The sequence below is a fragment of the Mucilaginibacter lacusdianchii genome (assembly GCF_009770985.1).
GTDB classification, from domain to species: Bacteria; Bacteroidota; Bacteroidia; order Sphingobacteriales; family Sphingobacteriaceae; genus Mucilaginibacter; species Mucilaginibacter lacusdianchii.
In genome coordinates this window covers 1,498,982-1,543,143 of sequence record NZ_WSRW01000002.1, presented here as the reverse complement: position 1 = coordinate 1,543,143, position 44,162 = coordinate 1,498,982, and the positions used below count along the sequence as shown (strand labels likewise).

Annotated in this window: 36 protein-coding genes, 1 tRNA gene and 1 pseudogene; 15 read left to right on the top strand and 23 right to left on the bottom strand. The window is 40.5% G+C overall.

What is annotated here, in order from left to right:
- The first annotated feature begins 316 nt into the window (after nt 1-316).
- Nucleotides 317-1,177 (top strand): hypothetical protein, encoded by an 861-nt coding sequence (locus GPM24_RS13665; RefSeq protein WP_158827288.1) that lies wholly within the window; start codon nt 317-319, stop codon nt 1,175-1,177.
- Nucleotides 1,178-1,529: 352 nt separating this feature from the next.
- Here GPM24_RS13665 and GPM24_RS13660 read toward each other — a convergent pair whose 3' ends face one another.
- From GPM24_RS13660 to yiaA, 9 genes are all read right to left on the bottom strand, one after another.
- Nucleotides 1,530-2,648, bottom strand: coding sequence for an FAD-dependent monooxygenase (locus GPM24_RS13660; RefSeq protein WP_158827287.1), 1,119 nt, complete (start codon nt 2,646-2,648; stop codon nt 1,530-1,532).
- Nucleotides 2,649-2,665: 17 nt separating this feature from the next.
- Nucleotides 2,666-3,799 (bottom strand): FAD-dependent oxidoreductase, encoded by a 1,134-nt coding sequence (locus GPM24_RS13655; RefSeq protein ID WP_158827286.1) that lies wholly within the window; start codon nt 3,797-3,799, stop codon nt 2,666-2,668.
- A gap of 49 nt (nt 3,800-3,848) precedes the next feature.
- Entirely contained in the window at nt 3,849-4,667 is an 819-nt protein-coding gene (locus GPM24_RS13650) for a helix-turn-helix domain-containing protein (protein WP_158827285.1), read from the bottom strand.
- 139 nt (nt 4,668-4,806) lie between these two features.
- Nucleotides 4,807-5,391 (bottom strand): hypothetical protein, encoded by a 585-nt coding sequence (locus GPM24_RS13645; RefSeq protein ID WP_158827284.1) that lies wholly within the window; start codon nt 5,389-5,391, stop codon nt 4,807-4,809.
- A 216-nt stretch (nt 5,392-5,607) separates the two neighbouring features.
- Nucleotides 5,608-6,423, bottom strand: a complete 816-nt coding sequence (locus GPM24_RS13640; protein WP_158827283.1) for a helix-turn-helix domain-containing protein — start codon at nt 6,421-6,423, stop codon at nt 5,608-5,610.
- A gap of 39 nt (nt 6,424-6,462) precedes the next feature.
- Nucleotides 6,463-7,434: an aldo/keto reductase gene (locus GPM24_RS13635; RefSeq protein ID WP_158827282.1), complete on the bottom strand. Its 972-nt coding sequence runs from the start codon at nt 7,432-7,434 to the stop codon at nt 6,463-6,465.
- A gap of 103 nt (nt 7,435-7,537) precedes the next feature.
- The gene (locus tag GPM24_RS13630) at nt 7,538-8,650 is read right to left on the bottom strand and encodes an acyltransferase family protein (protein ID WP_158827281.1); all 1,113 of its coding nucleotides are present in this window, start codon (nt 8,648-8,650) and stop codon (nt 7,538-7,540) included.
- 125 nt (nt 8,651-8,775) lie between these two features.
- Nucleotides 8,776-10,119: a serine hydrolase domain-containing protein gene (locus GPM24_RS13625; protein WP_158827280.1), complete on the bottom strand. Its 1,344-nt coding sequence runs from the start codon at nt 10,117-10,119 to the stop codon at nt 8,776-8,778.
- A 397-nt stretch (nt 10,120-10,516) separates the two neighbouring features.
- Nucleotides 10,517-10,984 carry an inner membrane protein YiaA gene (gene yiaA / locus GPM24_RS13620; RefSeq protein ID WP_158827279.1) on the bottom strand — a complete coding sequence of 156 codons (468 nt, stop codon included), beginning with the start codon at nt 10,982-10,984 and terminating at the stop codon, nt 10,517-10,519.
- A gap of 131 nt (nt 10,985-11,115) precedes the next feature.
- Here yiaA and GPM24_RS13615 point away from each other — a divergent pair, with 131 nt between their 5' ends.
- The gene (locus tag GPM24_RS13615; protein WP_158827278.1) at nt 11,116-12,615 is read left to right on the top strand and encodes a hypothetical protein; all 1,500 of its coding nucleotides are present in this window, start codon (nt 11,116-11,118) and stop codon (nt 12,613-12,615) included.
- Nucleotides 12,616-12,908: 293 nt separating this feature from the next.
- Here GPM24_RS13615 and GPM24_RS13610 read toward each other — a convergent pair whose 3' ends face one another.
- The 3 genes from GPM24_RS13610 to GPM24_RS13600 form a co-directional block, all read right to left on the bottom strand.
- Nucleotides 12,909-13,718, bottom strand: coding sequence for a hypothetical protein (locus tag GPM24_RS13610; protein ID WP_158827277.1), 810 nt, complete (start codon nt 13,716-13,718; stop codon nt 12,909-12,911).
- A gap of 602 nt (nt 13,719-14,320) precedes the next feature.
- The gene (locus GPM24_RS13605; protein WP_158827276.1) at nt 14,321-15,202 is read right to left on the bottom strand and encodes an alpha/beta fold hydrolase; all 882 of its coding nucleotides are present in this window, start codon (nt 15,200-15,202) and stop codon (nt 14,321-14,323) included.
- 29 nt (nt 15,203-15,231) lie between these two features.
- The gene (locus GPM24_RS13600) at nt 15,232-15,789 is read right to left on the bottom strand and encodes a TetR/AcrR family transcriptional regulator (protein ID WP_158827275.1); all 558 of its coding nucleotides are present in this window, start codon (nt 15,787-15,789) and stop codon (nt 15,232-15,234) included.
- A gap of 784 nt (nt 15,790-16,573) precedes the next feature.
- On the opposite strand from GPM24_RS13600, the gene GPM24_RS13595 reads away from it, so the two are divergent.
- Complete coding sequence (locus GPM24_RS13595; RefSeq protein ID WP_233268829.1) at nt 16,574-17,308, top strand: DUF3667 domain-containing protein; 735 nt, start codon at nt 16,574-16,576, stop codon at nt 17,306-17,308.
- 707 nt (nt 17,309-18,015) lie between these two features.
- Here GPM24_RS13595 and GPM24_RS13590 read toward each other — a convergent pair.
- Nucleotides 18,016-18,089: transfer RNA gene (locus GPM24_RS13590), tRNA-Met, on the bottom strand.
- 107 nt (nt 18,090-18,196) lie between these two features.
- Here GPM24_RS13590 and GPM24_RS13585 point away from each other — a divergent pair.
- The 3 genes from GPM24_RS13585 (at nt 18,197) to GPM24_RS13575 (ending at nt 21,459) form a co-directional block, all read left to right on the top strand.
- Nucleotides 18,197-18,577 carry an START-like domain-containing protein gene (locus GPM24_RS13585; RefSeq protein WP_158827274.1) on the top strand — a complete coding sequence of 127 codons (381 nt, stop codon included), beginning with the start codon at nt 18,197-18,199 and terminating at the stop codon, nt 18,575-18,577.
- Nucleotides 18,578-18,700: 123 nt separating this feature from the next.
- Nucleotides 18,701-20,134 carry an LptF/LptG family permease gene (locus GPM24_RS13580; RefSeq protein ID WP_158827273.1) on the top strand — a complete coding sequence of 478 codons (1,434 nt, stop codon included), beginning with the start codon at nt 18,701-18,703 and terminating at the stop codon, nt 20,132-20,134.
- Between the two features lie 119 nt (nt 20,135-20,253).
- Nucleotides 20,254-21,459, top strand: coding sequence for a bifunctional 3,4-dihydroxy-2-butanone-4-phosphate synthase/GTP cyclohydrolase II (locus tag GPM24_RS13575; RefSeq protein WP_158827272.1), 1,206 nt, complete (start codon nt 20,254-20,256; stop codon nt 21,457-21,459).
- Between the two features lie 79 nt (nt 21,460-21,538).
- On the opposite strand, the gene GPM24_RS13570 is transcribed toward GPM24_RS13575, so the two are convergent.
- On the bottom strand, nt 21,539-25,972 hold the full coding sequence (locus tag GPM24_RS13570; protein ID WP_158827271.1) for a translocation/assembly module TamB domain-containing protein: 4,434 nt from the start codon (nt 25,970-25,972) through the stop codon (nt 21,539-21,541).
- Between the two features lie 59 nt (nt 25,973-26,031).
- Between GPM24_RS13570 and tsaD the strand changes: the two genes are divergently transcribed.
- Nucleotides 26,032-27,033 carry a tRNA (adenosine(37)-N6)-threonylcarbamoyltransferase complex transferase subunit TsaD gene (tsaD, locus tag GPM24_RS13565; protein ID WP_158827270.1) on the top strand — a complete coding sequence of 334 codons (1,002 nt, stop codon included), beginning with the start codon at nt 26,032-26,034 and terminating at the stop codon, nt 27,031-27,033.
- 12 nt (nt 27,034-27,045) lie between these two features.
- Nucleotides 27,046-27,216: a hypothetical protein gene (locus GPM24_RS13560; protein ID WP_158827269.1), complete on the top strand. Its 171-nt coding sequence runs from the start codon at nt 27,046-27,048 to the stop codon at nt 27,214-27,216.
- Nucleotides 27,217-27,392: 176 nt separating this feature from the next.
- On the opposite strand, the gene GPM24_RS13555 is transcribed toward GPM24_RS13560, so the two are convergent.
- The 5 genes from GPM24_RS13555 to recA form a co-directional block, all read right to left on the bottom strand.
- A complete protein-coding gene (locus GPM24_RS13555) occupies nt 27,393-28,424 on the bottom strand; it encodes an aldo/keto reductase (protein ID WP_158827268.1) in 1,032 nt (343 codons plus the stop codon).
- A gap of 173 nt (nt 28,425-28,597) precedes the next feature.
- On the bottom strand, nt 28,598-29,440 hold the full coding sequence (locus tag GPM24_RS13550; protein ID WP_158827267.1) for an oxidoreductase: 843 nt from the start codon (nt 29,438-29,440) through the stop codon (nt 28,598-28,600).
- A gap of 150 nt (nt 29,441-29,590) precedes the next feature.
- Nucleotides 29,591-30,544, bottom strand: a complete 954-nt coding sequence (locus tag GPM24_RS13545) for a DUF6562 domain-containing protein (RefSeq protein ID WP_158827266.1) — start codon at nt 30,542-30,544, stop codon at nt 29,591-29,593.
- Between the two features lie 58 nt (nt 30,545-30,602).
- Nucleotides 30,603-31,574, bottom strand: coding sequence for a FimB/Mfa2 family fimbrial subunit (locus GPM24_RS13540; RefSeq protein WP_158827265.1), 972 nt, complete (start codon nt 31,572-31,574; stop codon nt 30,603-30,605).
- A gap of 161 nt (nt 31,575-31,735) precedes the next feature.
- Complete coding sequence (recA, locus tag GPM24_RS13535; RefSeq protein ID WP_158827264.1) at nt 31,736-32,755, bottom strand: recombinase RecA; 1,020 nt, start codon at nt 32,753-32,755, stop codon at nt 31,736-31,738.
- 382 nt (nt 32,756-33,137) lie between these two features.
- On the opposite strand from recA, the gene GPM24_RS13530 reads away from it, so the two are divergent.
- Complete coding sequence (locus GPM24_RS13530; protein ID WP_233268828.1) at nt 33,138-34,484, top strand: DEAD/DEAH box helicase; 1,347 nt, start codon at nt 33,138-33,140, stop codon at nt 34,482-34,484.
- The gene (locus GPM24_RS13525; RefSeq protein WP_158827263.1) at nt 34,484-34,705 is read left to right on the top strand and encodes a DUF1456 family protein; all 222 of its coding nucleotides are present in this window, start codon (nt 34,484-34,486) and stop codon (nt 34,703-34,705) included. The genes GPM24_RS13530 and GPM24_RS13525 overlap by 1 nt, the downstream gene beginning before the upstream one ends.
- Before the next feature lie 45 nt (nt 34,706-34,750).
- On the opposite strand, the gene GPM24_RS13520 is transcribed toward GPM24_RS13525, so the two are convergent.
- Complete coding sequence (locus GPM24_RS13520) at nt 34,751-35,977, bottom strand: MFS transporter (protein WP_158827262.1); 1,227 nt, start codon at nt 35,975-35,977, stop codon at nt 34,751-34,753.
- Between the two features lie 170 nt (nt 35,978-36,147).
- On the opposite strand from GPM24_RS13520, the gene GPM24_RS22145 reads away from it, so the two are divergent.
- The 3 genes and pseudogenes from GPM24_RS22145 to GPM24_RS22375 all read left to right on the top strand — a co-directional run bounded on the left by GPM24_RS22145 (nt 36,148) and on the right by GPM24_RS22375 (nt 37,536).
- Nucleotides 36,148-36,405 carry a hypothetical protein gene (locus tag GPM24_RS22145; RefSeq protein ID WP_199269743.1) on the top strand — a complete coding sequence of 86 codons (258 nt, stop codon included), beginning with the start codon at nt 36,148-36,150 and terminating at the stop codon, nt 36,403-36,405.
- Nucleotides 36,406-36,420: 15 nt separating this feature from the next.
- Nucleotides 36,421-37,107: pseudogene (locus GPM24_RS22305) on the top strand (serine hydrolase domain-containing protein); the annotation flags it as partial.
- Nucleotides 37,093-37,536, top strand: a complete 444-nt coding sequence (locus GPM24_RS22375) for a tetratricopeptide repeat protein (RefSeq protein ID WP_369409697.1) — start codon at nt 37,093-37,095, stop codon at nt 37,534-37,536. The pseudogene GPM24_RS22305 and the gene GPM24_RS22375, both read left to right, overlap by 15 nt.
- On the opposite strand, the gene nth is transcribed toward GPM24_RS22375, so the two are convergent.
- From nth to GPM24_RS13500, 3 genes are all read right to left on the bottom strand, one after another.
- Nucleotides 37,517-38,278 (bottom strand): endonuclease III, encoded by a 762-nt coding sequence (gene nth / locus GPM24_RS13510; protein ID WP_158827261.1) that lies wholly within the window; start codon nt 38,276-38,278, stop codon nt 37,517-37,519. The genes GPM24_RS22375 and nth overlap by 20 nt on opposite strands.
- Before the next feature lie 54 nt (nt 38,279-38,332).
- Nucleotides 38,333-38,530 carry a hypothetical protein gene (locus GPM24_RS13505; protein WP_158827260.1) on the bottom strand — a complete coding sequence of 66 codons (198 nt, stop codon included), beginning with the start codon at nt 38,528-38,530 and terminating at the stop codon, nt 38,333-38,335.
- Nucleotides 38,531-38,615: 85 nt separating this feature from the next.
- Nucleotides 38,616-39,200 carry an RNA polymerase sigma factor gene (locus GPM24_RS13500; protein ID WP_158827259.1) on the bottom strand — a complete coding sequence of 195 codons (585 nt, stop codon included), beginning with the start codon at nt 39,198-39,200 and terminating at the stop codon, nt 38,616-38,618.
- Between the two features lie 482 nt (nt 39,201-39,682).
- On the opposite strand from GPM24_RS13500, the gene uvrA reads away from it, so the two are divergent.
- Nucleotides 39,683-42,505: an excinuclease ABC subunit UvrA gene (gene uvrA, locus GPM24_RS13495; RefSeq protein WP_158827258.1), complete on the top strand. Its 2,823-nt coding sequence runs from the start codon at nt 39,683-39,685 to the stop codon at nt 42,503-42,505.
- 214 nt (nt 42,506-42,719) lie between these two features.
- On the top strand, nt 42,720-44,126 hold the full coding sequence (locus GPM24_RS13490) for a serine hydrolase domain-containing protein (protein ID WP_158827257.1): 1,407 nt from the start codon (nt 42,720-42,722) through the stop codon (nt 44,124-44,126).
- Nucleotides 44,127-44,162: the final 36 nt, after the last annotated feature.

The window sequence follows — 44,162 nt, the reverse complement described above, 5'->3', positions numbered from 1 at the left end:
TTAACACAAGTGAGGGGTTTTGCGTTTAGCGTAAGTCGGTGGATGAATAGGATTTTCCACTATCATGCCTACCACCGGCAAGCGCCCTAGCATAGCTGCCGTTTCATGCTGAAAACCATCTATTTATTGACAGATTGCATATGCACGCTAAGCAGTTATTTCTATTTCCATGCAGAGTTCTCGGTATCGCTTCATGTGGAGTTAAGTCACTTAATTGTTCTTCAAAATATTAGGCAGCATAGGCAACCGTTACTTAATTTCATTCGTCATGTTTATAAATTATTTATCCTTTAATTATCTATAAACAATCTGCGCTATGAAGACTAAGTATTTTATCGTGGGACTAAGTTTTATCTTATTCTTAGCACTTAACGTTTCTTGCAAAAAAAGTAACGATGACTCGTCAGAGAATCCTCCTTTAGAAATTAATGGTGTGCAGCTTTCTGACAATGCTAGATTCGGAAAGATATTAACTGACAATTCAGGGCGAAGTTTGTATTTCTTTTCAAACGATGCCGGACTTACGTCTACCTGTAATAACGGTTGTGCTGTGGTTTGGCCAGTGTTCTATAAAAGCAATCCTGCTATTGGAACAGGATTATCTTCATCTGATTTTGGTGAGATTACTCGTACAGATGGAACAAAGCAAACTACCTATAAGGGATGGCCGCTGTATTATTATCAAAATGACAAAGCGTCGGGCGATGTAGGCGGGGATGGCGTTGGTAATAATTGGTTTGTTGCTAAGGCCGATTACTCAGTCATGGTGGCGTATGCCCAATTGATAGGGCACGACGGTGCACAATACAACAGTCAGGGAGTTGCAGGTCAAGAAAACTCTCAGTACCTCACAGATCCTTATGGCCGAACGTTGTATCTATTTAGCCGGGATACGTATAAAAAGAATACCTTTAGCAATAACGATCCTACTCATGACGCTATTTGGCCTTTGTACGCGGTTAACTCAATTCAGAGTGTTCCCTCTATTTTAGACAAAACTCAGTTTGATGTAATAACCGTTTTTGACAAGAGCCAGTTGGTTTATAAAGGTCATCCACTCTATTATTTTGGGCAAGACAATGGTTTAAAGGGCAGTACAAAAGGTGTCAGTTTTCCTGTAGCCGGCAGTGCCATATGGAAAATTAATAATCTTACAACTGCAGCTTTAAGCAATTGATGTATGGGGTGTGCGAACCAATTACTTTTTTGTATAAGTAAAAGATAAGGCTTGAATAGCTCTAAAATAGTATATAAGATATCCGTTAGTAGGGTGTTCTTTAAACGTGGTGATATTTATTTTGCAGGACACGTATTAAAGCGCAGTAGAAACGGTTATAAATATAAGTCGACGTGTTATGATAAGCGGCGACGGACATAGTAAAACTTTAATGTAAATGAACATTTTGCCAGTACATACAATCTAATGTATGTATTGGCAAAATGTTTAATGTGGTGTGATTAAGTAAGTGCCAGTTACGTTTTTAACAATAGTATTTCATGTATCTTAAAGGTTGGAAATTATTGCATAATTAAAACCCTTCTGTGTTTCTTTTGCGAATAGCGTCTTCAGTTTGAGGTACCAGAAAGTCTAATCCAAATTTTACGGCTTCGGCTTGAATGTCTTCAATAAAGGGACGAAAGTTTTTGTTATAATCCTGAAAAGCTGATTCGAAATTTTCATGATGTTTTTGAAATGCATCAGCCAAGGCGGCAGCGCCGTCTATAGCCAGCGAACCACCCATTCCCGCAGCAGGCGACGCACAGTAACCTGCATCGCCTACCAGGGCCACTCTTCCTTTTGTCCACGATGGCATTTTGATTTGGCAAAGTTTATCGAAGTAAAATGTTTTTGATTGCTGCACTTCATCTAATAACTCCGGTGTTTTCCAGCCTTGCTCTTTAAAAGCTTCCAAAATTATCTTTCTTTGTTGTTCTTCATCGCGGTAGTCATAAGGAATTTCGTCTTCCGACCGGAAACAAAGAATGATGTCAGTTTTATTGTTGTACGCGTTAAGCATTACCGCCTTATTAGGCACATTGTACATTTGAGCTGTGTTCGGTTTAATCAACAATTTATCAACAATAGTGATAGAGAAATACTGGTTCAAAAAATGTGTGTATTTACTTTCATCACCAAACCAAAGTTTTCTGACTACCGAATGAATACCATCGCAGCCAAACACTAAATCAAATGAACGTTGCAATCCATCTTTAAATGTTGCCTGTATGGCATCTTCTGTTTCAATTAACGTTGTGATGCTGTTATCAAAAATAAATTCTGTATCATTTTTTACAGTTTTAAATAAAATATGCAGCAATGTATTTCGTTCAATTTCAAATTCTTCATCCGCCAACAACTCTGCCTCTTTTTTTAGCAACATAGTGCCTTCTGTAACATCATCGGCGTTTTTAAACTCCCACATCTCCATATTGATGGTGTTGGATTTGATTTGTTCCAAAATTCCCATACGCTTAACGATGTCTACGGTGTTTCCGCGTATGTTAACGGGGGTTCCACCCAGTTTAAGGCCGCTTGCCAGTTCAACAACAGTTACCTGATAACCAAATCGGTTCATCCACCAGGCGGTTGAAAGTCCGGCAAAACTCGCACCTAAAATAAGTACTCTTTTTTCTTTTAATGACTCCATAAATGTATATAGGCTGATTAGTATTGAATGAATTGCTGAAAAGAAAAATCAGGGTGACGCATATCTATCTCGTTCTTGCCCGACTCAAGTTGTGCTTCTGCAGCATATACAAACATTTGCTTTTCATAGTCGGCAATAGCAGCTTCTACAGTTTCAAAGTTCCCATTAATGAGGTTATTAGATAAAATCATGGCATCTAACAATCCAATATTTACACCTTGCCCAGCAAAAGGCGGCATTAAATGTGCAGCATCTCCAATGAGTGTTATCGGCAAAAGGCGATTAGTTTTCCAAGCTTTGTCTATTGGTAATTTTCTTGTGGGTAACCCCCAAAAGTGAGATGTGGCGTTAATTAATTGTTGGTAACGTTCGTTCCAATGCGCAAGTCTTTCAGATAAAAACGTACGGATGTTGTTCGCATTTTGGAAATCTAATTGGCTACCATGAACCCACTCGTCAGGGGTTTTAAAAATTATGCCATAGGTTAACATGCCGTTGTTGCAGGGATTGGCAACTAGCAAATTGCCTTGATGGGCAGTCATTAATCTGTTACCATTGCATAACTCGTAGAACGCCGGGCAGTTTACTTCGGGTTGAGAAACATCTCCTTGTATAATGAAAGTGCCGGTATCTTCAACTTCGGTATCTGTAACAAAACTTCTTACTTTAGACATTCCTCCGTTGGCTACAATAATCAGGTCGGCAGTAGCATTTTGACCGTTTTCGAATATTAACCGCCATTGCCCATTGTGTTTTTCAAATTCCGTACACTTGCAATTCCAGACCACCGTATGGCGGGTTAAACTATTCAGTAATATGGTTCTTAAATCGTTCCGGTTTATTTCTGGGTTATCATACTGGTTTTCGGGAGTATGTTTTTGGATAGACAGCACATCGCCTTTCTCGTTGGCAAAAGTTATACCCATGGGGATAGCCGTGGCATAATAACTGTCTAGCAGGCCTGCCTTTTTTAAGGCTTTTTGTCCAGAATTTTTGTGTAGGTCGAGCGTACCGCCCCAAATCCGGGCTTGTGAATCTTTATCCCGTTCGTAAACGTTTACCTCTACACCTTCTTGCTGTAGTAGCTTAGCCATAGTCAGGCCTACTGGTCCTGCACCAATGATGGCAACTTTCTTATTTTGGAGTAACATGATTTTGCATTATTAACTTAGTAATGCAAAACTCTGAAATGCTTTTACCTTAGGCTTGTACAAACGCGACAAAATCATTGCTGATTATTGCTTTTCCGCTTTTCGCTTTGCGGGCAAATGCTGCGGGCGTGGTGCCACTGTAGCGCTTAAACTCCCGGCTTAAATGAGCTTGGTCTGTATACCCTAGCTGTTGTGCTAAGCTGGCCAGATTAGCATCTGGTTGGAACCACAAATGATTTCTGACCTGTTCAAAACGCATTAGCCCTGATACGTCTTTAACCGTATGTCCGGCAGCTTGCTTAAACTTCCTTTCCAGCGTACGTACGGTTGCATGGGCTGCCGCTGCTACCTGGCTTACAGGTAATGTGCCGTTTGCTTTGCTCATGGCTGCGCCGGCTTTAAACAGCGTGCTGTCGGTAGCAATTTTTGGCCTTATGTTAATAAAATACTGTTTTACTTCAGTTAGGGCTTCGGTTATTTTACCGGCCTGTACATATTCGTCAAGTAAAGAATGAAGTTGGGCAATAGGGTGCTCAAAAGTGCGTACCCCGCTTGTGTTGGGTGATAATCCGAGCAAATCAAATACTGTCCACGGGAAGCACTTGATACCAATAACTTCCAAGTGGTTTTGGGCATACAACATTACAGGCTTACCTAACAGACCCATCAAAGATGGAGAGGGCAAGGGCTGCAAGCCTTCGGTGGTAGCTATACTACACGCGCTGCCAAACATAAAAACTATTTCGGTAAAACCATCGGGCAGTATCTCAAAGCCTGGAGCCAGTTCTTCGGAGCTGATACTGGTATACCAAAAGTTTTTTATGGTATCCTGTAACACTTCAGGTGGTTCAAGCTCATGATGTTGCATCGGGGGAAGATAGGTAGTTTATAGTGAATATAGAAGAAGGTGGTACCTGGTTAATTACGAGGCTTACTAGGAATACATGTTGGCCCACCGCTAATTCATTTTATGAAAGATTGAACTTGAGTAACACTAATTGAACTACTTATTGACTATTGTTGTCGTTAATCTCGGCAATAGCAACTTCTAATTCACTTCTATTAATTACGTCTTCATTAAACAACCAATGCATTTTTTTTAACTCATCTTTACTAATGTTTTCATAGTCTATAAAGAAGTACTCGGTGCGTAAGTAATTTTTTCTTTTTGTATAGATTTCTTCTATGAAGTCATCTACTTCGCGTTTAGACGGTGTATTGTAAAGCACTTGAAAATGCTTACCAGTTTTTAGAGGGATGGCATAATATTTTAGATAGGTGAAATGATAATAGCTGTAAAATATAATTGCTATAACAGCTGCTGTAGCTAACGCCGCAAAAAATGCCCGCTGGTCTGTTCCGATAGAGATGATACCTTTAAAAAGTGTTAGAAGTGTGAGACCAAAACCAATACGCAGAATACTCTTCTTTGTTCTGGAGAATATCCGTATGCTATTACGGGTGTCAATATTATCGAAAGGAATAAAAAGTGAAAAGTTACCGTCGCTATCAGTAAACTCAATGTCTATTCCGTTCTCTTTAAAAATGTATTTTTTCTTAAGAAAAAGTTTACGCTGGTAAAACTCGTCCATGTTGCCAATAAGGTTTAGTTGAAGGTATTGTTTAAGATACCAAATCAAATCTAGCCAAAATATATAGCCTTTATAATAAGCAAGAAGCTTTTAATGAAATTTTATACCAAAGATTCCAAGGTTAATCTAAAGTATCATATTTGATATTGGCTAAATTCTAATCTGCTTTCTTTGATACTTAATGTGTAATGAACTGCCTACTTATCACATCTCCTATTATTGCAACAACCACTCTGTAGGCGCTTTGCCAAACTTTTTTTTAAAGGAGTGTGAAAAGTGGGAGAGGCTTTCAAACCCTAAGTCGAGATAAATGGCAGAGGGTTTCTTGTTCTTTTTTTCAATCAGATGCCGGGCTTCTGACAGTCTTTTTTCTTGTAACCATTGCCGCGGCGCCATGCCAAATATTTTTTGAAAGTCGCGCTTAAAGCCGGCCAGACTCCTGCCCGTGAGTCGGGCAAATTTCTCGACCGGTATGTTGTAATGAAAGTTACTAATCATAAACTTTTCTAAATTCATTTTATAAGGCTCAGAAAAGTCGAACAATAATGCTTTAAGCTCGGGTTTGGCATGCAACAGCAGTTGTACCGCCTCCTTTACTTTGAGCATGCCCATGGTATTGGTAAGCTGCTCGTTTGGATGATGTACGTAAGGCAACACCGATTGAAAGAAAGCACGCAAAAAATCGTTTGCAGGTATCAGTACATTGGGCTGACCGGTGTATTTGCCGTTTACCTCTATTTGTTCTTCTAAAGCAATCTTCCTTAAAACGTCTTCTTTCAGGCTGATAACAATGGTTTGGTATGCCTCACCATCCAGTGGTGTTTTGGTTAGTTCGCCCAATTGGTTTTTTTGTATCAGCAGCATCTCGCCCCGTTCCATCGAGATGCTTTGGTTTGCTGTAGTCATGGTAAAGCGGCCCGAGATCTGCATCACCAGTGTGTTATGTTCTAAAAAACAAACTTTCTCTTTCCGTGCCGCAGAGTAGTAGGAGAAAAAAACAACGCCGGGGATAATCTCAGTTGGATTAGTCATATAAGGTAAAGATATAAAACGAACGGGGCTTATATATGGCTATCGTTGTAGATAAGTGCCACCCAAAATTGCACCTTGCGCAAACGTTGTGTTTAAGGTGTTCATCTCGTCGGCGGTAAATTCGATCTGCATAGCCTGCAGGTTTTCGGGCAGGCGTGTTCTGCGGCTCATGCTAACCAGCGGCATGATATGATTGCCTCGTGTATTTACCCAGGCAATGGCCAGCTGTGTTGGTGTGTAGCCTTTAGTTTGAGCCATCTGTTTTAGTACCTCTACTTTTTCCAGGTTCTTAACCAGGTTTTCATCCTGAAACCGTGGGAAATGTTTTTGATAGGCATCATCTGCCAAGGGCGCTTTCATATCGCCGGTTAACAGGCCTTCGGCAGTATTGGCAAAAGCCACCACGCCGATACCTAGTTCTTTAGCGGTAGGTAATAGGTCATTTTCAATCTGACGATCGGCCAGAGAATAACCAATCTCCAATGCTGTTACGGGATGAACGCTATGGGCTTTGCGTAGTTGGTCGGCCGTAATTTCTGAAACGCCAAGGTGACGTACTTTTCCTTCTTTGATCAAATCGGCTACGGTACCAATCACATCTTCTACCGGAACACTGTTATCTAATCTGCATGGCTGATAAAGATCAATGGTATCGATACCTAAGCGCACTAATGAATAATTGATAAAGTTTTTAATGGCTATGGGGCGCAGGTCTAAACCCAGCCATTGTCCGTTGTAAAAGATGGCGCCAAATTTAACACTGATAAAAGCATCGTCTCTGCGGCCTTTAATGGCTTTACCTACTAGTAGTTCGTTGTGACCGGCTCCGTAAAAGTCGCCGGTATTCAAAAAGTTTATACCACTGTCTAAAGCAGCCTGGATGGTAGCGATGCTTTCAGTTTCATCATTGGTTGGGCCTCCCCAAACAGACGACATGCGCATGCAGCCTAATCCAAGTTTAGATACAAGCGGACCACTTTTGCCTAGGTTTATTTTTGTTACTGTTTTCATAAAGTTGTTTTTACTTATACAAAGGTCAGCAATGTTTGGGTTAGCCCATTTCCTGTACGGCTCAAATTACTTGTCTGTATGGCTCGATGAATAGGGGTACCAGCTATATTTCGCCAGCTTTTTGTTTAGCCAGCCTTTCTTTTCGTTTGCTGTTTAAATATTTCCTCACAGGCATATCGTAAGCTATCATTATCAAATATGCTGCTCCGGCCAACAAAATTACTCCGGCTATAATAATAAGAGCCAATTGCGTGATGCCTGGCTTATGGCTGGTGTAATAATTGCCAAACATCCATAGCACGGCATAATGCGTCATATACAATGGGTAAGAAAGATTTCCTAAAAACAGGCAGACTTTTTTTAAGCCAGATGTTAAGGCAGAGCCTGCACCCAAAGCAATCAGCAAAGGAAAATAAAGCAGTACTATCAGAGGTTCAGATAACCAGTTCCATTTTGATGATGGCATAATAAAGGCCAGGAGCAATAATGCAGCTATGCCCATAAATCCTAATTTGTTTTTAATGATCCAGTTGGAGCGATAAATAAGCAATCCGGCTAAAAAGGAATAGGATATCCGGGCGCTGCCATCCCAAAAAGTTGGGCCGCTCCAGCCGCCCAGCAAGTTGCCCGAATGGTAAGCTACCCAACAGATAGCCACCGCCGAAAGGATAGTTAATATAAGCAGGTAGCGACGGCCAATCCGACAAAGTATGAATGCGTAAACAATATTAGCCACATACTCCCAAAACAACGACCACGAAGGCGCATTAAAGCTAAACAGATTAAAACCACGGTCGGCTATTGCAGGATAGGGAATCATCAATAGCGAACAAAAAAACGCCAGTATAATTTTACCGGTACTGTACAACTCTGGATGACCGCCAAACGGATCAAACAAAAATGCCAGCAGGCCTAATACGGATCCTAATACAACCAAGGGGTGCAACCTGATTATTCGCGATTTGAAAAATTCCAGAATGCCCATTTGCGTTAACCGGTCGTCATAAGCATAGCCAATTACAAATCCCGAAAGGCAAAAAAAGAAGTCGACAGCCAAAAAACCGTGTCCGATAAAGTTATTGCTCGGGTCGGTATAAACCCACTCCATAAAATGAAACGTTACCACCGCCAGAGCAGCAATACCCCTTAACCCATCCAAAATTTCAAAGTGCTGTTTGGTTTGCAGAAGTGCTGGTGTGGGTTTGCTGGTATTCATTTATGATATTTATTATGTTGAATTATTTAGGCAGCAGCCTAAGATTGCGGTTTTCGCAAGTTATCCAGAATTAATAGTTTGGCCAAGTTCAAATAAAGGTGATAAGCGTAAAGCTACAGGCACATTTAGCTCCCAATTTTATCGGCTACTTTTGTTGATAAACCTTGTTTTATTTTTAAGCCGATGATTTTATCATCCTTATCAATAAATTCGAGCACCATGTCCTCGTCACTAAAAAAAGTACCCTCACGTTCTGCAGATAGCTTTATTATATCTTCATTGTTGATTTTCATAAATAATGCATCTGCTTCTTTTAATATTTCTACCTTATAATTTTTTGATACTTCGTAGGTGCCCATATATTTCAGCAGTGTGCGCTCGTTCAACTGAATTTCCTGTTTGGGTTTAGGAATGGTGTAGGGTTTGTTTTGCAACACGGCATACATTGAATTTCCAATTTTTTCTAAAGCAGTTGAGGTTATATTATTTAAAAGTATGATGCAGGTTTTACGTTCGGGCATCATCAATAAATAGCTGGTGGCACCTGCCACATTTCCGCCATGGTCAATTACTCTGTCTCCGTATAAGGTATCTATAAACCAGCCATATCCATAACCAGCCTTAAAAGGGGTAGTTGCCGCATCAAATGTTTGTTTAGAAATAATTTTAAAGTTGATTAAGCCATTATAAAGTTTAAGCAGGTCGCCTGTGGTGCTATACAAAGCGCCCGATGCGTAAGTAAGGGTTGGATTCCAAAACTTAATTTCTACTTGTTTGGCAGCTGATATGTACGAGTAACCCGTTACTTTGTTTGTATCGCTTAATGCCTCAAAATAAAACCCACTTTTGTTCATCTTTAACGGATCAAAAATATACCTGTTAACGGCTGTTGGATAAGGCAGTTTAGTTACCTTTTCAATAATGCTACCTAGCAAATCATACCCCGAGTTTGAATAACTAAATTTGCTGCCGGGCTCAAAATCAAGTGGCTCATTTCTAAAAAACGCAATCTTATCTTCCGGGCGAAACGCCTGCTTAGTATTTAGTAGTTCACGGTATTTTGGATTTCTGAATGACTCGTAAATGCCAGCGGTATGAGTAAGTAAATGTTTGATGATGATTTCGTTTCCTCTAGGATAATCGGGTATGTATTTGCTGATAGGGTCGTTTACAGAAAGTTTTTTTTCTTCAGCAAGTTTTAAAATAATTAGGGCAGTAAACGGTTTTGTTAATGACCCGATCGGAAAGACGCTGTTTTTTGTAATTAAACTTTTTGTGGCTGCATTTTGGTATCCAAAACTTTTTTCATAAACTTTTTTACCATCCTGTATAATCAATGCAGATCCATTAAATTGATGGACGGCAACATATGCATTCAGTAAATTGTCAAACTTAGTGTGGTTGTTTTGTGCTTTAACAGCAAGGCAGGTTAATAAAAGTAGAATAATGATTGTTATGTGTCTTTTCATAAAAGCTTGCTGGTGTTTAGGTTAAAAAGCTTTGCTAATCGTAAATAAAATCTTGGTTCTAAGATACATCTTTATAAATCACTAGCGCCGCTTCCAATTAAGGAACCGGCTCAAAATAAGCTTCATTAAATAGGGTTAAAACACTCATATGCTACTAATAAATGAGAAAGCCTTAAATCTTTCGACCTAAGGCTTTCTCATTTATTAGTAGCTCTTTGCTGGGCATTTCTCAAATCATTCAACAAGTAATTTAAGATAATTCACAACATAGTAATGGATTACATCACTATGTAAGATCTGCTTAAACCGAACTGGTATATTATTGAATAAAGCAGCAATGTATAAAATAACCCCGCAGGCTTGCTAAGCAACGCACTGCGAGGCAGCAACCGCTACGTTACAGTTCTTTATCGCCAATCAGCTTGGCATCGCGGGTGTTCTTTTGTACAGCAATGGCCGAAAACATGCTTAAGCAAAAGGCCATGGCATAAAAGCCTTTTTCGCTACGGGCAAGATCTGCATTCCAAAGGCCAATTGTTAACAGTAGTATCGCTGAAATAGTGGCAAACCAGCTTAAGCCATAGTACAAGTCTGTAACGGCAAGTCCTTCGGCCCGGTCCCTTACAATTTTTTGTACAGATATCACGGCAAATAAGCCAAACAATAAAATAGTGAAATAATATCCTTTTTCGTTCAGTTGCATGCCGGCATTCCACAAGCCGATGCAATATCCTGTTGTTCCGGCTAATAAAGCAAACCAAGATGCCCCAATAAATGCAGCAGTAGGTTTAAATGGATTTCTGGCATTTTCGCTGTGTTTTGCAAATGATAAGTTTTCGTCTGTTTTGTGTTGTAGCGGTTCCATGTTTGTTTTGTTCTAATGATTAATATGGAAGCAAATATGGAGAGTATAGCAGGCCGAAAAAACACAGATTTGTGGAAATACTGACGATATATTTTGTTTTATTATATCTTTATATATACTATTATATCCTTATGGACTCACTCTCAGAATTGGCTGGTCTGCTTACTAACAATGATAAAAAGCTTTTTAAACAGTTTTTACAACGCAAGAATAAAAGGCATGATGTGAAAAACTTACAGTTACTGGATTTGATAGAAACTGACGATATAGCTGGCTTAAATAAGCTTTACCAATCAAAAATAAATAAAGATGCCTATCATGCATTGCGTAAAAGACTGCAGGACAACCTGCTGTTATATTTATCGCAAAAAACGTTTGAAAGCAATCATTCTGATACTTACGACGCACTGCGCTTGCTGGTTGCGGGGCGTTTTTTGCTTGAAAATGATGTGACTAAGATAGCGTTCAAATGTTTGGATAAAGCCGAACGGCTGGCTAATCAATTAGAACAGTTTAATATACTGAATGAACTTTTGCTGTTGAAGCTGCAGTATGCTCACTTACCGGGAGCAGATAATTTTGAAGCTTTGACCGTACGCTTTTTACAGAACCAGTTGCACATGCAACGCGAGGCTAAACTCAATATGGCTTATGCTTTTTTGAGGAAGGAACTGCAAGAGATACATCTGGAAGGCAAGGTAGTTAATTTGACAAGGTTGATGATGGCTACCATCCGGAAATACAAGATTTCTGTGCAAGACCTGATGACCTATAAATCTGTTTACCAGATTCTTTTTATTGCCAATGAATACGCCGCCATACAGCAAAATTATGGATTGATAGAGCGCTATATTAACCGAACCAACAGCTTTATACAGAACCCGACAAATCATAAACAATCTTATCTTTTTTACCATATATCCATTCTGTACTTTTTGGCAAACTTTCACCTGCGGCAAAGGGAGTTTTCAAAAAGTTCGTCCTATCTTCAAGAGATGATGGATTTGATGTTAACAGATAATCGCTATTATACCCTGTTTTATCTACGTTATCACCTGCTTTCTGCGCTTAATCAGTTTTATATGGGTTCTGCTGAAAATGCAATTGCATTATTACGGGAATCGCTCTCTGTTACAAAAAATGCCTATAAGGCAGAAGATATTGAAGATATACGAATATGTCTCGCCATGTTTTTAGCCTTGCGCAATGATCGGGAAAGTTTGAAACAGTTTACTTTATTAACACGCACTGATGCTTGGTATGAAAAGAAAATGGGTATGTTATGGACTATTCGAAAAAACCTGATGGAAGTTTTAGTTCAGGCACAGTTTGGCAACATTGAACTGGCCATGTCACGGCTCAACAGCTTTCGGCGGCGATATAAAAAGTATCTGCTGAAAACTTCGGAGGAACGTGTGCTGTTGTTTCTGAAACTGGTTGAAAAACACCTGTTAAAGCCTGATGTGATTTTTGAAGCGGCGTATAAAAAGTCTGTCTTAAGCCTGCTGAACAAGGCAGAAAATAACGATATCTTCACGCTAAGCTTCATTGCATGGTTGATAGCGCGTTGGGAAAAAAAGACAGCTTATGAAGTGGTTATTGGGGTTATAAAAAATGGTGAGTCTGCGTAATCAATCGCACTTAACCAATGCATATCTGCAAACGGATTTGGAAAGAGCCTTATCACACTGACAACCAAAAGAAATGAAGAAGAGGGTTTGAGGGTAAAAAGGTTATTAGCCTATTCCTGTATCAGTTGTACCATCTATAAGATCATTATCCAGAATAAGAATTCTTAATGTGTGACAGCTTTAGTTGATAATTATATCTAATTGTTCTGCTAAAACCAATACCATTGTAGGTGCGCGTAGCAATTGAAGCTTTTGCAGCACTCAATGAATGAAGTTGTTGCCTATATAGAAATTCAATTATTCTTATGCTTAATTTTCGCAAGCTTTCTTGATACCTTTTTGCCAAGTTTAGTTTCGGCTATTGTTGTTTGGAGGTTTGATGCTGATAAGTAAAAATCTGCAATTGTTGTAACTATATACCTATTTCGCATAAAATGACGGTACTTTTGAGTAAGTGTTTGTAAAATGTTGTAGTAACTCTCGTTAGGCGTGCCATAACTTTTGTGAGTAACTTTAAAATCAATCACATAAGCACTATAACCTAAAAGCTCTGCTATCAAACACAAATCTGTGCCATAAAAATGGAAACCTTTAAGGTTATAAGACAAAGCTAAGTTTGCTGATCTTTTCACGAGAATGAAGTTTTCATCAACACTTACTACTTTTTGCGGAAACTTTCCTATCCTATCATATTTACCATCAGGATAAGCTACGTTAAGAGTATATCTTTGATAAAGGTCGTTTTCTATGCCTCCTGCGTTACTTAATATAGCCCAGTTTTTATCTATAGCAGTTATTTCTTCTATACGTTTCTCCAGAACTTCTATTTTATCAAAATTCAATAAAATGTCTTGATGACAAATTATGATAAATTCCGCATTTGCATTTTGTAAAAACAGATTCAGACCTTTATAAGCATCAAAATTATTGGAACCAATGTTGTCAATGTAGCGAAATTCGCAAATTTCTTTACTAAAACCAGCTTTAGTAAAAGATGTATACATTTCATTATACTCGTTGATATCAGTAACAAGAGTACATATAGAGTATCTGAACTTCGGTTGGTAATCATACTCTTTGATTGCAAAATCAATAGATTCCATTGGGTTGATTTAGTTGTTTTGATATTTCTGGTAGGTCAACATACAAAACAACTTATAATTAATGCTTTTTATATAATAATCTTTTATCCTACAAATATAATAAGATTAGATAGGGTGGAAATTACTTTCTGTACGGCATTGATATAGCCAGCCTTACTTATAGTATCTGTTTTATTTACTATATGCGTAACAGTTGAAGGTTTTATGCAAAGCAGAGTACGCGATACGCTTAGACCACAACTCTACTATGGAGTCACTGATGCTTTCATAAAATACTTTTTTGTAGAATGGAATTGCCTTAAAATTAGGGAGTTGTTGTTGAAGTCTTTAAAAATGCTTTAAAAACGAAAAAGGCTCCTGCAAAATGAATTGTAAGAGCCTAATCTTATTTAAAAAGGAAGATTTAGTGATAACAATTCTACCAGTTCTTCCTAATAAAATACGTTTATTTTTATTCTGTTAGGCAGCCATCAAATTTTCCTTTAAATGGAAAACTCATATATGCTCTGGCGTAATTTCAAAGCATATATGAAATTTGTTTACTTACACCCTCATCTTTTCTAACAAATTTTCCTTTAGTTGCATTAATAGCAATGAATGGTTTACAACAGAAAATCTTTCAGCGCCTCAATTACTTCATTCGGTTTCTCTTCCATGATGAAATGCCCTGAACCGGTGATCTGGCGAACGATGAAATTTTCAGCGATCATCGGTAAAGCATGATCCAGCATGGTGTTTCCATGACTGGTTATACCCAATACAGGCATGGTTAGCTTTCTATAAGATCTACTATCAACCACATCCTGCGGAAATGCCTGGTACCACTTATTTGCTGCGCGGATACTTTCTGCCCGATCATAGCAGGTGCTGTATACCAAACGATCCGCAGCTGATAGGCTACTTCTGTCAGCCGTCATGTTGTCAAACAGGTAATCAAGTAAAATTCTGCTTCTGCCTTCCAGTAATTTTTCAGGTAAGTCTTCTACTTGGTTAAAGCTTAGCCACCATGGATAAATAGGAGCGGTGTTTCCAAATGGAGGCAGCATTGGCAGGCGGTGAATATTCTCATCAATCGGTGGTGTATCGATAAAAATTGCCTTTTTGATTGCTTGTGGATATTGTGCGGCCAAGCTATGAACTATGGTAGCACTGATATCATGACCGGCAACGCTAACCTGATCAAAGCTATAATGCTTAATAAGTTCATAAACGTCCAGTGCCATATTCTTTTTATCGTAGCCGCTTTCCGGCTTTGCAGAACTACCCATACCTCGTACATCTATCGCTAACACTTTAAAGTGAGCCGCCAGTGCTGGCATGACCTTGTGATAAGCCCACCACGTTTGCGGCCATCCGGGCAACAGCAATAATGGTTCACCTTGGCCACCTTCTACCACATGAAGCGTGGTGCCGTTAACATCTATGTACTGGTTGGTAAAGCCAGAAAGCTGACTGGTTAATTGTTCGTCGGTTGATGATATCATGATGATTTGATTGATATTTTAATTATTAGTTATAAGCCGATACTTCTGCTAAAGGAATACCACGCAAAAGATTTAATGTCATTGGGGGCGACATCGCCTGATGTTGCGGCATCAATGGTATTGGTGATCATGCCACCAAAAAGTGTATATATCCAGGCAATGGAAAGCTGATGATTAATGATTTGCTCTTGCTGTAGCTGCTCAATGATTTTAAACCATCGGTGTTTAATGGTATCGAACGTCCCGTTTTTTTCCTCATCAGCAACCTGCGAATAAGCACCCCTGCCATATAGTTTATTTAGGAAAGCATATTTTGCTCCGCAGTCAATCCCTGCATAAAGCATAAGTTCCAATTGCTTTGTGGGTATAGTTGACGCTTCGTAGGCATCCGTCATGGCTTGTTGACAGGTGATCATCATATCCTGTTTACAGCTATCAATCAGTTCCTGACGGCTTTTAAAATGTAAGTGCAAAGTGCGTTTATGAACACCGGCCCTTTCTGCAATCAAGTCCAATCCGGCAGAAAAGTCACTATTCAATACAATGATGGCTGCGTCAATAATATCCTGTCTTTTATCCTTCATCATACAAATATACAAACTTTCACATAAAAGTGTATTTTAACACTAATTAATGTAAGAATAACAAAGGACACGAGTTATAGGGACATGGTTTTGTAAATTACAACTGTGAACAGTAATGGATAAAACGTTTTGATTAACTTTTAACGGTAACACTATTGTGGTAAGCAGATAGGGGGGAAACGGTGTTTGTGTAGTATTAATCAGTTATTTGCTAGTTTTTAAATTGTTAATAGCTTTTACTTTAGACAAACAGCAATTGTTAAACAAATGACCGTTTTCTTTATAATTTTATCGCTTATTGAGTCAAATTTCCCTAGCTAACAGGGGGCATTTGATACACTAAGTGCCTTATCAGAAAACGAACGTTTATTGATAAGGGAGATCTTATCAATAAAATTAAACCCAGCCTGGTTAATGATATCCATCATTTACAGATTAGGCTTGGGGACATTTTTAAAGTAGAATTCGTAGCTTAAATCTATTATTTGCCCGGCCGTATGTCTGCTCAAAGAACAGCGGATTGCCTGATACGTATTCAAAATCCATTTATTCATCATCAATTACATATATACTTTCTTAAGTGAGGCGGGCATATGCTTTGATGGTTTCCAGGTAATCGTGCTATTGCAGATGATTAGCCTTGGCTACCTGAAATATTTTATGTTGCGGGTAAATAGTACGGTTTTACGGTCAGTGTTGATTGGCGAATAGGTATGTCAAATCTACACTAAAGTGTAGTTGGCAAGCGCATTCCTTTTTTAATTTTTGCAGTACTATTCATAACCTTATGCTTGTAGAAACCATAAATTGCGGCCACTGCAATACCGAGATAGCTTACAATTATTGCCCGCAATGCGGCCATCCGGCTAAACTTAACCGTATAGACGGGCATTACATCCAGCACGAAGTATTGCACGTATTGCACTTTGAAAAAGGAATACTCTATACCATTAAAGAGTTATTGATAAGTCCTGGCAAAAGTGTGCGCGCATTTGTTACTCAAAACAGGAGCAGGCTGGTTAAACCTATTATTTTTATCATCCTGTCATCATTACTGTACACGATTGTCAGTCATTTTTTTCATCTGGAAGAAGGGTATATCACTGTGCGTGATAAGAATAACTTGGCTACCAGCTCCATTAATGCGTGGGTACAAAGCCATTATGGATACGCCAATATACTTATGGGTATATTTATAGCACTATGGCTAACCCTGTTTTTTAAAAAGAGTAAGTATAACTTTTTTGAAATATTGATATTGCTATGTTTTGTAATGGGCATGGGTATGCTGATATTCTCGGTATTTGCGGTTATCGAGGGAATAACGACTTATAAAACTATGGCTTTCTCAGCGGTCATCAGCCTGGCTTACTCCGCCTGGGCCATAGGTGATTTTTTTAACAGTGGCAAAAAGATAGGGCGTTACTTAAAGGCTTTTGCCGCTTACCTATTAGGAATGCTTACGTTTAGCATCGTCATCTTGATTTTAGGCATTACCATTGATTTAATCATTAAACACTAAACCAAGTCATATTACCATTTGCGGCAAAGTCTTACCATGTGGTGAGGCTTTGTGCTTTTATATCAGTTTACTTCCAACAGATCCTTCTCCGGCAATTTTGGGAATTCGCCGCGTGGTTCATGTTGGTCCAGTAGGCACATTCATAAGAATACATCTACTGCTTCAATTTAGGCTTCGGTATAAACAAGTACTCATCCGAAATTGCGGAGCTTTTGAAAAGATTGTCGCCTGACAGTGAGCGAGGCAGGGCGTTTAAAACAGACATAGAGCAGCGTAATAAAAGAAACAGAAGTTTCAAAACGAATAGGCTGGCTTAACAAGGATAGATTTTCCTCACAAAAGGAATAAAACAACCTATAATAACGATGATAAAAAATTCACCCATTTTATTTTCCCTTCATCACGAAGTTTAAGCATGGTAGTTTTGCTGGTGATGTTAAGCAGCTTCATCGTTTGCTCAGGCGTAAGCCACTTATCTTCTTCGATACTGTGCTGTTCTTTGATACGCTGAACGAGTTTTTTAACGAGAGCGTAAAAGCAGATTCCTTAAAACGGATAACTTCCATTCAATTACAGGTTTATAGCTAAACCAAAGCTAATCAATGGATTTGACTATTCAAAAGAGGATTCTATTGAAAAGCGGATGAATGTTATACCCAAAATAAAAAAAGCCTCAAATCTTTCGACTCAAGGCTGTTTTAAATTAGTAGCGGGGAGCAGGATCGAACTGCCGACCTTAGGGTTATGAATCCTACGCTCTAACCATCTGAGCTACCCCGCCGGGTGGTTTCCCTTAAAAAGGTTTGCAAATATAGCAGAAATTACCTTTCTTTAGAAAAAATGTTTAACATTTACTGCAAAAGCAGCATAACCCCCTGTAAACCTTATATGTCCGAAAAGAAAAAATTTCATCTGGAGTACGAAATTAAGTCCTCTCCTCGTATTTTATATAGCTTTTTAAGCGAGTCGAACGGACTGACGCAGTGGTTTGCAGATAAAGTAAATGTACGTGATCAGGTGTATACTTTTACCTGGGACGATGAAGAACAGAAAGCCAAGCTTTTATTGATGAAGGAAAATAAGCTAGTGCGTTTCAAATGGTTGGATGATGATCCGCAATGCTACTTTGAAATGGAAATTGTGCAAGACGAACTAACCAACGATGTGGCTTTAAGCATTACCGACTTTGCCACCGAAGATATTATATCCGAGCGTAAGCAAATTTGGGACAATTCTGTTGATTACCTGATTAGTGTGTTAGGCGCTTAACTGCTGACTTAAAGTCATTTTGCCTTCTTTTCTTATACTAATTCAACCCTGATATCCGTTTAGCTGCATAGCCGTTACTCATGGTTTAGCAATTGGGTAAGGTAAAATCTGTAATTTTGCTTTGTGAAGAAGATACACCTGCTCATACTCAAATCATTTATCCGGCCGTTCATCGTTACGTTTTTTATCGTAATGTTTGTACTGCTGATGCTATTTCTGTTCAAATACATTGATGATTTGATTGGAAAGGGGTTTGAGTGGTATATCATTTTGCAGCTCATGCTATATGCATCTGCCACCAACGTATCTATGGCTTTGCCGCTATCGGTATTGCTGTCTTCTATCATGACGTACGGTAACCTTGGCGAAAACTACGAACTGGTGGCTATCAAATCGGCCGGCATATCCTTAACCCGTGCCATGTACCCAATGGTTATTATCGTAACCCTGTTAAGCATTAGCGCCTTTATATTTTCTGATTACATGCTGCCGGTAGTTAATTACAAGTACTACTCGCTGCTGTATGATGTGCGTCAGCAAAAAACATCTTTTTTGATCTCGGAGGGCGTTTTTAACAACAGTTTTACCAACTATTCTATACGCGTTAAGCATAAAGACCCAGATGGCCAAACCTTGCATGGGGTAATGATTTATGAGCGTAATCCCAATAATAACACCAACAATGTAACCTTTGCGGAAGACGGTGTAATGTATCGTACACCTGGCGATCTGTACTTAGTGTTAAAGCTAAAGAAGGGGATTCGCTATGAAGAGTCACCGGGCGAACCGGCTTATAATACAAGGCAGCGGTTTACCCGTTTTCGCTTTGATTCTACAGAGCAAAAATTTAGCTTGGAAGGTTTTAAGATGAAGCGGACATCTGAAAGCGAGTGGCGTTCCAGTATTCAAATGATGAATTTGAAGCTACTCAATATATATCAGGATTCCAGCATCCGGGCACTCAACAAGCGGTTAAATAATAACTATTTGACAATATCCGGCCAGTTGCGGTATTTTACTGTGCCACACAAATCGGCGGCGGTGAAAAACCCCAAGCCAGCCAAAGCGGATATTTTGGCCGGTATGCGGCCTGATGAAAAGCAGATGATTGTACAAAATGCGCAACGTGAGGCCGAAAATGTAAAAGGCATGCTCAAGGGCATGATAGACGATTACAAGGAGTCATCTAAAGACATACGCAGATATTCTATCGAATATCAAAAAAAGTTTACCCTTTCGGCCGCGTGTTTAGCTTTATTCCTGATAGGCGCACCTCTAGGGGCTATCATTCGTAAAGGGGGACTTGGGTTACCGGTTGTAGTGGCGGTAATATTTTTCTTGATCTATTACATCATTGGTACCATCGGCGAAAAATCGGTTAAAGAAGGCGGTTTGTCGCCCATTGTAGGCATGTGGATATCTATAGCGGTATTAACACCAATAGGGTTGTTCTTATCATACAAAGCAGCAACCGATTCTGTATTGTTTGATACCGAAGCTTACAAACGTTATTTTCAAAAGCTGGCTCGTTTTCGTAAAACCACTATCAAGCCATAAGCTTCATTGATTTTACATATAGCCGACTTGTTTAAGCCAGTTATCGTATAACTTTGTGTTCAAGCTGTTCACCTAAATCCAATTGTGGGTTAAGGCTTGGCTATTACAATTTTGCAACTATGCTAAACACTATACCCGAGGCTATTGAAGCCATTAAAGCCGGTCAGATGATTATTGTTGTTGATGACGATGACCGCGAAAATGAAGGGGACTTTTTAATTGCTGCACGTTATGCCACACCCGAGGCCATAAATTTTATGGCACGTTACGGTCGCGGTTTGATATGCACACCTATTACGCGCCAACGGGCTCGCGAGCTGGAATTGGACCCTATGGTTAACCACAACACCGCCACATTAGAAACCGCCTTTACGGTTTCCATTGATTTATTGGGCCACGGTTGTACCACAGGTATATCAGCGTCCGACCGTTCTAAAACTACTTTAGCTTTAATTGATCCGGCCACACGCCCTGCTGATTTAGGCCGGCCAGGTCACGTATTTCCGTTGATTGCCAAAGATGGTGGCGTTTTGCGCAGAGCCGGTCATACCGAGGCGGCTATAGATTTGCCGGTGATGGCAGGTTTTGAACCAGCCGGCGTAATTTGCGAGGTAATGAAAGAAGACGGTGAAATGGCCCGCCTGCCCGATTTGGTAGAAATTGCACGCGAGCATAACCTGAAACTCATTTCTATCAAAGATCTGATTGCTTACCGCCTGAATACTGAAAGTTTAATTGATCGTGAGGTAACGGTAAAAATGCCAACCGAGTGGGGCGATTTTGATATGATAGCCTACACTCAAAAAAATACAGGCGAACATCACCTGGCTTTGGTAAAAGGCACCTGGGAGCCCGATGAATCGGTATTGGTGCGTGTACACAGTTCATGTGTAACGGGCGATATTTTTGGGTCATGCCGTTGCGATTGCGGCCCGCAGTTGCATAAGGCTATGCAAATGGTTAGTGAAGCTGGTAAAGGCGTTATTATTTACATGAACCAAGAGGGCAGAGGTATTGGCTTAATCAACAAGCTGAAAGCTTACCAATTGCAGGAAAGCGGCATGGATACCGTAGAAGCCAACATCAGTTTGGGTTTTAAAATGGATCAGCGTGATTATGGTATCGGTGCCCAGATTATACGCGACTTGGGCATATCAAAAATGAGCCTGCTGAGCAATAATCCTAAAAAGCGGGCTGGTCTTATTGGTTATGGGGTAGAAGTTACCGAAACCGTGCCTATTGAAATTGCACCAAATCCACACAATGAAAGTTACCTGCGTACCAAGCGCGATAAAATGGATCATGCTATTTTGAGAAATCACTAAGCGTTGTGTGTACCGTTTGATATAATAAACAAAAGAGCCCCATTTTTAATGGGGCTCTTTTGTTTATTATTGAACTTGATTACTCATCTTCATTTTCGTTGTCATCAATGGCTGGTGTATAGCCGGGAGTAGTTGTGGTAGCCGGTTGCTGTTGGCGGCCTCTTCTGAATATGCTTCTCCAAAACTCTCGGATGCTGTCAAAATCGCGTTGGTAAGTTAAGCCTACACCGTTCACGTATTGTGTAATAGAGGTACTAAGCGAGTAGGTGGTTGTATTTAACGCCCGATAAGAATAATGTCCTCTCAGTAAACCATCTTTTCGAATTAGATACTCGGCGTTAAAATCGCGCGTTAAGTTATTAAAGCTGGAGTTGAATAAATTTGACGACCCAAGGTTAAATAAATCTCCGTTAGCTTTAGGGTCGTAAATGCTACCTGTTAAAATAAACCGCCCAAATCGTAACGATGCACTGGCATCATACTGTGAACGTATATTGATATCCACGCCTTTTAAATTAGACTGTGCAATGTAACTGTTCAGCTTATTGAAAAAGAATTCACTTGCCGCATTACTGGCTGTACCCACTACCTGCTGGTTGATGTTGGTGCCGTTGCCCGATGCAAATTGCCGGCGAATAATTAAGCTGATGGCCTGCTGGTTCCGGTTGTTTACGTCGGCCAGGTATGACCCTACCTCATCTTTAATAGATGGATTAACCGGGAAGTTAAAGTCGAAATCAATAGTAGGTTGTAATAGTGTATGAGTGATATTCAATTGTGCCTGTACCAGTTCCAGTCTATCACCTTGTGCGGGTGCTGGTAAACCGGCGGCTTGGTAAAGGTTTTTAACAGTGGCACGTACTTCGTATATCGCTTTCAGGTTAATCTCGGCATTGCTTGGGCTACCCGTCCAGCGGATGGTACCACCTTGTACAATCTGGAAGTTTTTACTAATAAAGTTTTGAGCCGTTAATTCAAACTTTCCTGAGGTAATCAAAAAGTCGCCGTACATATCAAAGTCGCCCAAACTGTTGATGTGCATTTCCAGATTGCGGGTTTGCCCACGGCCTTCCAGTAAGCCCAAATCGGTAGTAATACGTACAACCGTCTTTTCATCTGCCGATAGCTCAAAATTTAAGGTTACACCTTTAAATGCATTGGCCGTTTTGATAATCTTGGTAGAATCGCGGTGATTCACAAACCGGATAAATTCGTACTGACTGGCAGTAGCTGCCGTGTTCAGCGGAATGTTGAATACTGTACCTTCCTGAGTAGTGGCCTTGATATCAATATTCATATTATCGATAGGGCCCGTAAAAGTAATTTGGCCGGTAGCAAAAGCCGTTCCGTAGTATAAACGGTTATCTTTTAATTTGGTATTCAATGCCATTAAGTTTTGGGCATCTACCTTAATGTCTAATAACGGATTTGCAGCATTGGTCAAGTCTACAATTCCATTAGCAACACCCTTGCCGCCTTTTGGCCCCTTAAGCTGCATGTTGGTAATACGGATGATGCTATTGTCAACTACCAGCTTATCGTTAATGGTATATGGCACTTTCAGGTAGTCTACCGTCAAGCCGGTATTCTCTAACGTGATCGTGCCATTCAACTTAGGGTTAGATGGTGCCCCGGTAAGTTTTATGTCGCTCGATATAGTTCCTTTAACGTCTGATACCAAGCTTTTAACAAACGGCTCAAATATGATGGCCTCTGTCTGGTCCATTCGAATATCGAAATTGAGCTTATCAGTCACATCTTTGTCCAGGTTGTAAGCACCTGAAATATTCATGGTTTCCAGTCCGCGGTTCAGTATGTTGAGTTTTACGTTGGCCAGTTTACGCTCGTTATCCAGATTAGACAGAATTTTTATATCGCCTACTAACGTTTTGTTCATCATCAGGGAGTCGATTTTTAAATTCGCATCCACGCCAGGCGATTTAGTGACCGAACTTAAAACGACGTCGCCATTTAAATGACCTTGAAGATTAATACCTGCAGTTTTGGTTAACTGGTTAAGCGTAGCCATGCTAAACTTTTCGAACTCTACCGTGAGTTTATCTTTTGTATTAGGGGATATAAAGCCATTAATCCGAACCTGCTGCTCGCCGTTTGAAAGCTCAAAGCCTGATATCTGCGTTTTGCCATCCAGTAAACGAATGCGCACCTGCTCCTGCAAACGCCACGATTGCGTTTCCAGCACCACTTCAGATGGCAAAAGTTTAAGTTTAGCCGTAGTATCGCGGCCAAACTCAACCAAGCCGTATAAGTCTAACTGGTTACGTGCGTTTTTGTCGGATAGCTTGACGTTAAAATTTAAACTGTCGTTTCTTAAAAAGTTAGATACGTTGATGTCTTTAACAAACAAGCTGTCAGTTAAATCTACCCGGCTCAACGACATGTTCACATCCAGTACGCTATCGGCTGTGCTTTCATCCACAATAAAATCATGAAAAACAATTTTGCCGTATTTTATAGTTTTGATAATGCCGTTTAGTGTGGCCGTTTTTTGGGTAGAGTTGAAGTGACCCACAAAGTTACCTTGATCTGGAATTTTTATATCAGGGGCAAACATAGCCAACAGCGGGTCTAGGTTCTTAAGCCGCAGGTTAAAATCAAAGTTTTCGGGCTTGGGTTTAACAATGGTTGTTTTTAACGATGGAATATACTTTTTGGCAATACTTTTAAAGTACGATGGCAAAGTGGCTAAATCAAAACTGCCTTTAATACTGCCGTCGGCAAAGTCTGATTGTAGGTTAATTAATCTGTTAGCACCGGTTCCGGATGCACTTAGCATCACCGAATCTGCCACATAATTTAAATGTGGTGTAACAATACGCGATGGAGAAAGCAATATGCGCCCTTGCAGGTTATCTAAATTGTTGCCGGTAAAGTTGGTGTTGATATTGGTACTAACGGTAATTGTATCTTTTAATAACCGAAGGCGATTTAAATGTGCATTGCTAATATTACCTGCAACAGTATAGCGGTGTAAAGTTGAATTCAAATCAATATTACCAGTCAAATCAAATTTGATGTTGCGATCATTAATGGTTACGCGTCCTTTGGCAATTTGATTGGTAAAGCCACCGTCAATAGTTAAATTTTGGTATTGATAACCCTGAAAATCTACATAACTGATTTGCGCTTTTACCTGTGCGTTCAGGTTTTTCAATTCATCACCCCGGCCTTTAATGTTGGCATTAAAAGTTGTGCGGCCCAGCGTTTTATCATCAAGTAGCGTGGCCAAATCAAAGTTTTGGGCGGCTACTTTACCGCTGTAAGCAGGTACGCCATTGGTTGGGAACTGAAGGTTGATGTCAGGATCCAAACGGCCCAGCTTGGTTTTGAAGGTACCAGTGGTTGTAAAGTTGTCTTGTAAACCTTTTAGCTTGCCGGTAAAATTGATGTTGCCAAATTTGCCAATAAATTCAGGCATCACCATTTTGCGGCCTACCAAGTGGGTAAGCAAATTATCCAAGTCCTTTTTATTGCTGGATAATTGTTCAAAGTTTAAATCCAGGTAAGTTTTTTCCCAATCGGGTAGGCCTTTCAGGTTAAAGTTACCTTTCAAGTAAGTGGCTTGGCCGGTAGTAACCATTAAGTTACGGGCTTTTATATTATTTACCAATCCGCTGGCGCGGCCGTTTAAACCAAATTCAAAAGTGCTTTTATCCAGCGAGCTGGTAAAATAGGCTACATCAGTTGATGACAAGTGCGAGTGCTTCAAATCGGCATCCATGCGTACTCGGTTTTCAAAGTTGCTGAAATCGTCAAACGATTTATATCGCATCCTGAAATAATCTTTTACCAGTGAGTGCGGTGTTTGCAGCAACAGGTTTTGCAGCAGAATCTGGTTGGTATCTATAGTGGCATTAACGGTCAAGTTACGCACATTAAAGCCGCTTTTTTCATGCAATGCCAGGCTTTGTACATGCCCTTTAAACAGGTGGTTCTTTAAATCAACCTGCGTAAGGCCAAGCGTTAAATGGTTAACGTCTATATCGTCAAAATTCACCTGCTTGGGGGTAGCTACATGGCTCAGATAGTTTTTGTACCTGAAATGAAAATTGTTAAGTGCTACTTTACCAAAATTAATCGTCCAGGGTTTACCGGGCGTTTCGGGCTTTTTAGGGCCTTTGTTAAAATAGTCGATGATGAACTGCAGGTTGGTAGTACTGTCTTTTTGCTTTTTCAGGTAAAACGAGCCATTGTCTAACTGAATCAAATCAAGGTTAAGTACTCGCTTTTTGATACTGTTAAACACCGAGAAGCCCGATAATTCTACTGTTAGCTTTGGCGTACGCAATAAAGTATCCTTCTGCTTATCCAACACATACAAATCTTCCAGCACAACCGACGAAAACGGCTTTATATACAAGCTTTTTATATCAACTTTGGTTTGTAATTCGTTAGATAAATAGCTGGTTGCTTTTTTGGCAGCCCATGTTTGTACCGGCTTGTACTGGAAAAGTAATAGCGTAACGCTCACTATCAGCAAAACGATGAGCACCAGTATTAACGCTATTTTGAGTATTTTTTTAATAATTTTGCCTTTTAAAATTAATCACCGTGCCTGTAATACTAGGAATTGAATCTTCATGCGATGAAACCTCTGCTGCCATTTGTGCAGATGGTGTGATGTTGAGCAATGTTATAGCCAACCAAACCATACATGAAGCTTACGGCGGCGTAGTGCCTGAGCTCGCTTCGCGGGTACATCAACAAAATATCATTCCTGCTGTGCAGCAAGCAATATCTAACGCAAAAGTAAGCAAAAATGATATTGATGCAGTTGCATTTACGCGCGGACCAGGTCTTTTAGGTTCACTTTTAGTTGGCGTATCTTTTGCTAAAGCCTTTGCACTCGCCAATAACTTGCCGCTTATTGATATTAACCACATGCAGGCTCATGTGTTGGCACATTTTATTGGCGATCATAAACCATCCTTCCCTTTCCTGTGTTTAACCGTTTCGGGCGGGCATACGCAAATAGTTTTGGTGAAAGATTATTTTGATATGGAGGTGATTGGCCAAACCCAAGACGATGCTGCCGGTGAGGCAATGGACAAAACCAGTAAAATATTGGGCTTGCCTTATCCCGGCGGACCATTGATTGACAAATACGCCCGTCAAGGAAATCCAAACGCTTACCAGTTTCCGGAGCCGCAGATACCCGGCTACAATTTTAGTTTCAGCGGATTGAAAACATCCATTCTATACTTCATTCAAAATAACGTTGCCAAAAATCCTGATTTTATTCAGGAAAATATGGCTGATATTTGTGCCTCTGTAGAAAAACGTATCGTAACCATTTTGCTGAATAAACTAACCAAAGCAGCACAGGCTTATGGCATTAAAGATGTTGCTTTAGCAGGTGGCGTATCGGCCAATACCGGTTTACGACAAGGTTTGCAGCAGCTGGGCGAAAAGCATGGTTGGAACTGCTTCATTCCCAAAATGGGATATTGTACAGATAACGCCGCCATGATTGCTATTGCAGGCTACTATAAATTTTTACAAGGCGATTTTACCAATCAGCACGTGGCACCATTGGCACGTATGCCGTTTTAACTATTGATATTTATGAGTTTACCTTCCCTGATTTTTTGGCTAATATTTGTTTTACCGCTGGTAGGCGTACTGTGGTGGGTTATGCGGCAAGACAAACGCAAAGGCGCTACCGGTGTAATTGTGCTGGCGCTGATAGTGGTTATTGGTATTGTATATATGTACTGGCGTACCCAAGGCAAATAAGGCTGTTGCCGAAGTTCTTTATCTTGATATGATAAAGTTGTTAAAGAGACGGTTTATCTATAAAAAAAATGTCATTACGAGAAACGAAGCAATCTTCTTGTAGTATCAATATTAAAATTGGGCTTATGAGGAGATTGCCGCGCTAGCGCTCGCAATGACAAGTTGAGGAAAGTTAATTAATAAAACTTAGGCAACGGATTTAACCGCGTATTTTGACGCTGATGCCAGTAAGGGTAAATTGGATCAGCATCGCTGGCTTTATCCAGTTTTTTCATTTGGTCGGTAGTTAAGTTCCATCCCACTGCACCTAAATTTTGTTTCAGTTGTTCTTCGTTACGGGCACCAATCACAATGTTGGCTACCGTTGGGCGTTGCAGCAACCAGTTTAAAGCTACCTGAGGTACACTTTTGCCGGTTTCTTCGGCCACTTCGTCAAGCGCATCTACAATATCATATAGCCTTTCAAAGTTGGTAGCCGGGCCATGCGAGCCGCCCTGTGCAATACGGTTATCTTGTGGTACGGGCTGGTTGCGGCGGAATTTGCCACCTAGCCTGCCCGATGATAATGGGCTCCATACAATGGTGCTCACTTTTTGATCGATACCCAAGGGCATCAGTTCCCATTCAAACTCACGGTCCAGCAGTGAATAATAAGCTTGATGCGCTACATAGCGTGCCCAGCCGTATCTTTCAGAAACTGACAGTGATTTCATTAAATGCCAGCCCGAAAAATTAGAGCAGGCGATGTAACGTATTTTACCGGCGGTAATCAAATCGTCTAACGCACGTAGGGTTTCTTCAACCGGCGTATTGCCGTCAAAACCGTGCAGGTGGTATACATCTATATAATCAGTTTGCAAGCGGCGCAGGCTATCCTCGCAGGCTTGGATAAGATGCGCACGTGATGATCCGAAATCATTAGGGCCACTGCCCATCGGAAAAGTGGCTTTAGTAGAAATCAATACTTGATTACGTAGTCCTTGTAACGCAGCGCCTAATATTTCTTCTGATGTGCCACGTGAGTACACGTTAGCGGTATCAAAAAAATTAACGCCGGCATCCAGGCAAAGGTTAACCAAATGCTTGGCTTCGTCTAAGTGGGTATTGCCCCATGCTTTGAAAAATTCATTACCACCGCCAAATGTGGCCGTACCAAAGCTGAGTACAGGGACAAATAATCCGGAGGCGCCTAATTGTCTATGTTCCATGTTTTAAGGTTGTATTTAGTTAAAAACTAAGAATGCTTGTCATTTCGAGTACTAACGAGAGATATTTTGAGAGCGGTAAGTGAATATCAGCTTTAAAAATATTTCACTAGCGTTCAAGGCGACAGGTATGTTTATTTTAAAGTCTTCCTTTCCCTGGGAGGGAAAGGAAAAGGCTATTGCTCTTCTTTCGGAAAATCCGCGCCTACCGATACCTCAGCCCACTCGTCAAAATCCTTCTTAAGCAGGTCTATTTTATTGCGGGCACCTTTCAATGCAGCTTCGCCCAAAAGTAAACGTAGTGGAGGGTTTTCGGTTTCTGTTACCTGTATCATGGCCTTGGCAGCACGTACCGGGTCGCCGGGTTGTTTACCGCTGTAACCACGAATACTGTTTTGGTTTTGACCTGCAGTGTCTTTGTAATCATCAATTACAATGTTACTGTTGTTGGCAGAGCGACCGGCCCAGTCGGTACGGAAACCACTTGGGGCAATTACAGTAACTTTGATACCTAGCGGCGCTACTTCTTTAGATAAAGATTCGGAGTAGCCATCAACCGCAAACTTAGTGGCGTTGTAAAAGCCAACAGCTGGGAAGCCAACCAATCCACCAATAGAAGCAATATTTAAAATGTGGCCGCTACGTTGTGCGCGCATAATAGGCAATACTGCTTTAGTAACGTTTGCCAATCCAAAAAAGTTGATTTCGAACATGCGGCGCACCTCGTCTTCTTCGCTGGCTTCAATGGCACCAAAGTAACCGATACCGGCATTGTTTACCAGCACATCAATTCGGCCAAACTTGTCTTGTGCCTGTTTTACGGCAGCATCTATCTCGTCGGCTTTGGTCACGTCTAGCTTTACGGCAATGGCAGTGTTTGGGTAGGCAGATACGATGTCCTGCACGTCTTCTGTTTTGCGCGATGCTATAGCAGCTTGATACCCGGCGGCTAAAACTTCTTTTGCCAGCTCACGCCCGAAACCGGTGGAGCAGCCTGTTATGAACCATACTTTACTCATGATTTTTGTTGTTAGATGATAGTGTCAAAACAATACTATTAGGTGCAATTGTTTGTCAGCCCTGTATCAGGATTATTTTTAGCCAAATTCGTATTAATAAAAAAAGGCAGCCTAGTTGCTGCCCTTATTTAAAATGAATGTTGCTGCTGCTTAAAAGCCTATCACATTGGTTGCATTCCATTGCACGTTTACGCTAACATTAAAAGCATTGCTGCTGGTTGAAGGCGTAAACAAGTTACCTGATAGTATAGTGCGCTTATTAGCTTGTGCGGTTACATCATCTACTTGTTTAGAAATCAGTAAGCCACCATTGTTGTCATAGCAGTTTATGGTTACCTTAAAGGGTGCACCATAAGCCATGGTATATGTTGTTAATGTGTAATTGCTTTTACCTTTTTCTGTTTCCGTTAACATTTTAAATGTCCTGGAATTTTCAGAACCTGTTGTTTTAAGGTTCAATAGGTTTTGGTCATATAGATCATTTGAGATGAATACGGCTACAGAAGCTACATTTGCAGGCAGCGCGTCTTTAATAACAACTTGCAATTGTGCCACTACTCTGTCCAGATTTATCTGCTTGTTGCTGTTGTTAGTAGGTATCTGCACGGTAAACTTTTTATAAAAAAAGTCTTGCCAAGGCGCTATGTATTGACCTGGTGATGATGTATTGTAAGTAAAAGTAATATTATTTGCCAGCGGGGCACTGGCCGGAATAACCGGTGTGTTGTTAATTCCTTGTAAGCCCGACTTACCTCCGGTAAAAACAACGGTATAAGTACCGGCGGCAACACTGTCTTTAATGGTTCCAAAATTGCTTGCCGATGAGGTTTGCTGTATATGGCTTCTTACTTTGCCATCTGCATCAACCAGGTAGTAGTATAATACATCTAAGGTATCTTTTAGCGTACTGGTTGCTGTTGTTACTATTGTATTGGTTTGCTTACCAACGCTTAATGGAATACTGTTTTGCGTAAATGATGACACCCCAAAAGTTACCGGGTATAATTTTTCTGCGGGTTTATCAGTATTGGTATTCTTGCTGTCTTTTTTGCATGAGGCAAAGCAAATGCTCAAAAGCACAATGTATATAAATTTCAATTTCATGATTTGTTTCTATTTGAGGTATAGGTAATATAATTTAAGGCAGAATCAGCCACACATTTTAGAAGGAGATGTTAATGGTTGATGGATCCCAGTCTGGAGTGGTAACGTTGTACCCGCTGCCTGCACCATTGCCAAATAGGCTACCCGAAAACAATGTTTCCTGATTGGCTGTAAGTACAACGTTTGTGATGGCTTTGCTGGCTAAAACCGACCCGCTTTGGTTATAGCAGGTGATAGTTACCGTAAGCGGAGCGCCAGTATTTAAAACAAAATCGCTTATCTTAAAATTTTGGTCCGTTTTTTCGGCTGCTGTAAGTGTATGAATAATGGTAGAGCTGCCTGTTTCATCAGGTTTATTTTGATCCAGGTAGAATTTTCTTTTGTCATTAATTACCATAAGCCGAAGTGTTGTTGCTTCTGTTGGTAAATCTTTAACATGAACGCTGACTTTGCCAACTATACGGTTAAGGGTAACGTTTTGCGTAGTTGTTGATGCAGATACCTGCAACTGGTACGATTTAAAAAATGTATCACTCCACGGCGCAATTGAACCCGGACTGGTATAATTAGATGCCGTATAGCTGGCATAATAATCAGACAAAGTGTGAGTGGTGGTAGGGTTTTCCAGTAGCAGTAGGTCTACAATAGCACCGTTACCGTTTGTTGGTACAGTAGGCGCACCACCTATAAACACAACGGTATATGTACCTACCATCAGGCTATCAGAAATGCTTCCAAAACCTGTTACCGATGACTTCTGCGTGGTTTGATGTACCAGTTTGTTATTGGAATCAAAAATAAGATAATACAGCGTGGTGATGTTGTCTTGCACAGCTGTGGTTTTTTTGTTGCTGTTAACGGCGTTGGTGGTTACTACCGGGCCGGTTTGTTGTGTAAAATCAGCTACTTTAAAATCGACTTTATAGGTTTTGTTTCCAGTTTCGGGTTGTGAATCACCTGATGAGGAGTTTTTTTTGCAGGATACAATGCCTAATGAGCAAAGCATGCCAAAGAGTAAGAGTTTTTTCATTTATGATAAGTGTTACTTGGTTTAGCTAAGGTTAATAATAAGGAAAAAGATTAAATGTTTTAGCAAAGTTAATGCGTTTTAAAACTATTTAATTATTAAGTTTTTACATCAATAAAAAAGCCGCTTAGATAACTAAGCGGCTCATTTATTTATGTATGCAATTATTCAGTTTCTACCGGCAAGTTCTCGCCAGATACAACAGCTTTAATTTTAGTTTCCAGTTCTTCCATCAGTTCTGGGTTGTCAATTATTAACTGCTTAACAGCATCACGGCCCTGGCCCAAACGGCTATCTCCATAGCTAAACCATGAACCTGATTTTTTAATAACGTTATGTTCCACACCCAAGTCGATGATTTCACCGGCTTTAGAGATACCTTCGCCAAACATAATGTCAAACTCGGCTAAGCGGAACGGAGGGGCTACCTTGTTTTTCACAATCTTCACCTTCACACGGTTACCTGATACCTCATCGCTGTCTTTAATTTGAGATATACGGCGTACATCCAAACGTACAGAAGCGTAGAATTTCAAGGCGTTACCACCAGTGGTAGTTTCAGGGTTACCGAACATTACACCAATTTTTTCACGCAACTGGTTAATGAAGATACAGCAGCAACCGGTTTTGTTGATCGTACCGGTAAGCTTACGTAAAGCCTGAGACATCAAACGAGCTTGTAAACCCATTTTAGATTCACCCATCTCGCCTTCAATCTCACCTTTTGGTACCAGGGCAGCAACCGAGTCAATTACAATAATATCGATAGCGCCAGAACGGATTAAGTTATCGGCAATTTCTAAAGCTTGCTCACCGTTGTCTGGTTGAGAGATCAACAGGTTCTCTACGTCCACACCCAGTTTCTGTGCATAAAAACGGTCAAATGCGTGCTCAGCATCTATAAAGGCTGCAATGCCGCCTTTTTTCTGACACTCGGCAATAGCATGTATAGCCAGTGTAGTTTTACCTGATGACTCAGGACCATAAATTTCAATCACACGGCCTTTTGGCAAACCACCCACACCTAAAGCTAAATCCAGTGTAAGCGAACCGGTAGGGATTACCTCAATCGGCTCAATTACAGAATCGCCCAGTTTCATGATCGTTCCTTTACCGTACGATTTTTCCAGCTTATCCAAGGTAAGCTGAAGTGCTTTTAATTTATCTGCGTTTGCGTTACTCATCTTATTTTTTTGTATAACAAATATACTGATTATAATTTAATTACTAAATATTTTAGCAATTATTTTTAAGTTATTTGTGCTTAATTTTATAGGTTTATGATTATCAGGCGCTTATTAATTTTTAACTTATGTAAGCCATTTTAAGCTGTTTATTTGCTTATTTGATAATATAAATTTACGTAAAATTTATTGGTATAAACGAATGTTTTACGGATTAATTAAAGGCTTGAAACTGTAATGACATAGCGTAAAATGACCTCAAAATTCGGCTGAAACTATTACTTGTTTTTTGGTATAAGCTGGGTGGTGCTTTTGTCTAAAAGTTGATTTGACTGAGCTGGCAGTATAAATAGATTATCTTTGGTTTTCTTTAAAACTGAGCATGATCAAGCAAGCCCTTCAAAACCTTAAAATAAACGCCCTTAACGAAATGCAGCNAGCCCTTCAAAACCTTAAAATAAACGCCCTTAACGAAATGCAGCAGGCTGCGCTAAATGCAGCCAAAAAAAATGATGTGATACTGCTTTCGCCAACAGGTTCGGGTAAAACCCTGGGCTTTTTGCTGCCTTTACTAGGTGTGCTTAATGCTGATATACCAACGGTGCAGGCGTTGATACTGGTACCCTCGCGCGAACTGGCTTTGCAAATTGAGCAGGTGTTCAGAACCATGGGCAGCGGTTTTAAAGTTAACTGCTGTTATGGTGGTCACCCTGTAAAAACTGAACGCAATAACCTGTCGCAACCGCCGGTCGTTTTGATAGGTACGCCGGGCCGTATTGCGCATCACTTGCGTCGGGATAGTTTTAGTACAGCAACAATTCATACACTAATATTGGATGAGTTTGATAAGGCACTGGAGTTTGGCTTTCAGGAAGATATGACTTATATCATCAAGCAGTTACCGAGTGTGAAAATGCGTATGCTTACATCGGCAACTCCTATGTCGGATATTCCGGCCTTTACTGGTATAACCAATCCCATAAAGCTCGATTATTTAAATACTGTAACCATAGCGCCCGATCTTAAACAAAAGGCTGTAGTAGCCGAAGCGGCAGATAAGTTGGAAGCTTTGTTTGCTTTGATATGTAAAATAGGTAACGAAGCCACGCTGGTATTCTGCAATCATCGGGATGCGGTTGATCGTATAAGCGATTTGCTGTGGGATATGGGCCTGCCACACGGCATATTTCATGGCGGTATGGAACAGGAGGATCGAGAACGCGCCTTATTAAAGTTCAGAAACGGGAGCCATCGTTTGCTGATTACTACCGACCTCGCCTCACGCGGATTGGACATACCCGAAATTGAGCATGTTGTGCATTATCAACTACCGCATAACGAAGAGGCTTTCGTACACCGTAACGGCCGTACGGCGCGTATGCATGCCAAAGGAACATCCTATCTTATATTATCGCCGGATGAAAAACCAGCTTACTTAAAGGATATTCCTGAAATTGAAGATTTACCGAAAAGTCCGGTAGTTCCGAAGCCATCGCCATGGGTTACGCTGTATATTGCAGCAGGTAAAAAGGATAAAGTAAACAAAATAGATATTGTAGGTTTATTGCTTAAAAAAGGTGAGCTTGATAAAGACGAGCTCGGGCTGATTGAGGTGCTGGATAACTCGGCTTATGCCGCCATAAAACGAAACCGTGCTGAGCGTACCCTACAGTTGATAAAGGGTGAAAAAATAAAGAACAAAAAAGTTAAAATAGAAATTTCGATCTGATGAGTAACAATGATATCATGAAAAAGCTTAGGGTAGCTTTGCAACTAACAGATGATGATATTATAAATATTTTAGACCTGGCTAATTTTAGGGTAACCAAAACCGAGTTAAGCGCTATCTTTCGAAAAGAAGATCACCCCAATTTTAAACCTTGCGGCGATCAGATACTGCGTAACTTTTTAAACGGACTGGTTATTTACAAGCGTGGCCCCAAACCATAATTGGTAAATGTGATTACACTTGTATAGTGGGATATTTACTATTGATTATGCAATAGTCCCAGCTTTGTCAGTATCATTTATTCCCTTTGTTTCGGGTACCAAAAGTTTAAAGAAGAGCATACCAGCTATGGCTATTGCGGCCAGCACTATAAAGCCAACCATGTAGCCATACTGCTTCACCAAAATGCCGCCTACAATACTGCTTACTGATGCTGCTAAACCAATGGCAGAATATACACAGCCTTGCAGCAAGTTAAAACGGCCGGTACCTTCGCTCAAATCGGCCATCATTAATATGCTTACCACTCCAAATATGCCAGCTCCAACACCATCCAATAATTGGATGCCTGTAAGGGCATAAGGGTTGTCTATAAAAGCAAATAACAGCGCACGTACAGGTAATAAGGCAAAGGCAATCATCATAATTGCCTTCCTACCATTTTCGGCGGTACGGCCGCTATAAGATGCTACCAGCGCCATGACGCCTTGAGCTATAATGATAGCGACAGATAGGTACAACGATGAGTTTTTTTGGTCGAGCAGGCCCATCTTTTGGCCAACCAGTGGCAGCATGGCAGCATTGGCTAAATGGAAGAGCGCCATGGATATGGTAAACAATAAAATATTACGATTACTGAATAACGTTTTTAGCCCAGTAGCGCTGGCGTTTTCCGTTTCATTTACACTGGCTGCTCTGGCCAGGTTATGGTCAATATCCTGCTCTTTAATAAATAGTACTGCAATAATTAAGGCAATACACTGTAAAATAGAAAAGTAAAAAATGCCTTCGTAAGAAATGAACCGGCCTATCAACCCGGCAACAATAGCCGCCCCCATGTTACCAACATGATTAAACGTTTCATTGCGGCCAATACGTTTAGACAGCGCCGCCTGGCCGACCATTCCTAGCGTTATAGCTGCTACGCCGGGTGTGTAAACACTTTGCACCAAACCCACCATGGCCTGCGAGAAAAAAGTTGGATAAAAACCTTTCATCCATATAATTACCAGGCAGCATAAAGCAATAACTACAGAAGCCAAAATGAGTAAGAAGCGTTTATAAGTGGAGCGATCGATCAAAGCACCGGCCAAGGGTTGCACTAATATGCCTACCAGACCCGGAACGGCTATTACATAGCCAATTTGGTCGGGCTGCCAATGCCGTACCGTCAGCAGAAAAACTGAAAGGTAAACACCCACGCCATCTTTAACATCGGCCATAAACAAATTGGCCCAATCCAGGCCTTTTAAGCTGCGTGATGATGCACCCATAATTCAGAGATAATTGGAATGCAATTGCAGCTAAACGCGTGCCAGTAAAGGCTTTTTACAGATAATCGGAATAATATATGCGTTTTGTTAAATTAGATCAGTTAAGCGGGTACTTAATGTTTATAATTGTGTTACTAATCGGTTATCTTAATAAACCATTTATAATTACTATGCCTAAACTGTTATCAAAAACGCTACTGTGCTATTTAATCCTCTTTTCTGTTATGCCCGTGTTTGCGCAGAGTAATAAAGCTGCCGCTATCGATTCGTTTATGCGCAGAGCAAACCGGCTTGGCCTTTTTAACGGAAATGTTTTGGTAGCCGATGACGGTAAGATGGTTTATAAAGCAGCCATAGGTTTTACCGATACAAGTATGCAAACTATGCTTACCGAAAAATACCGCTTTCAAATTGGTTCAATTGCTTAAGAGTTTAATGCGGTTGGCATTATGATGCTAAAAGAACAGGGTAGTTTGCAGCTTGACGACAAGGTGTCAAAGTTCTTCCCCGAACTACCTGCCTGGGCCGACCGGGTTAAGGTACTTCATCTTTTACAATACACCAGCGGTATACCTGACGTAAAATGGAAAAGCGTTAAATCTGATGCTGATAACATGCAAGATTTGAAGGCGTTGACGCAGCTGGATTTTGAACCAGGAAGTAATTATGCCTACAATAACAACAACGTGTTTTTGCAACGCCGCATTATTGAAAAGGTATCAGGTATGTCTTGTAATGAGTTTGTTAAAAGCAGGCTGCTAAAGCCATGTAAAATGAATAATTCTGTTATCGATCCTGCTGATTCGGATGAACTGGTAGCTAAGGCCTATAATAATGATAAAAGGCAGGATAAACTTATTTATCCGATATCCGGCTGGACTTGTGTTACGTTGGGTGATTTTTATAAATGGTCGCAGTGCATCGATAATTTTAAATTGATTAATCAGACGTCTACCCGCCAAATTCTGTTAGCCGATGCACCTAACCGGCAATCAGGCTTGGGCAAGGGCACTATGGAAGGCAGCAAGCTAATTACGCATGTACATGACGGCACAACCATGAACTACCAGGCACTACTGGCGTCTGATATTCCCAAAGGTAGAACCATAATTTTAATGACGAATAGCAAGCAGGGAAACTTGTACAACTTAAACAATGCATTAACGGCAATTTTAGACAACAAGCCATATCAGCAGCCCAAAAAAGCTGTGATGAAAGGTTTTACAATGCCGCCTGCTGGCATGACCGGTGAGCAAGTGTTAGCAATTTATAAAGAACTTAAAACTAAACAGCCGCAAGATTATAACTTTGATGATGAATCGGCATTGAATGACATTGGATACCTGTTGATGGGCAAAAACAAAATAGACGACGCCATTACCATTTTTGAATATAATACGCACCTTTTTCCACAGTCTGGTAACGTTTATGATAGTTTAGGCGAGGCTTATTACAAGCAGGGAAATAAAGCCAAAGCACTAGTAAATTACAAACAATCATTAAAGTTAACCCCTGGAAACAAAACGGCGCAAGCCGTAATTACTGAGCTGGAGAAATAGGGGTGTCATTGTCTGTATTTACTTCTTTGGTAGGCTTAGCAGCTTTGATGGCTTTAACAATTTTGCCCTTTGCCACCTTGGCCGTTTTGCTAAACACTAGCGATGCTTTGCCGCTTTGGTAATATTTGCAAAAATGAGTAAGCGGACAAACCTCGCATTTAGGGCGGCGGGCTATGCAAATGTACCGGCCGTGTAATATAAGCCAGTGGTGTGCAAAGCCTAAAGTTTGTTTGGGCAGGTATTCAGTTAATTGCTTTTCAACAGCCAGCGGTGTGCGGGCATTAGTGGTAAGACCAATACGGTTAGCTACACGGAATACATGCGTATCTACTGCAATAGCCGGTGCATCGTATACTACCGAAGCAATTACGTTAGCCGTTTTACGGCCTACGCCGGGTAGCTTTTGCAGTTCATTTAAATCAGACGGTACCACGGCATTGAACTGCTCCAATAACATTTTAGACATACCAGCCAAATGCTTGGCTTTATTGTTAGGATAGCTTACACTGCGGATGTAAGAAAAAATTTCTTCTACGCTGGCTGCCGATAACGATTCCACATCTGGGAAACGGGCAAAAAGGGCAGGGGTAATTTGGTTGATGCGTTTATCGGTACATTGCGCCGATAATATAACAGCTACCAGCAACTCAAACGGGTTCGAATAATGTAATTCGGTAACCGGGTTGGGCTGGTGGCCTGAAAAATATTCAACAAATAACTTGTAGCGTTCCTTCTTTAACATCAGACGGCAAAGATAACAAAAGCCCTGCTTTTGACAGGGCTTTTGTTGGCATCACTAACGTAAGTTTTTGGAATACTCCAGAATGTTATCAATGGTTTGCTTTTTAGGCTTTACCTGTAAAAGGTCCATTTCAGTTCTTAGTGCATGATAAAAAATCAGTGCATCTGCATCCACATGTTCGATAATATCCTGTTCGTTCACCATAGCCTTGTTTGTGATTGCATTAAAAATAAATGTAGAATTTTCACCCATAAGCTTTTCGTGTTTATATAACACTATAACGCACCTCGCATGACGTTATTTTATAACTATTAAAAAAATTTTAATTAGTTATTGCTTAATTTTTAAGGCTCAATTCTTTTTGTTGCATCATTTTGCGCAGGTTGTTTAAGGCATAGCGCATACGGCCCAAGGCGGTGTTAATGCTTACTTCGGTAACATCAGCAATTTCTTTAAAGCTCATATCACTAAAGTGGCGCATAATCAGTACTTCTTTTTGTTCGGCTGGCAGCAGATGAATTAAAGATTTCAGGTCTTTATAAGTCTGCTCGCGTACCATACGGTCTTCCGTACTTTCATCATGATGGCCTAATACATCGAAAATATCAAAATCGTCGCCGCCACTTACCAGTGGGGTGCGTTTTTCGCGTCTAAAGTGGTCAATAACCAAGTTATGGGCAATACGGCTTACCCAAGGTAAAAACTTACCTTCTTCGTTATATTTACCGGCTTTAAGGGTGTTGATAACCTTGATGAAGGTATCCTGAAAAATATCTTCGGCCAGGTATTCGTCCTTAACCAGCAAGTAAATAGATGTATAAATTTTAGATTGATAGCGACGGATTAGTTCGACCAAAGCCCCTTCTTGTCCGCCGATATATAGATGGATTAAATCCTGATCACTTTTCAAATGAAAATCCATAGAACCTCTACTTTTAAAAATCAATAAATTTTAAAAAAAATAATGCTTTAAGTAAAGTTCTAATCTATAGGGGTTCCTCGTTCTTTTGTATATCAAATAAACTAAATGTTGTGTTAATTTCCAAATAAAATTTCAAAATATAGGTTATAACACACTGTAATGACAAACCCTTATAACGTTCAAAATTGAACTGAAAAGAAGCGTTTACTTGCAATAATAAACTGGTTTATTGGTTATATATACGTAATATACGCAATACGTGTAACAACGGTTGCTTATGTTTATAAGACTGAATTTTTGTGCCGGGGTTTAACTGCTGGGTAAGGTATTATTTATTCTGCAACAGAATGTTACCACATTTGGAAAGTGCTAAACATTTTAGGATTTTTGCACTTTATTTATAGAGTCCGTAGTTGATGGACAACAGATCATAATATGATGTTTGCTATGGACTATCAACAACGGACGATCGACTTCAAAAAATGAGTATAGAAACGGAAAAAGATCCACAAAAACATATCATCATAAAAGGAGCCCGGGTACACAACCTGAAAAACCTGGACATTGCCATACCTAAAAACCAGTTGGTAGTGGTAACAGGCATGTCGGGTTCCGGTAAATCATCTTTAGCTTTTGATACTTTGTATGCCGAAGGGCAGCGCCGCTATGTAGAAAGTTTATCATCATACGCCCGGCAGTTTTTGGGCCGCATGAACAAGCCTGATGTTGATTATATCAAAGGTATTGCGCCGGCTATTGCTATCGAGCAAAAAGTAATTACCAGCAACCCGCGTTCAACCGTAGGCACTTCTACCGAGATTTACGATTATCTAAAACTACTATTTTCACGTATCGGTAAAACCATATCGCCGGTATCGGGCCGTCAGGTTAAAAAAGATACAGTGACCGATGTAGTAAATTTTGCGCAAGGTTTAACCGACGATACGCCGGTTACGATATTGTGCCCGTTGCATCCGCACAACAACCGCAGCTTAAAAGAAGAGCTGGCGGTGTTACTGCAAAAAGGTTTTGTTAGGGTTGAATACCGTGGAAGCGTATCCCGTATTGAAAGTTTGCTGGAAGATGAAACTATAGTAAACGACACCTTAAAGCATGATGACCCGGTACGCATCGTTATTGACCGGGTAACCAAAAACATGGAAGAGGAAACGCTGAGCCGTATTGCCGACTCGGCCCAGACCGCTTTTTTTGAAGGTAAAGGCGATTGCTTTGTGCGTTACCAGCGTACTGAAGATGGCGACGAGGCCGAGGCTTTCTTTTGCGACCGCTTTGAACTTGACGGCATGAAGTTCGAAGAACCAACACCGAACTTTTTTAGCTTCAATAATCCGTACGGTGCCTGTCGTCGGTGCGAGGGATATGGTAAGATTATCGGTATTGATGAAGATTTAGTTATACCAGATAAAAGTAAATCTGTTTACGATAACGCGATTGCCCCTTGGCGTGGCGAAAAGATGAGCGAGTGGAACCATACGCTAATTCGGCATGCCGAAAAATTTGATTTCCCGATTCATCGACCGGTTAGTCAGTTGACCGATAAGCAAAAACGCTTATTGTGGACCGGCAATAAATTTTTCAGAGGCTTAGATGCTTTCTTTAAAGAGATAGAAGAGCAAACCTATAAAATACAGTACCGCGTAATATTGTCGCGCTATCGTGGCAAAACCACTTGCCCCGAGTGCCGGGGTAGCCGTTTGCGGCCGGATGCTACTTATGTAAAAATAGCCGACCATTCCATCACCGACATTGTATTAATGCCGCTGGATAAAGCGCAGGAATTTTTCCGTAGCCTGAGTTTGGATGCGCATGACGAGAAGATTGGCAAACGGTTGTTGATGGAAATCACTAACCGCATCAGCTTTTTGAACGATGTGGGCTTGGGTTACCTGACGCTAAATCGACTGTCAAACACTTTGTCGGGTGGCGAGTCGCAACGGATTAACTTGGCCACTTCATTAGGCAGTAGCTTGGTAGGGTCAGTGTATGTGCTGGATGAACCGAGCATTGGTTTACACCCACGGGATACGCAACGGCTAATTACTGTTTTAAAATCATTACGTGATGTAGGTAATACCGTATTGGTGGTAGAGCACGAAGAAGAAATTATGCAGGCGGCCGACCACCTGATTGATATTGGCCCCGAAGCCGGTACACATGGCGGTCAGCTGATTTTTTCGGGTACTTATGAACAGATTTTAACTGATGACCATAGTTTAACCGGCAAATACCTGAGTGGTCGTGAAGAGATTTCTATTCCCGAACAGCGCCGTAAATGGAATGATCATATTTTAATTAAAGGCGCTCGCGAAAATAACCTGCAAAATATTGATGTGAAGTTCCCGCTGGGTGTACTTACCGTAGTAACCGGTGTATCTGGTTCCGGTAAAACCAGTTTAGTAAAACGCATCTTAAGTCCGGCGTTACAAAAAGCTTTGGGTAATTATTCGGGTGAGCAAACCGGCGCTTATGACAGCATTGACGGCGATTACAGCAAAATAGAGGCGGTAGAAATGGTAGACCAAAATCCGATTGGTCGCTCATCTCGCTCAAATCCGGTTACTTATGTAAAGGCTTGGGACGAGATACGTAACCTGTTTGCTGGCCAACCGGCTGCTAAAGCAGCCGGATTGAAACCGTCGGCCTTTTCATTCAACGTAGAAGGCGGCCGGTGTGATGTTTGCCAGGGCGAGGGCGAAGTGAAAATAGAGATGCAGTTTATGGCCGACATCTTTTTACCTTGTGAGGCTTGTAATGGTAATCGCTTTAAACAAAATATTCTTGATGTGACTTATCAAGATAAGAATGTATCTGATATTCTAAAAATGACTATTGATGAAGCGCTGGAGTTTTTTGTAAACGAGCAAAAAATTATCAATAAAATAAAGCCATTGCAGGATGTGGGTTTGGGTTACGTGCAGTTGGGCCAATCGTCTAATACCCTCTCGGGCGGCGAGGCGCAACGTATTAAGCTGGCATCTTTCTTAGTAAAGGGTAACAACGCCAGCAAAACCTTATTCATTTTTGACGAACCGACTACCGGTTTGCATTTTGCCGACATTAAAAAGCTGCTCAAATCATTTGATGCGTTGTTGGAACAAGGCAACACCATCATCGTTATTGAGCACAACATGGACGTAATTAAAAGTGCCGACTGGGTTATTGATATTGGCCCAGGTGGTGGCGACAAAGGTGGCCAACTGGTTTTTGAGGGCGTACCCGAAGACTTGGTTAAAGAAAAGAAAAGCTTTACCGGGCAATTTTTAAAGGAGCGACTGAGAAAATAAAACAGAAGGAGATATCGAAAGGTATCTCCTTCTGTTTTATACATCGATGTAGTAACCGGTTAGGCGCTAGCTTTTCACTGGTTATTTATTGTAGAATGTGTTGTTAACTGGTGTTTAAATATTTTATAGTTCACTGGTAATTTGCAAAATCAATTGCTATATTTATTAAGTAGCTAATTGCTTTCCACCAACCATTTACCTAAGCACACACCTGATGCGCCATTTTACGATATTTCTGCTTACTCTTCTAAGTTCGTTAGCGGCTTTAAGTCAATCTAAATACAGGGTTTCTTATCACGATCTTAAAGCTTATGAGGGATTGTATGAATATGCTAATCACAGTACACTTAAAATAGCAGCATCGCCTAAAGATACCTTATTGTATGCCATCATCAATCAAAGTCGTTATCCGCTTCGGCCATCAGGAAGAGATTCATTTTTAAACAATAGTAATGAGCTTATTCACTTCTTAAGAAAGCCGGATTATCAAATTTGGGGTTATACTGCCGATAAAGACACCTTCAAACTCTTGTCTAAAGCTGTACTCTTTCCCGAAAAGATGTGGTATCCTAAACAGTCAACATCTGGAAAGCCATACCAGTACCGCTATCAACAGCCGGCAACGCTTCATGATGGTTTGGCTACCGGATATATTCAAAACTCTGGCCTTGATGCGGCATTGCTGAGTGATATGATGAACAAAATTGGAGCGGGAAAATATCCTGGTGTACATAGTATGCTCATCATTAAAAACGGTCAGCTGGTTTTTGAGGAGTACTTTTACGAATATACGATAGATAGCTTGCATGAACTGCGCTCGGCATCTAAAAGTTTTGTTTCTGCCCTAACTGGTTTGGCTATTCAAAAAGGGTATATTAAAAGTAAAAACAATGCGGTGTTGTCTTACTTTCCAGGATACGTTCCGGCCAACAACTCACCGCTAAAGCAAAAAATCACGGTTGAACACCTACTTACCAATCAAAGTGGTTTAGATTGTGACATAAGCAATCCAAAATCGGAAGGCAATGAAACGAAAATGAACTATTCGGATGATTGGGTGAAATTTACTTTAGACCTGCCTATGATTGATACACCAGGCGGCAAAGGAATGTACTGTTCGGGTAATCCTATCACTTTAGGGCGGATAATTGAAAAAGCATCCGGCCGGCCTTTACCTGCATTTGCACAAGAAAATCTTTTTACACCGATGGGTATCACTCATTTTAAATGGAACTTTAAACCCGACAAATCTAATGCTGAAGACTTTTGCCAGTTGTATCTTAGTCCAAGGGATATGGCTAAGTTTGGGTTGATGTATTTGAATGGCGGTAAATGGCATGGCAAACAAATAGTACCTCAAAATTGGGTAACAGCTTCGGGTAGCAAACACTCGGTAGTGCAAGGTGTAAATTATGGTTACCTGTGGTGGTTAAAGTATTTAGATGCGAATGGCGTTCGTTACAATAGTATAGCAGCGCAGGGAAATGGCGGGCAAAAAATATATTTATTTCCGGCTCAGGATATGGTTGTGGTTACAACGGGTGGCAACTACAACTCCCAGTCACCGTCAGATGAATTGATTCAAACTTATATATTGCCCTCCTTTAATAAAAAGCTGTAAAACGATAATGAACGGCAAACGTTACCATATCAAACA

What these genes read in the sequence shown, in the direction of transcription:
- GPM24_RS13615 (WP_158827278.1), top strand. Translation starts at nt 11,116, where the DNA reads ATGGACTCACTCTCAGAATTGGCTGGTCTGCTTACTAACAATGATAAA.
- nth (WP_158827261.1), bottom strand. Translation starts at nt 38,278, where the DNA reads ATGTTAAAGAAGGAACGCTACAAGTTATTTGTTGAATATTTTTCAGGC.
- GPM24_RS13575 (WP_158827272.1), top strand. Translation starts at nt 20,254, where the DNA reads ATGCTAAACACTATACCCGAGGCTATTGAAGCCATTAAAGCCGGTCAG.
- yiaA (WP_158827279.1), bottom strand. Translation starts at nt 10,984, where the DNA reads ATGGAACCGCTACAACACAAAACAGACGAAAACTTATCATTTGCAAAA.
- uvrA (WP_158827258.1), top strand. Translation starts at nt 39,683, where the DNA reads ATGAGTATAGAAACGGAAAAAGATCCACAAAAACATATCATCATAAAA.
- GPM24_RS13600 (WP_158827275.1), bottom strand. Translation starts at nt 15,789, where the DNA reads ATGATGAAGGATAAAAGACAGGATATTATTGACGCAGCCATCATTGTA.
- GPM24_RS13595 (WP_233268829.1), top strand. Translation starts at nt 16,574, where the DNA reads ATGCTTGTAGAAACCATAAATTGCGGCCACTGCAATACCGAGATAGCT.
- GPM24_RS13500 (WP_158827259.1), bottom strand. Translation starts at nt 39,200, where the DNA reads ATGGATTTTCATTTGAAAAGTGATCAGGATTTAATCCATCTATATATC.
- GPM24_RS13655 (WP_158827286.1), bottom strand. Translation starts at nt 3,799, where the DNA reads ATGTTACTCCAAAATAAGAAAGTTGCCATCATTGGTGCAGGACCAGTA.
- GPM24_RS13665 (WP_158827288.1), top strand. Translation starts at nt 317, where the DNA reads ATGAAGACTAAGTATTTTATCGTGGGACTAAGTTTTATCTTATTCTTA.
- GPM24_RS13605 (WP_158827276.1), bottom strand. Translation starts at nt 15,202, where the DNA reads ATGATATCATCAACCGACGAACAATTAACCAGTCAGCTTTCTGGCTTT.
- GPM24_RS13650 (WP_158827285.1), bottom strand. Translation starts at nt 4,667, where the DNA reads ATGCAACATCATGAGCTTGAACCACCTGAAGTGTTACAGGATACCATA.
- GPM24_RS13505 (WP_158827260.1), bottom strand. Translation starts at nt 38,530, where the DNA reads ATGGGTGAAAATTCTACATTTATTTTTAATGCAATCACAAACAAGGCT.
- GPM24_RS13555 (WP_158827268.1), bottom strand. Translation starts at nt 28,424, where the DNA reads ATGGAACATAGACAATTAGGCGCCTCCGGATTATTTGTCCCTGTACTC.
- GPM24_RS13610 (WP_158827277.1), bottom strand. Translation starts at nt 13,718, where the DNA reads ATGGAATCTATTGATTTTGCAATCAAAGAGTATGATTACCAACCGAAG.
- GPM24_RS13640 (WP_158827283.1), bottom strand. Translation starts at nt 6,423, where the DNA reads ATGACTAATCCAACTGAGATTATCCCCGGCGTTGTTTTTTTCTCCTAC.
- GPM24_RS13490 (WP_158827257.1), top strand. Translation starts at nt 42,720, where the DNA reads ATGCGCCATTTTACGATATTTCTGCTTACTCTTCTAAGTTCGTTAGCG.
- GPM24_RS13630 (WP_158827281.1), bottom strand. Translation starts at nt 8,650, where the DNA reads ATGAATACCAGCAAACCCACACCAGCACTTCTGCAAACCAAACAGCAC.
- GPM24_RS13520 (WP_158827262.1), bottom strand. Translation starts at nt 35,977, where the DNA reads ATGGGTGCATCATCACGCAGCTTAAAAGGCCTGGATTGGGCCAATTTG.
- GPM24_RS13660 (WP_158827287.1), bottom strand. Translation starts at nt 2,648, where the DNA reads ATGGAGTCATTAAAAGAAAAAAGAGTACTTATTTTAGGTGCGAGTTTT.
- GPM24_RS13625 (WP_158827280.1), bottom strand. Translation starts at nt 10,119, where the DNA reads ATGAAAAGACACATAACAATCATTATTCTACTTTTATTAACCTGCCTT.
- GPM24_RS13585 (WP_158827274.1), top strand. Translation starts at nt 18,197, where the DNA reads ATGTCCGAAAAGAAAAAATTTCATCTGGAGTACGAAATTAAGTCCTCT.
- GPM24_RS13560 (WP_158827269.1), top strand. Translation starts at nt 27,046, where the DNA reads ATGAGTTTACCTTCCCTGATTTTTTGGCTAATATTTGTTTTACCGCTG.
- GPM24_RS13635 (WP_158827282.1), bottom strand. Translation starts at nt 7,434, where the DNA reads ATGAAAACAGTAACAAAAATAAACCTAGGCAAAAGTGGTCCGCTTGTA.
- recA (WP_158827264.1), bottom strand. Translation starts at nt 32,755, where the DNA reads ATGAGTAACGCAAACGCAGATAAATTAAAAGCACTTCAGCTTACCTTG.
- GPM24_RS13545 (WP_158827266.1), bottom strand. Translation starts at nt 30,544, where the DNA reads ATGAAATTGAAATTTATATACATTGTGCTTTTGAGCATTTGCTTTGCC.
- GPM24_RS13550 (WP_158827267.1), bottom strand. Translation starts at nt 29,440, where the DNA reads ATGAGTAAAGTATGGTTCATAACAGGCTGCTCCACCGGTTTCGGGCGT.
- GPM24_RS13525 (WP_158827263.1), top strand. Translation starts at nt 34,484, where the DNA reads ATGAGTAACAATGATATCATGAAAAAGCTTAGGGTAGCTTTGCAACTA.
- GPM24_RS22375 (WP_369409697.1), top strand. Translation starts at nt 37,093, where the DNA reads ATGACGAATAGCAAGCAGGGAAACTTGTACAACTTAAACAATGCATTA.
- GPM24_RS13540 (WP_158827265.1), bottom strand. Translation starts at nt 31,574, where the DNA reads ATGAAAAAACTCTTACTCTTTGGCATGCTTTGCTCATTAGGCATTGTA.
- GPM24_RS13645 (WP_158827284.1), bottom strand. Translation starts at nt 5,391, where the DNA reads ATGGACGAGTTTTACCAGCGTAAACTTTTTCTTAAGAAAAAATACATT.
- GPM24_RS22145 (WP_199269743.1), top strand. Translation starts at nt 36,148, where the DNA reads ATGCCTAAACTGTTATCAAAAACGCTACTGTGCTATTTAATCCTCTTT.